General features: G+C 61.7%; 54 protein-coding genes and 1 pseudogene (2 of these 55 cut by a window edge). 25 read left to right on the top strand and 30 right to left on the bottom strand.

Translation table 11 applies throughout. The features are described from left to right. Window positions 1–44: the end of a replicative DNA helicase gene (gene dnaB / locus QCL51_RS22485; protein ID WP_021783887.1), read on the top strand. Its footprint begins 1,354 nt before the window's first position; 44 of the gene's 1,398 nt are visible here — the last part of the coding sequence; the start codon falls outside the window, past its left edge; its stop codon occupies window positions 42–44. A 24-nt stretch (window positions 45–68) separates the two neighbouring features. Here dnaB and QCL51_RS22480 read toward each other — a convergent pair whose 3' ends face one another. Both QCL51_RS22480 and QCL51_RS22475 read right to left on the bottom strand, forming a co-directional pair. After that, window positions 69–1,724: an ATP-binding cassette domain-containing protein gene (locus tag QCL51_RS22480; protein WP_021783888.1), complete on the bottom strand. Its 1,656-nt coding sequence runs from the start codon at window positions 1,722–1,724 to the stop codon at window positions 69–71. Between the two features lies 1 nt (window position 1,725). Then, window positions 1,726–2,880: a YcaO-like family protein gene (locus QCL51_RS22475; protein ID WP_103463104.1), complete on the bottom strand. Its 1,155-nt coding sequence runs from the start codon at window positions 2,878–2,880 to the stop codon at window positions 1,726–1,728. Window positions 2,881–3,494: 614 nt separating this feature from the next. On the opposite strand from QCL51_RS22475, the gene tnpB reads away from it, so the two are divergent. The 4 genes and pseudogenes from tnpB (at window position 3,495) to QCL51_RS22455 (ending at window position 8,087) form a co-directional block, all read left to right on the top strand. Then, window positions 3,495–3,854 (top strand): IS66 family insertion sequence element accessory protein TnpB, encoded by a 360-nt coding sequence (tnpB, locus tag QCL51_RS22470; protein ID WP_019437365.1) that lies wholly within the window; start codon window positions 3,495–3,497, stop codon window positions 3,852–3,854. A gap of 18 nt (window positions 3,855–3,872) precedes the next feature. Next, window positions 3,873–5,429 carry an IS66 family transposase gene (locus tag QCL51_RS22465; RefSeq protein WP_275967259.1) on the top strand — a complete coding sequence of 519 codons (1,557 nt, stop codon included), beginning with the start codon at window positions 3,873–3,875 and terminating at the stop codon, window positions 5,427–5,429. Between the two features lie 32 nt (window positions 5,430–5,461). Continuing rightward, a pseudogene (locus QCL51_RS22460) lies at window positions 5,462–5,608 on the top strand (DUF3077 domain-containing protein); the annotation flags it as partial. A 178-nt stretch (window positions 5,609–5,786) separates the two neighbouring features. Further along, complete coding sequence (locus tag QCL51_RS22455; RefSeq protein WP_012053852.1) at window positions 5,787–8,087, top strand: YgiQ family radical SAM protein; 2,301 nt, start codon at window positions 5,787–5,789, stop codon at window positions 8,085–8,087. 121 nt (window positions 8,088–8,208) lie between these two features. On the opposite strand, the gene QCL51_RS22450 is transcribed toward QCL51_RS22455, so the two are convergent. Then, window positions 8,209–8,796: a TIGR00730 family Rossman fold protein gene (locus QCL51_RS22450; protein ID WP_021784449.1), complete on the bottom strand. Its 588-nt coding sequence runs from the start codon at window positions 8,794–8,796 to the stop codon at window positions 8,209–8,211. A 348-nt stretch (window positions 8,797–9,144) separates the two neighbouring features. On the opposite strand from QCL51_RS22450, the gene azu reads away from it, so the two are divergent. Then, window positions 9,145–9,591, top strand: a complete 447-nt coding sequence (azu, locus tag QCL51_RS22445; protein WP_028697883.1) for an azurin — start codon at window positions 9,145–9,147, stop codon at window positions 9,589–9,591. Window positions 9,592–9,694: 103 nt separating this feature from the next. On the opposite strand, the gene nadE is transcribed toward azu, so the two are convergent. Further along, on the bottom strand, window positions 9,695–10,522 hold the full coding sequence (nadE, locus tag QCL51_RS22440) for an ammonia-dependent NAD(+) synthetase (RefSeq protein WP_021784448.1): 828 nt from the start codon (window positions 10,520–10,522) through the stop codon (window positions 9,695–9,697). A 3-nt stretch (window positions 10,523–10,525) separates the two neighbouring features. Then, the gene (gene pncB / locus QCL51_RS22435) at window positions 10,526–11,731 is read right to left on the bottom strand and encodes a nicotinate phosphoribosyltransferase (protein ID WP_021784447.1); all 1,206 of its coding nucleotides are present in this window, start codon (window positions 11,729–11,731) and stop codon (window positions 10,526–10,528) included. Window positions 11,732–12,230: 499 nt separating this feature from the next. On the opposite strand from pncB, the gene QCL51_RS22430 reads away from it, so the two are divergent. The 6 genes from QCL51_RS22430 (at window position 12,231) to QCL51_RS22405 (ending at window position 18,681) form a co-directional block, all read left to right on the top strand. After that, entirely contained in the window at window positions 12,231–13,367 is a 1,137-nt protein-coding gene (locus QCL51_RS22430; RefSeq protein WP_021784446.1) for a branched-chain amino acid ABC transporter substrate-binding protein, read from the top strand. A gap of 154 nt (window positions 13,368–13,521) precedes the next feature. After that, a complete protein-coding gene (locus tag QCL51_RS22425) occupies window positions 13,522–14,436 on the top strand; it encodes a branched-chain amino acid ABC transporter permease (protein ID WP_014592581.1) in 915 nt (304 codons plus the stop codon). Between the two features lie 2 nt (window positions 14,437–14,438). After that, on the top strand, window positions 14,439–15,740 hold the full coding sequence (gene livM / locus QCL51_RS22420; RefSeq protein WP_021784445.1) for a high-affinity branched-chain amino acid ABC transporter permease LivM: 1,302 nt from the start codon (window positions 14,439–14,441) through the stop codon (window positions 15,738–15,740). Then, on the top strand, window positions 15,737–16,612 hold the full coding sequence (locus QCL51_RS22415; protein ID WP_021784444.1) for an ATP-binding cassette domain-containing protein: 876 nt from the start codon (window positions 15,737–15,739) through the stop codon (window positions 16,610–16,612). Before livM ends, QCL51_RS22415 begins: the two co-directional genes overlap by 4 nt. Beyond that, the gene (locus tag QCL51_RS22410; protein ID WP_021784443.1) at window positions 16,609–17,325 is read left to right on the top strand and encodes an ABC transporter ATP-binding protein; all 717 of its coding nucleotides are present in this window, start codon (window positions 16,609–16,611) and stop codon (window positions 17,323–17,325) included. The genes QCL51_RS22415 and QCL51_RS22410 overlap by 4 nt, the downstream gene beginning before the upstream one ends. Before the next feature lie 591 nt (window positions 17,326–17,916). After that, window positions 17,917–18,681 (top strand): SDR family oxidoreductase, encoded by a 765-nt coding sequence (locus QCL51_RS22405; protein WP_003249597.1) that lies wholly within the window; start codon window positions 17,917–17,919, stop codon window positions 18,679–18,681. A 49-nt stretch (window positions 18,682–18,730) separates the two neighbouring features. Here QCL51_RS22405 and QCL51_RS22400 read toward each other — a convergent pair whose 3' ends face one another. The 4 genes from QCL51_RS22400 to QCL51_RS22385 all read right to left on the bottom strand — a co-directional run bounded on the left by QCL51_RS22400 (window position 18,731) and on the right by QCL51_RS22385 (window position 21,581). Continuing rightward, a complete protein-coding gene (locus tag QCL51_RS22400; protein WP_021784441.1) occupies window positions 18,731–18,979 on the bottom strand; it encodes a hypothetical protein in 249 nt (82 codons plus the stop codon). 105 nt (window positions 18,980–19,084) lie between these two features. Continuing rightward, on the bottom strand, window positions 19,085–20,185 hold the full coding sequence (locus tag QCL51_RS22395) for an AGE family epimerase/isomerase (RefSeq protein ID WP_028697880.1): 1,101 nt from the start codon (window positions 20,183–20,185) through the stop codon (window positions 19,085–19,087). A 50-nt stretch (window positions 20,186–20,235) separates the two neighbouring features. Further along, window positions 20,236–20,871, bottom strand: coding sequence for a TetR family transcriptional regulator (locus tag QCL51_RS22390; protein ID WP_021784439.1), 636 nt, complete (start codon window positions 20,869–20,871; stop codon window positions 20,236–20,238). A 122-nt stretch (window positions 20,872–20,993) separates the two neighbouring features. Continuing rightward, window positions 20,994–21,581 carry a phage infection protein gene (locus QCL51_RS22385; protein ID WP_338444286.1) on the bottom strand — a complete coding sequence of 196 codons (588 nt, stop codon included), beginning with the start codon at window positions 21,579–21,581 and terminating at the stop codon, window positions 20,994–20,996. A 340-nt stretch (window positions 21,582–21,921) separates the two neighbouring features. On the opposite strand from QCL51_RS22385, the gene QCL51_RS22380 reads away from it, so the two are divergent. Beyond that, the gene (locus QCL51_RS22380; protein WP_021784437.1) at window positions 21,922–23,988 is read left to right on the top strand and encodes an AsmA family protein; all 2,067 of its coding nucleotides are present in this window, start codon (window positions 21,922–21,924) and stop codon (window positions 23,986–23,988) included. A 37-nt stretch (window positions 23,989–24,025) separates the two neighbouring features. Here the strand turns inward: QCL51_RS22380 and QCL51_RS22375 are convergent, their stop codons facing one another. Further along, entirely contained in the window at window positions 24,026–24,556 is a 531-nt protein-coding gene (locus QCL51_RS22375; RefSeq protein WP_020192925.1) for a ferritin-like domain-containing protein, read from the bottom strand. A 42-nt stretch (window positions 24,557–24,598) separates the two neighbouring features. After that, the gene (gene osmE / locus QCL51_RS22370; protein ID WP_021784436.1) at window positions 24,599–24,940 is read right to left on the bottom strand and encodes an osmotically-inducible lipoprotein OsmE; all 342 of its coding nucleotides are present in this window, start codon (window positions 24,938–24,940) and stop codon (window positions 24,599–24,601) included. 124 nt (window positions 24,941–25,064) lie between these two features. On the opposite strand from osmE, the gene QCL51_RS22365 reads away from it, so the two are divergent. The 3 genes from QCL51_RS22365 to QCL51_RS22355 all read left to right on the top strand — a co-directional run bounded on the left by QCL51_RS22365 (window position 25,065) and on the right by QCL51_RS22355 (window position 28,153). Continuing rightward, window positions 25,065–25,955, top strand: a complete 891-nt coding sequence (locus tag QCL51_RS22365) for a triacylglycerol lipase (RefSeq protein WP_021784435.1) — start codon at window positions 25,065–25,067, stop codon at window positions 25,953–25,955. An 833-nt stretch (window positions 25,956–26,788) separates the two neighbouring features. Beyond that, window positions 26,789–27,076 carry a PsiF family protein gene (locus QCL51_RS22360; protein WP_101196730.1) on the top strand — a complete coding sequence of 96 codons (288 nt, stop codon included), beginning with the start codon at window positions 26,789–26,791 and terminating at the stop codon, window positions 27,074–27,076. Between the two features lie 69 nt (window positions 27,077–27,145). Further along, complete coding sequence (locus QCL51_RS22355; RefSeq protein ID WP_021784434.1) at window positions 27,146–28,153, top strand: membrane protein; 1,008 nt, start codon at window positions 27,146–27,148, stop codon at window positions 28,151–28,153. 52 nt (window positions 28,154–28,205) lie between these two features. On the opposite strand, the gene QCL51_RS22350 is transcribed toward QCL51_RS22355, so the two are convergent. After that, window positions 28,206–29,477, bottom strand: coding sequence for an Hsp70 family protein (locus tag QCL51_RS22350; RefSeq protein WP_021784433.1), 1,272 nt, complete (start codon window positions 29,475–29,477; stop codon window positions 28,206–28,208). Window positions 29,478–29,641: 164 nt separating this feature from the next. On the opposite strand from QCL51_RS22350, the gene cbpA reads away from it, so the two are divergent. Both cbpA and QCL51_RS22340 read left to right on the top strand, forming a co-directional pair. Continuing rightward, entirely contained in the window at window positions 29,642–30,601 is a 960-nt protein-coding gene (cbpA, locus tag QCL51_RS22345; RefSeq protein WP_019437188.1) for a curved DNA-binding protein, read from the top strand. A gap of 2 nt (window positions 30,602–30,603) precedes the next feature. Then, complete coding sequence (locus QCL51_RS22340) at window positions 30,604–30,909, top strand: chaperone modulator CbpM (RefSeq protein ID WP_021784432.1); 306 nt, start codon at window positions 30,604–30,606, stop codon at window positions 30,907–30,909. A 58-nt stretch (window positions 30,910–30,967) separates the two neighbouring features. On the opposite strand, the gene QCL51_RS22335 is transcribed toward QCL51_RS22340, so the two are convergent. The 17 genes from QCL51_RS22335 to QCL51_RS22255 form a co-directional block, all read right to left on the bottom strand. Beyond that, complete coding sequence (locus QCL51_RS22335; protein ID WP_028697873.1) at window positions 30,968–31,483, bottom strand: GNAT family N-acetyltransferase; 516 nt, start codon at window positions 31,481–31,483, stop codon at window positions 30,968–30,970. Between the two features lie 31 nt (window positions 31,484–31,514). Continuing rightward, complete coding sequence (gene urtE / locus QCL51_RS22330; protein WP_003249634.1) at window positions 31,515–32,213, bottom strand: urea ABC transporter ATP-binding subunit UrtE; 699 nt, start codon at window positions 32,211–32,213, stop codon at window positions 31,515–31,517. A gap of 138 nt (window positions 32,214–32,351) precedes the next feature. Then, window positions 32,352–33,209, bottom strand: coding sequence for an urea ABC transporter ATP-binding protein UrtD (gene urtD, locus QCL51_RS22325; RefSeq protein ID WP_021784430.1), 858 nt, complete (start codon window positions 33,207–33,209; stop codon window positions 32,352–32,354). Then, complete coding sequence (gene urtC, locus QCL51_RS22320; RefSeq protein ID WP_021784429.1) at window positions 33,206–34,285, bottom strand: urea ABC transporter permease subunit UrtC; 1,080 nt, start codon at window positions 34,283–34,285, stop codon at window positions 33,206–33,208. Before urtC ends, urtD begins: the two co-directional genes overlap by 4 nt. Beyond that, window positions 34,285–35,739, bottom strand: a complete 1,455-nt coding sequence (urtB, locus tag QCL51_RS22315) for an urea ABC transporter permease subunit UrtB (RefSeq protein WP_252460525.1) — start codon at window positions 35,737–35,739, stop codon at window positions 34,285–34,287. The genes urtC and urtB overlap by 1 nt, the downstream gene beginning before the upstream one ends. Before the next feature lie 171 nt (window positions 35,740–35,910). Next, window positions 35,911–37,176: an urea ABC transporter substrate-binding protein gene (gene urtA / locus QCL51_RS22310; protein ID WP_003249642.1), complete on the bottom strand. Its 1,266-nt coding sequence runs from the start codon at window positions 37,174–37,176 to the stop codon at window positions 35,911–35,913. Between the two features lie 187 nt (window positions 37,177–37,363). Then, window positions 37,364–38,770, bottom strand: coding sequence for a D-serine/D-alanine/glycine transporter (gene cycA, locus QCL51_RS22305; RefSeq protein ID WP_021784427.1), 1,407 nt, complete (start codon window positions 38,768–38,770; stop codon window positions 37,364–37,366). Between the two features lie 221 nt (window positions 38,771–38,991). Beyond that, window positions 38,992–40,359: a PepSY domain-containing protein gene (locus tag QCL51_RS22300; RefSeq protein ID WP_101196731.1), complete on the bottom strand. Its 1,368-nt coding sequence runs from the start codon at window positions 40,357–40,359 to the stop codon at window positions 38,992–38,994. Window positions 40,360–40,414: 55 nt separating this feature from the next. Beyond that, complete coding sequence (locus tag QCL51_RS22295) at window positions 40,415–42,481, bottom strand: TonB-dependent copper receptor (RefSeq protein WP_101196732.1); 2,067 nt, start codon at window positions 42,479–42,481, stop codon at window positions 40,415–40,417. Between the two features lie 66 nt (window positions 42,482–42,547). Next, a complete protein-coding gene (locus tag QCL51_RS22290) occupies window positions 42,548–42,979 on the bottom strand; it encodes a DUF2946 domain-containing protein (protein ID WP_101196734.1) in 432 nt (143 codons plus the stop codon). A 22-nt stretch (window positions 42,980–43,001) separates the two neighbouring features. Then, window positions 43,002–43,487: a copper chaperone PCu(A)C gene (locus QCL51_RS22285; protein ID WP_028697870.1), complete on the bottom strand. Its 486-nt coding sequence runs from the start codon at window positions 43,485–43,487 to the stop codon at window positions 43,002–43,004. Between the two features lie 47 nt (window positions 43,488–43,534). Beyond that, on the bottom strand, window positions 43,535–43,924 hold the full coding sequence (locus QCL51_RS22280) for a DUF2946 domain-containing protein (RefSeq protein WP_021784422.1): 390 nt from the start codon (window positions 43,922–43,924) through the stop codon (window positions 43,535–43,537). A 121-nt stretch (window positions 43,925–44,045) separates the two neighbouring features. Then, window positions 44,046–44,900: an SPFH domain-containing protein gene (locus tag QCL51_RS22275; protein ID WP_021784421.1), complete on the bottom strand. Its 855-nt coding sequence runs from the start codon at window positions 44,898–44,900 to the stop codon at window positions 44,046–44,048. A gap of 26 nt (window positions 44,901–44,926) precedes the next feature. Then, window positions 44,927–45,364: an NfeD family protein gene (locus tag QCL51_RS22270; protein ID WP_021784420.1), complete on the bottom strand. Its 438-nt coding sequence runs from the start codon at window positions 45,362–45,364 to the stop codon at window positions 44,927–44,929. Window positions 45,365–45,492: 128 nt separating this feature from the next. Next, window positions 45,493–46,212 (bottom strand): cobalt-precorrin-6A reductase, encoded by a 720-nt coding sequence (locus QCL51_RS22265; RefSeq protein ID WP_028697869.1) that lies wholly within the window; start codon window positions 46,210–46,212, stop codon window positions 45,493–45,495. Beyond that, window positions 46,209–47,303, bottom strand: a complete 1,095-nt coding sequence (locus tag QCL51_RS22260) for a cobalt-precorrin-5B (C(1))-methyltransferase (RefSeq protein WP_021784418.1) — start codon at window positions 47,301–47,303, stop codon at window positions 46,209–46,211. The genes QCL51_RS22265 and QCL51_RS22260 overlap by 4 nt, the downstream gene beginning before the upstream one ends. Next, the gene (locus QCL51_RS22255) at window positions 47,296–48,507 is read right to left on the bottom strand and encodes a bifunctional cobalt-precorrin-7 (C(5))-methyltransferase/cobalt-precorrin-6B (C(15))-methyltransferase (RefSeq protein WP_021784417.1); all 1,212 of its coding nucleotides are present in this window, start codon (window positions 48,505–48,507) and stop codon (window positions 47,296–47,298) included. Before QCL51_RS22255 ends, QCL51_RS22260 begins: the two co-directional genes overlap by 8 nt. Before the next feature lie 243 nt (window positions 48,508–48,750). On the opposite strand from QCL51_RS22255, the gene cobG reads away from it, so the two are divergent. The 7 genes from cobG to QCL51_RS22220 are packed head-to-tail and all read left to right on the top strand — an operon-like array spanning window position 48,751 to window position 55,308. Continuing rightward, window positions 48,751–50,082, top strand: a complete 1,332-nt coding sequence (cobG, locus tag QCL51_RS22250) for a precorrin-3B synthase (RefSeq protein WP_338444900.1) — start codon at window positions 48,751–48,753, stop codon at window positions 50,080–50,082. Continuing rightward, on the top strand, window positions 50,075–50,701 hold the full coding sequence (locus tag QCL51_RS22245) for a precorrin-8X methylmutase (RefSeq protein WP_003257545.1): 627 nt from the start codon (window positions 50,075–50,077) through the stop codon (window positions 50,699–50,701). Before cobG ends, QCL51_RS22245 begins: the two co-directional genes overlap by 8 nt. After that, the gene (locus QCL51_RS22240) at window positions 50,701–51,432 is read left to right on the top strand and encodes a precorrin-2 C(20)-methyltransferase (RefSeq protein WP_084850691.1); all 732 of its coding nucleotides are present in this window, start codon (window positions 50,701–50,703) and stop codon (window positions 51,430–51,432) included. The genes QCL51_RS22245 and QCL51_RS22240 overlap by 1 nt, the downstream gene beginning before the upstream one ends. Beyond that, entirely contained in the window at window positions 51,420–53,117 is a 1,698-nt protein-coding gene (cobJ, locus tag QCL51_RS22235) for a precorrin-3B C(17)-methyltransferase (protein ID WP_338444277.1), read from the top strand. The genes QCL51_RS22240 and cobJ overlap by 13 nt, the downstream gene beginning before the upstream one ends. Before the next feature lie 45 nt (window positions 53,118–53,162). Continuing rightward, window positions 53,163–53,918 carry a hypothetical protein gene (locus QCL51_RS22230; protein ID WP_181004824.1) on the top strand — a complete coding sequence of 252 codons (756 nt, stop codon included), beginning with the start codon at window positions 53,163–53,165 and terminating at the stop codon, window positions 53,916–53,918. 51 nt (window positions 53,919–53,969) lie between these two features. Further along, on the top strand, window positions 53,970–54,659 hold the full coding sequence (locus QCL51_RS22225) for a hypothetical protein (RefSeq protein ID WP_103444815.1): 690 nt from the start codon (window positions 53,970–53,972) through the stop codon (window positions 54,657–54,659). Continuing rightward, window positions 54,652–55,308 carry a hypothetical protein gene (locus QCL51_RS22220; protein WP_028697862.1) on the top strand — a complete coding sequence of 219 codons (657 nt, stop codon included), beginning with the start codon at window positions 54,652–54,654 and terminating at the stop codon, window positions 55,306–55,308. The genes QCL51_RS22225 and QCL51_RS22220 overlap by 8 nt, the downstream gene beginning before the upstream one ends. Window positions 55,309–55,326: 18 nt before the next feature. On the opposite strand, the gene QCL51_RS22215 is transcribed toward QCL51_RS22220, so the two are convergent. Continuing rightward, window positions 55,327–55,503 carry the end of a MarC family protein gene (locus QCL51_RS22215; protein ID WP_014592545.1) on the bottom strand. The gene runs 420 nt beyond the window's last position, so 177 of the gene's 597 nt are visible here — the last part of the coding sequence; its start codon lies off the right edge, out of view — the gene reads right to left on this strand; the stop codon is at window positions 55,327–55,329.

The following is a 55,503-nucleotide window of genomic DNA, read 5'->3' as shown; positions in this document are numbered from 1 at the left end:
AGAACCTTGCGCCGGGCATGTACAACTTTGATGATGATGAATAACCCATTGAGCTAGCAAGGCTGCTCCTACAAGGTTTGCGGTGCGCCTGCTAGCTCTGAAATCTGAGCGATCTTCGTTTGCCCTTGGCTGATGATCCGCCCCTCGCTCAGGGTGATCACCCGGTCAAACCGCGACAGTGCGCTCTGATCATGCGTCACGCAAATCAGCCCTCGCCCTTTAAATGCTTCGAACAACAGGTCCCAGGTACGCTCTGCCGACGCGGCATCGAGCCCGGCTGTGGGCTCGTCAAAGAAATTGAATTCCCCAGGCTGATTAAGAAGGCGTAGCAGCGTCAGCCTGCGTGCTTCGCCGCCCGATATCGATTCTGCGCGTGCATCCAGATCAAGTTCGTACCAGTCTTTGCTCAGGCCCAACCGTTCAAGCCATCGTTCGATTTGAGCGCGATCATGAGCTTGCTCGAACAGCACGGCGCGGGGCAGGGGGCCAGGTATGAAATGCGCCTCCTGAGGGCAGAGTCGTAATCGACTGAATTGTTCACTAGCGTTGAGCGACGCCAGGCACCTGCCGTGCAGGTGCACATCCTTGCGCAACGGGAATATCGTTCCCGCCAGCGTATGCAGAAGTGTCGATTTACCACATCCGCTGGGCCCGATCAGTGCGACCCGTTCTCCTTTGTGCAGTACCAAGGGTTCTTCGATGTGAAGTTGTACATTATCTCGAGCGCTCAACTGGCACGGGGCGATGCTTAGGCCAGCGTCCTTGTCTTGGGACTTCGCCTTAGTAGTGCATGCAGGGCCGAACGAGGGGAGCTGGAGCCATTGTTCGAGTTTGCGTTTGTCTAGCCGAAACTGGTCTAGCAATCGCCAGGCCTCAGCAAGTTGCGCAACCCCTGCCAGCAATCCGCTCACCAAGGTGAAGAGAGCAACCAGCTCGCCCAGGCTCAATTGCGGTGTTGCCAGAGCCTGATCATGGATACCCCACATGAGCAAACCGCCACTGCCCAGGCCTATGAACAGGGTGCGCAGGCTCTGAATCCAACCCCCACTGTGAGCTACCTGCACTGCTGAGTCGGCATAGTGCGAAAGTGTCTGGTTGACCGGGAGCATTGCAGCATCCTCGGCCTTTTCCAGTTTGACCGTTGCCGCGCTGGCGAAGGTATCCACCCATTGTTCCGCCAGTTCATCCTCGCGAGCGTTCACTGCCTCGATATGTGGCCGGCGCCAGCGCACCAGACGATCGTTGGCCCACAGGTAGGCCAGGCTCAAAGGGATGAGGCCGATCAATACCGAAGTAGCTCCCAGGTAAGCGAAGAGCGTTATCAGCACTGCAGCTTCGGCTAGCACCGGCCACGCCGAGCCAATCAGAAAGCCCAACCACCGCTCCTGTGCGGTAATGCCCCTATCCAGTACTTTTACCAGTGTTCCGCCATGGAGTTGTCCATAGGCCTCGAAGCGCTTGTCCAGCAATTCGCGGCACCAGCGGATGGAAAGTTGCTTCACGCGTTCCTGGCAAAGCCGCGCCAGGCACCAGGCTTGTAGAGGGGTCATAGAGGCTTGTAATGCGACAAGGCATATGAAAGCTCCGAGCAGAAGCTGGGAAGACGCGGCTGAGGTGGCCAGGTTGTCAATGATGTCGGCCAAGACTAGAGCAGGTACGACGGTCGCGATTTTCAGGAGCAGTGTCGCGCCGAGGGCGGCGAGAATTCCTCTATAGATTTGCATGTCATTGCCTTATGCCTTTGAGTGCACTCTGTGGCGCGACTGGAATACCTGATCTGATCAGGTGGAAGCGTTCAAGTCCGGGTATGAACACCTGAACAACCGTAGCGAGATTCGGGTGCTCATAAAGTGTGCGATAGAATGCGATCTTGTTATGTTTTTCCAAGTTGATCAGTGTTCGCTTGACTTGCCCGCGCACGCTGAGATCGGTATGCGGAGGGTGAAAAGCGGGTACAGCATATGTGGGGCATGGGTGTATAAGAGCTGAAAGGCGGGTTGAATGAGTAAGCATTTTTTCAGTAGAGAGATCTTCTTGTTTTTCTGTGGCCCCAGAAAGCTGCTCGCACTGAATCTGCTCCGTTACGGCGCGGTACATTGCAATGGAGGGGTTGATGGAGCTGCCGGAGCCAATGCTGCTGAGTGAGCCTTCTTTTTTACTACGAGAAACAGCAATGCAAAATGAAACTTCGTAGAAGTCGTGCGTCAAGTATATTTCTAGTTTTCTGGCCCGGCGGAGAAGCTCGGTATCATGGGCAAATGTCTCTTCCAGAAAAGAATTCGAAGGTTGGTAAAGTTTGGGTGGGGAAGTCAGGCCACAAAGTGATAGGTAGTACATAGAAAGTGCGTGACGTTCGATAGCTTCATTGATGGCGTGGAGCAGAGCCTCGTTCTCCGTGCAGCCAAGTGCTGTACCAGAGTTGGTCGAATATTTGGAAAGAAAGCCCGCTGCAGTTTTTTCGATTTCATCAATGTTTCTGGAGGAAGGTGCTATCAATATCGCGGGAATGGCTATTTCGTCGTAGCTGTTCAATGCCTGAAGACTGAAATAAGGTATTCGGCAATCCGGGGGAATGGATTTTAGGAGCCAATCGTCAAATGGGGCTATCGATTGCAAAATTTGGTCGCTTTCGATGAGTGGTGGAGTACTCTTGTCGACGAAGTAATGCTCTAGGCTCTCGGCAAGTGCTCCTAGTTCGCAATGTTCCCCTTTTCCTGCACCGCAAGAAACTTCTTTGTAGGCGCTGTCGTATAAGTGGCATGTGGCGACCAGGGTACTTTTTTTTGATAGTTTTGTTTTCGATTGAAGCCCTAAGTGATGATGCAGCCTTGTCAGACGGTTGTAGGCCTCTTCTATGTTCAGTTCGCGTTCGGTAATCATGTTCTGCTCCTTGGTAGAGCCAGAAGGGGCTAAGCCCCTTCTGGTTTGTCACTTACAGAAGGTTGAGAAATTCAACCTCGGACTCGGTGAATGTGTAGTTCATCACGCGTGGGATCTGCAGAGTGTGGATTTCAGAACGACGACGTCCCATGGCTAGTGCTCCTATAGAGTTGGTTTGAGTGCGCCTTCCAGCGCGTCACTGTTGTATCACTTGTTTTTTTATTGGTTCAAGATCCGCTCGGAATTTGTTGAGGAAAGTTGTCGTAGGATTTTTTACTAGGACTTGAAGTTCGATTCCTACATTTTTTAAGATCTAGAGAAAATCTACTAATAATTAGCCGGTTAGCATTTTCTGAGGGTTGGAGAGGCTAAATATTTAGTAAAAATCTGAAGGGATTGCGATCGCTCAGCAGGGGCGCGCGATCGCCATCGGTCTAAGCAGGCTCAGGTTTTCCTGCGAGTAATCGCCTTGCTCTTGAGGCAGACCCGTACGTAGCCGCTACCCATCAAATGCAATTGTCGTCGTGGCGTAAGTGCTCCATGAACCCCACATTCAAAGCGCTTACCTGATGCCCGATGCTGTGCTCCCGATTTCCTTCTGGAGCCAGCCCTGCATGATGCGCCCCGACAGCAAAGTCGAAAAAGTCTACCTCTACCCCAAGCCTGTGGACTTTCGAAAGTCCATCGACGGCCTTACTGCCTTGGTAGAACTGGATATCAAAGTCGCCGTGTTCGACCCCGTGCTCTTCGTCTTCCTCAACAAGGCGCGTAATCGGATCAAAGTGTTGTACTGGGAGCGCAACGGCTTCTGCCTCTGGCTCAAGCGCCTGGAAGCCGAGCGCTTCAAAATGTCGCCTGAGCCCAGCGACGAAGCGATTGTCCTGACCGTCCAAGAACTCAATTGGCTGCTCGACGGTTTCGACCTTTGGCGCAACCGTCCTCATCAGGTTTTGACTCCGCGCTACGTCGCCTGACCCGGTATAATCCGCGGCATGATTTCCGTGCCCGACAATCTCCCAGACGATCCTGCCCTGCTCAAGCAATTATTGCTTGAGAGCTATGCTGCCCGTTTGCGCGAGCAGGAAGTCAATCAGGCCCACATCGTCCAAATTGACGATCTGAAAGAACAAATCAAGTTATGGCGTGACCGTTTCTTTGGCCGCAAGTCCGAGCAAACCGTCGATCCCAAAACGCCGCAACTGGCCATGTTCGATGAAGCGGAAAATGACCCTCTGCTGGCTGTAGTCGATGATGCCAATGAAGAAGTCGTTGTCCCGGTCAAGCGCCGTGGCAAGCGCAAGTCATTGGCGGCTAATCTGCCACGTATCGAAGTTATCCATGAGTTGCCCGAACACGAACTGACCTGCGCCTGCGGTTGCCGCAAGCATGTCATCGGCGAAGAAACCAGCGAGCAGCTCGATATCGTGCCGATGCAGATCCGCGTACTCAAACACGTGCGCAAGATCTATGGCTGCCGTGGTTGCGAGACTGCTCCTGTCACTGCTGACAAGCCCGCCCAGTTAATCGAAAAAAGCATGGCCAGCCCAAGCGTGCTGGCCATGCTGCTGACGACCAAGTACGTCGATGGCTTGCCGCTACACAGGTTTGAAAGTGTGCTGTCCCGCCACGGCATCGAGATTCCACGACAAACCCTGGCGCGTTGGGTGATCCAGTGCAGTAAATACTTCCAGCCGCTGTTGAACCTGATGCGTGATCGGCTGCTGGAAAGTCCGGTGATTCATTGCGATGAGACCCGCGTCCAGGTGTTGAAAGAACCGGATCGAGACCCGACCAGCCAATCCTGGATGTGGGTGCAAGCCAGTGGCCCGCCTGATCGACAAGTTGTGCTGTTCGACTACACCACCAGCCGTGCGCAGGAAGTACCATTGCGTCTGCTGCAAGGCTATCGCGGCTATGTGATGACCGACGATTATGCGGGTTACAACGCTTTGGCGTTGCAGCCCGGTATCGAGCGACTGGCATGCATGGTTCACGCGCGCCGCAAGTTCGTCGAAGCACAAAAGGTGCAGCCCAAGGGTAAGACCGGACGAGCCGATGTGGCGCTGACGATGATCAATAAGCTGTATGACATCGAGCGCGACCTCAAGGAGGTCAGCGACGAACAGCGGTTCATCGGTCGCCAGGAAAGAAGCTTACCGATCCTCGGTCAGCTGAAAAGCTGGCTGGACAAGACGTACGCCCAGGTGACGCCGCAAAGCGTATTGGGCAAGGCGGTGCATTACCTGGCAAACAACTGGAGCCGCCTGGAACGGTATGTCGAAGCGGGCCATTTGCCAATCGACAACAACCTGGCAGAGCGCGCGATAAAACCGTTTGTCATTGGGCGTAAGGCTTGGCTGTTCAGTGACACGCCCAAGGGCGCCACGGCAAGTGCGCAGATATACAGCTTGGTCGAGACCGCCAAGGTCAACGGCCAGGAGCCCTATACGTGGCTGCGCCACGTACTTGAGCGCCTGCCGTATGCGTCGTCGGTCTCAGACTACGAAGCCTTGCTGCCATGGAACTGCTCGCCAGAGATACCACGGTAAGCTGAGGCCCTATCTTTTAGAAGGTGGGGTTCATGGATCGCACTCGTCGTGGCGACGTCCGCGAGCAGTCTTCGGAGTTGATGGGCTATGTGCGCGAACTGACCATCACCGGGTTGATGGATGAGAAGCCGATGATGATCTGGGCTGCCCATTACCTGAGTGCGATGGCCAAGGCGCTGCAAGGATTCTGTCGAACACCTGGCAACCCCACTACACCCCTCAAGCCAACCACCTGCCACGTCCATCCCCCAACCGTCGCCCCGCCCACCAATCCCCACGAATCCAGTCGGATTTGGTCAAAATTTGTGCTATATTCCGCGCCCGCGATTTCCCTGCACACCAGAACCGGTCACTGACATGCAAGCAGCCAAACCTCTCTACGACTATCCCAAGTACTGGGCCGAATGCTTCGGACCAGCACCTTTCCTGCCAATGAGCAGGGAGGAGATGGATCTGCTCGGCTGGGATTCCTGCGACATCATCATCGTGACCGGTGATGCCTACGTCGACCATCCGTCGTTCGGCATGGCCATCATTGGCCGTCTGCTGGAAGCCCAGGGCTTCCGTGTGGGCATCATTGCCCAGCCGAACTGGCAGTCGAAAGACGACTTCATGAAACTCGGCGAGCCAAACCTGTTCTTCGGTGTGGCCGCCGGCAACATGGACTCGATGATCAACCGCTACACCGCGGACAAGAAGATCCGTTCCGACGACGCCTACACCCCGGGTGGCCTGGCCGGCAGCCGTCCGGACCGTGCCAGCCTGGTGTACAGCCAGCGCTGCAAGGAAGCCTACAAGCATGTGCCGATCGTGCTCGGCGGCATCGAGGCTTCGCTGCGCCGCATCGCCCACTACGACTACTGGCAGGACAAGGTTCGTCATTCGATCCTGATCGACGCCAGCGCCGACATCCTGCTGTTCGGCAACGCCGAGCGTGCGGTGGTCGAGGTGGCCCAGCGCCTGTCAAGCGGTGAGAAGATCGAGACCATCACCGACGTTCGCGGCACCGCCTTCGTGCGCCGCGATACCCCTCAGGGCTGGTACGAGATCGACTCCACCCGTATCGACCGCCCGGGGCGCGTCGACAAGATCATCAACCCGTACGTGAACACCCAGGACACCCAGGCCTGTGCCATCGAACAGGCCAAGGGCGACCAGGAAGACCCGAACGAAGCCAAGGTGGTGCAGATTCTCGACAGCCCGGCCGTGACCCGGGAAAAGTCGGTGATCCGCCTGCCATCGTTCGAAAAGGTGCGTAACGACCCGGTGCTGTATGCCCATGCCAACCGCGTGCTGCACCTGGAGACCAACCCGGGCAACGCCCGCGCGTTGGTGCAGAAGCACGGCGAAGTGGATGTGTGGTTCAACCCGCCACCCATCCCCATGAGCACCGAAGAAATGGACTACGTGTTCGGCATGCCTTACGCCCGTGTGCCGCACCCGGCCTATGGCAAGGAGCGCATCCCGGCCTACGAGATGATCCGTTTCTCGGTGAACATCATGCGTGGCTGCTTCGGTGGCTGTACCTTCTGCTCGATCACCGAACACGAAGGCCGCATCATCCAGAACCGCTCGCACGAGTCGATCCTGCACGAAATCGAAGAGATGCGTGACAAGGTGCCGGGCTTCACCGGCGTGGTCTCGGACCTTGGCGGGCCGACTGCCAACATGTACCGCATCGCCTGCAAAAGCCCCGAAATCGAAAAGCACTGCCGCAAGCCGTCGTGCGTGTTCCCGGGTATCTGCGAAAACCTCAATACCGACCACAGCTCGCTGATCGAGCTGTACCGCAAGGCCCGTGCCTTGCCGGGTGTGAAAAAGATCCTGATTGCTTCCGGCCTGCGCTACGACCTAGCGGTGGAATCGCCGGAGTACGTCAAGGAACTGGTCACCCATCACGTTGGCGGCTACCTGAAGATTGCCCCGGAGCACACCGAGCGTGGCCCGCTGGACAAGATGATGAAGCCGGGTATCGGCACCTATGACCGCTTCAAGCGCATGTTCGAGAAGTTCTCGAAAGAAGCGGGCAAGGAACAGTACCTGATTCCGTACTTCATTGCTGCGCACCCGGGCACCACCGACGAAGACATGATGAACCTGGCCCTGTGGCTGAAGGGCAATGGCTTCCGTGCCGATCAGGTGCAGGCGTTCTACCCGTCGCCAATGGCCTCGGCCACGGCCATGTATCACTCGGGCAAGAACCCGCTGCGCAAGGTGACCTACAAGAGCGAAGGGGTGGAGATCGTCAAGAGCGACGAGCAACGCCGTCTGCACAAGGCGTTCTTGCGCTATCACGACCCGAAGGGCTGGCCAATGCTGCGTGAAGCGCTACAGCGAATGGGCCGCGCCGACCTGATCGGGCCGGGCAAGCACCAGCTGATTCCGGCGCACCAGCCGCAGACCGACAGCTACCAGAGTGCGCGCCGCAAGAACTCGACCCCGGCCGGGAGCCACAAGGTGGGCAAGGACCAGAAGATCCTCACCCAGCACACCGGCCTGCCGCCGCGTGGCAGCGATGGCAGCAAACCGTGGGACAAGCGCGAGAAGGCCAAGGCCGAAGCGTTCGCGCGTAACCAGCAGGCGGCCAAGGAGCGCAAAGAGGCGAGCAAGGGCGGCAAGGGCAACAAGAAGCCGCGTCAGCCTGTCATTCCCCGCTGATCTTGAAGGCTACATAGAGCCCTGTGGGAGCGGGTTCACCCGCGAATGCGTCGGTAGATCCACTATCGATTCGCGGGTGAACCCGCTCCCACGGGGCCAGTGTTCGGCCCATCCATCTGGGTCAGTCAGGCTGCTTGTCGACCCACTTCGGCGCCACCGGCGCGATAAAGCGGTCCATCCCGTCCAGCAGCTCGTATGGCTGCTGACCCAGCAGCAACATCGCCCGGTGTTGCGGGCGCACGAAGCCTTCTTCGACGATATGGTCGAGGAACCCGCCCAACTTGTCGTAGAAACCGTTCACATCCAGTAGGCCGAGCGGCTTGGCGTGATAGCCCAGCTGCCCCCAGGTCCACACTTCGAACAGTTCCTCCAGCGTACCCAGCCCACCCGGCAAGGCAATAAAGGCATCGCTCAGCTCGGCCATGCGGGCCTTGCGCGCATGCATGCCATCCACCACTTCCAGACGGGTCAGGCCTTTGTGGCCGACCTCAGCGTCCAGCAGGCTCTGCGGGATGATCCCCACCACTTCGCCACCGGCTGCCATGGCTGCGTCGGCAACCACGCCCATCAAGCCGACCGCGCCACCGCCGTACACCAGGGTCAAACCGCGGTGGGCAATGGCCTGGCCTAGCGCGACGGCTGCTTCACGGTAGGCAGGGTTGGCGCCGATGCTGGCGCCGCAGAACACACAAACGGAACGTACGGGCATTGCTCATCTCCTGTCACTCAGGTGCACAGGGTACGGCGCAAGCCCGTCACTTCCAAGGCCGGTTCATTCTGGCCGGGAGAATTCGCAGATTGCACCTGTAGCCCCGTGGGCGTAGGCAGCGAGCAGGCTATTGAGGAAATTGGAGATGGGCATTTGGTATTGCTCCTAAATGAGAGGTTGTCCCATCGTCCAATAAAAGGGCATGATGTGCCCTTAAATTGGTTGTATACAATCTATTGAACAATTCTACTGGCTGACCCCTTGACACCCCCTTGACCCATATCAGCAAGGGGCTGAACGGTTTCAGGCAGTCTCGCAATTGATAAAACCCTGCCAAGGAGATTCATGATGTTTGCGAAAGCTGTAGCGGTATCCCTGCTGACCCTCGCCAGCGCCTCTGTCTTCGCAGCCGAATGCTCGGTCACTGTCGACTCCACCGATCAGATGTCCTTCAATACCAAGGAAATCGTCATCGACAAGAGCTGCAAGCAATTCACCGTGAACCTGGAACATTCGGGCAACCTGCCGAAAAATGTCATGGGGCACAACGTAGTAATCAGCAAGGCCGCAGACATGCAGGCAATCGCTACTGACGGTTTGAGCGCCGGTATCGAAAAGGCTTACTTGAAAGAGGGCGATGAGCGTGTCATTGCTCACACCAAGATCATTGGCGCGGGCGAAAAAGACTCGGTGACCTTTGACGTGGCCAAGCTGGTTGCTGGCACGGACTACGGCTTCTTCTGCTCTTTCCCAGGCCACATCTCCATGATGAAGGGCACGGTCGTCGTCAAGTGAAGGCGGCTGTGTAGGCCTCTAGGGCCTATTCGCGGGCACGTCCCACAAGTTGATCACTGTTTTCAAGGACAGGGATTAACCTGCGGGTGCGCCCGCGAAGCTTTTATGGGGCGAACGGCAGTTCGCGCTTGTGCTGGGTCTTGCGGTATGTGGCGACGATGATGTCGAACGCTGCCTGGTCAACCGGCTGCCCGTGCAGGAAGGCATCGATCTGCTGGTAGGTCACACCATGTGATGCTTCGTCCGGCTTGCCCGGCTCCAGGTCTTCCAGGTCGGCCGTTGGCACCTTCTCCACCAGTGACTCCGGCGCACCGAAGCTGCGCGCAATCGCCCGCACCTGATTCTTCACCAGCCCACTCAGCGGCGCCAGGTCGCAGGCACCATCACCAAACTTGGTAAAGAAGCCCATCACTGCCTCGGCGGCATGGTCGGTTCCGATCACCAGACCTGCGCGGGCGCCCGCGATGGTGTACTGGGCGACCATCCGGGTGCGCGCCTTGACGTTGCCAACCACGAAGTCCACCAGCGTCGGCGAGCCGTTCTTCAACTCCACCACTTCGGCCGCTAATGCACGCACTGCCGGGGCGATATCCACAGTGTGAACTTCATCAGCCTTGATCACGTCAAGGCATGCCTGGGCGTCATGCTCGTCATGCTGTACCTGGTACGGCAGGCGCACGGCAATGAAGGTGTATGCCTTGTCGCCGGTCTCGGCGCGCAGCTCGTTGATGGCGCGTTGGGCGAGCAGGGCGGCAGTCAGTGAGTCGACGCCACCGCTGATGCCCAGCACCAAGGTCTTGAGTCGCGCGTTGGCCAGGCAGTTCTTGATGAACGCCACGCGCCGGGCGACTTCGGCCTCGAGCGCTGCCGCGTCGACGAACGGCGGCTGTACCTTCAGCGCCTGGGCAATCTCTTGCTGAACCGCTTGCATGGGTTACTCCTTGCTGGGGACTTTGAATACGTGACGCATGTAGGCGACGAAGTTCTCGTCGCGGCACTGGGTCTTGGCGGCTTCGTCAGAGATCTTGGCCACCGGTGCGCCGTTGCAGTCGGTCATTTTAAGCACGATGCTCATTGGCGCCACACCTGGGATGTCGCAGGTCAGGTTGGTGCCGATGCCAAAGCTGACGTTGATGCGGCCGCGCAGGGCGCGGAAAATTTCCAGCGAGCGGGTCAGGTTGAGGCCGTCTGAAAACACCAGGGTCTTGGTCATCGGGTCGATACCCAGCTTCTGGTAATGGGCAATGGCCTTTTCCGCCCAGGCTACCGGCTCGCCTGAATCATGGCGCAGGCCGTCGAACAGCTTGGCAAAGTACAGGTCGAAATCGCCGAGGAAGGCATCCATGGTGATGCAGTCGGTCAGGGCGATGCCGAGCAGACCACGGTACTCGCGTACCCAGCAGTCCAGCGCGGCAATCTGGCTGTCGATAAGCCGTGGGCCGAGCTGCTGGTGGGCCATGATCCACTCGTGGGCCATGGTGCCCAGCGGCTTGATATCCAGTTTCCATGCCAGGTCGACGTTGCTGGTACCGACAAAGCGGCCGGGGAAGTCGTCGCGCAGCACCCGTACCACTTCCGCCTGCACGCGGCTGGAAAAACGCCGGCGGGTGCCGAAATCGGCCACCTGCAGTTCGGCCAGCTCGTCGTCGCTGGCATGCGCGCGCAGCCAGTCGAACTTGCGGTACAACTGGTCCCGCGCCTCGGCCAGGCGCATGTGCGGGTGCAGATTGCGATTGCGTACTTCGCTGATGATGGCCAGCAGCGGCACTTCGAACAGGATCACATGCAGCCATGGACCTTTCAGGCGCAGGAACAGCTGGTCGTTTTCAATGCCGACGTGCACGTAACGCAGGTTGAAGCGGAACAGTCGCAAAAAACGTAAAAAGTCGGGTTTGAGGAAGCTGATGCGTTCGAGGAAGGCCAGCTGGCCATCGTCCAGGGTGAGGTCGCCAAGCCGTTCGAGCTGATTGCGAATTTCGCCGAGGTAGGGGCGCAGGTCCTCACCGTTGCGGCAGCGGAATTCCCATTCGACGTCGGCGTCCGGGTAGTTGTGCAGCACTCCCTGCATCATGGTGAGTTTGTAGAAGTCGGTGTCGAGCAGGTTGTGCACGATGCGCTCGGCGAATGCGCTTTCGCTCATCAAGGGGGCTCCGGAAGCGGCGAATGGCGGACATTGTGCCAGTCTTTGGTCTTGTTGTGCCTGTTCCGGCCTCTTCGCGGGCAAGCCCGCTCCTACATGGTGCTGGAACGAGGAGCGGGCTTGCCCGCGAAGAGGCCGGAACGGCCAAAACAGAGGTGTTTTTCCGTGCACCGGCTAGCCTTGAAACGGTGCCGCCTGTAGCACTCGCGCACCAGTGGTGTGCACTTCGGTGACGTTGGCTGTTACAGGGCGGTTGCACGTAAACACTTGCAAGGGTTGCAATGATGGCACTCGATGGTTGCTCCTTGTCTGTACGTGTGGTGGCGCCTGCCGCGTGGCAGACGGTTGCACGCTCAATAAAGAAAAGGCCGCCCGTCGCCTGCAGGCACCCTTCACAGTGTGTTTTCCCGGAACACAAAACCTATGGCACGGCCCTTGCTCGGAGTACCGGGCTGAGAAGTTGTAGTGCCAACCAAAAAAACTCTAGGAGCACCACCTCATGTCGCAGACGTTTTACAAGAAAGGTTTCCTGGCTCTGGCCGTAGCTACGGCACTGGGTGTTTCTTCGTATGTCCAGGCCGACGTCAAGATCGGCGTAGCGGGCCCCATGACCGGGGCAAACGCAGCGTTTGGCGAGCAGTACATGAAAGGTGCGCAGGCAGCGGCCGACAAGATCAACGCCGCCGGTGGCGTGAATGGCGAGAAAATCGTCCTGGTCAAAGGCGATGACGCCTGTGAACCGAAGCAAGCCGTGTCCGTGGCCAACCGCCTGGTCGATCAGGACAAGGTGATCGGCGTGGTGGGCCACTTCTGTTCCTCCAACACGATCCCGGCGTCCGAGGTATATGACGAGGCGGGCGTGATTGCCATCACCCCAGGCTCCACCAACCCAGCGGTCACTGAGCGCGGCCTGAGCGCCATGTTCCGCATGTGCGGCCGTGACGACCAGCAGGGTATCGTCGCAGGCGACTACATCGTCGACGTGCTCAAGGGCAAGAAGGTCGCGGTGTTGCACGACAAGGACACCTACGGCCAGGGCTTGGCTGACGCGACCAAGGCGCAGCTGGAGAAACGTGGCGTGAAGCCTGTGTTGTACGAAGGCCTGACCCGTGGCGAGAAAGACTTCAGCGCTGTGGTCACCAAGATCCGCTCTACCGGTGCCGACGTGGTCTACTTCGGCGGCCTGCACCCGGAAGCCGGCCCGCTGGTTCGCCAGCTGCGCGAGCAGGGCCTGAAAGACGTCAAGTTCATGTCCGATGATGGCATTGTCACCGACGAACTGGTGTCCACCGCCGGTGGCGCGCAGTACGTGGATGGCGTTTACATGACCTTCGGTGCCGACCCGCGCCTGCTGCCAGACAGCAAGGCGGTGGTGGAGGAGTTCCGCAAGGCCGGCACCGAACCTGAGGGCTACACCCTGTACGCCTACGCTTCGCTGCAAGCGCTGGCTGCCGCGTTCAATGGCGCGAAGTCGAACAAGGGCGAAGACGCTGCCAAGTGGCTCAAGGCCAACCCGGTGCAGACCGTCATGGGCGAGAAGAAGTGGGACAGCAAGGGCGACCTGACCGTCTCCGACTACGTGGTCTACCAGTGGGACAAGAACGGTAAATACCACCAGCTGGAAAAACAAAAATAACAATGGCCCTCGGCCCGGGCTGTTGCTCGGGCCCAAGCCCCGCGGTACCTGTCTTTATTCGTAGATCTGCACAGTTCTGCGCGGCAAGGGCCCCGCACAGGTGGCCCGCGCCGTGGTCGGCGCTCGTGCAATCTCAATCAGGTGAGATTGCGTTATGGATGGTATTTTCCTGCAGCAACTGGTCAACGGCCTGACCCTCGGGTCGGTCTATGGCCTGATCGCCATCGGCTACACAATGGTCTATGGCATTATCGGCATGATCAACTTCGCGCACGGCGAGGTGTACATGATCTCCGCTTACCTCGCGGCGATCAGCCTGGCATTGCTGGCTTACTTCGGTGTCGAATCGTTCCCCCTGCTGATGCTGGGCACCCTGTTGTTCACCATCGTCGTCACCGGCGTGTATGGCTTCACCATCGAACGCATCGCTTACAAACCGCTGCGTAACTCCACCCGCCTGGCACCGCTGATCAGCGCCATCGGCATTTCGCTGATCCTGCAAAACTACGCGCAGATCAGCCAGGGCGCCCGCCAGCAAGGCGTGCCAACCCTGCTGGAAGGCGCCATGCGTGTCGAAGTCGGCACCGGCTTCGTGCAACTGACATATACCAAGATCTTCATCCTGGTGGCGGCCTTCGTCGGCATGGGCCTGCTGACCTACGTGATCAAGTACACCAAACTCGGCCGCATGTGCCGTGCCACCCAGCAAGACCGCAAGATGGCCTCGATCCTGGGCATCAACACCGACCGGGTGATCTCCTACGTGTTCGTCATCGGTGCAGTGATGGCCGCCCTGGCTGGCGTGCTTATCACCATGAACTACGGCACCTTCGACTTCTACGCCGGCTTCATCATCGGTATCAAGGCGTTCACTGCCGCAGTGCTCGGTGGTATCGGCTCGCTGCCGGGTGCCATGCTCGGCGGGATCATCCTGGGTATTTCCGAGTCGCTGTTCTCAGGCCTGATCAACTCCGACTACAAGGATGTGTTCAGCTTCTCACTGCTGGTGATGATCCTTATCTTCCGCCCACAAGGTCTGCTGGGTCGCCCGCTCGTGGCTAAGGTGTGAACATGTCCGTTGCCAAAACTGCCTCTGTTAGTGAAACCAAGGGTTTCGACCTTAAACGCAGCCTGCTGGAGACCATTGTCGCAGGCCTGCTTGCACTCATCGTGTTCGGCCCGGTCGTTGGCGTGGTACTCGACGGCTACACCTTCAATGCCGAGCCGCGCCGCGTAGCCTGGCTGGTCGGCGGTGTGATGGTTGGGCGCTTCCTGCTCAGCCTGTTCCTGCAGACTGCCCCCGGGCAACGCATGCTCCTGGGCTTCGACAGCGGCGGCTCGGGCGTGCATGTGACCGCCCCGGACTACAAGTCGCGCCTGCGCTACATCATTCCTGCGCTGATCGTTATTGCCATCGTTTTCCCGATTTTCGCCAACAAGTACCTGCTGACCGTGGTCATCCTCGGCCTGATCTACGTACTGCTGGGCCTTGGCCTGAACATCGTGGTCGGCCTGGCCGGCCTGCTCGACCTGGGGTACGTGGCGTTCTATGCCATCGGTGCCTACGGCCTGGCGCTCGGTTATCAATACCTGGGGCTGGGTTTCTGGAGCGTGCTGCCGTTGGCGGCCATTGCTGCGGCGCTGGCGGGTTGCATCCTCGGCTTCCCGGTGTTGCGCATGCACGGTGACTACCTGGCGATCGTGACGCTGGGCTTTGGCGAGATCATCCGTCTAGTGCTGAACAACTGGCTATCGTTCACCGGTGGCCCCAATGGCATGCCGGCGCCTTCACCCACCTTTTTCGGCCTGGAGTTCGGCCGTCGGGCCAAGGATGGCGGGGTGCCGATCCACGAGTTCTTCGGCTTCGAGTACAACGCCAGCCTCAAGTTCGTGTTCATCTACGCGGTGCTTTTCATGGTCGTGCTGGCTGTGCTGTACATCAAGCATCGCCTGACCCGCATGCCGGTCGGCCGGGCCTGGGAAGCGCTGCGTGAAGACGAGATCGCCTGTCGTTCGATGGGCCTGAACCACGTGTTGGTCAAGCTGTCGGCCTTTACCCTGGGTGCCTCGACTGCCGGTTTGGCGGGGGTGTTCTTCGCCACCTACCAGGGCTTCGTCAACCCATCGTCATTCACATTCTTCGAGTCGGCGCTGATCCTCGCCATTGTCGTGCTGGGCGGCATGGGCTCGACCGTGGGCGTGGTCATCGCCGCGTTCGTGCTGACCGTGGCGCCGGAACTGCTGCGTAGCTTCTCCGAGTATCGGGTGCTGTTGTTCGGCGTGCTGATGGTGCTGATGATGATCTGGCGACCGCGTGGGCTGATCCGCATCAGCCGTGCCGGTGTGACCCCGCGTAAAGGAGTGGCGCCATGAGCGACGATATCATTCTCTCGGTCGACAACCTGATGATGCAGTTCGGTGGCATCAAGGCGCTCAGCGACGTCAGCCTGAAGGTCCGGCGCAACCAGATCTTTGCCCTGATCGGCCCCAACGGCGCCGGCAAGACCACGGTGTTCAACTGCCTGACCGGCTTTTACAAGGCCAGTGGCGGACGCATCGAGCTGAACGTGCGCGGCAGCCACACCAACGTCATCCAACTGCTCGGCGAACGCTTCCAGGCCGCCGACTTCGTGTCGCCTGCGCGCTTTGCCAGCCGTATCTACTACAAGATGTTCGGCGGTACCCACCTGGTCAATCGCGCCGGCCTGGCGCGCACCTTCCAGAACATTCGCCTGTTCAAGGAAATGTCGGTGGTGGAGAACCTGCTGGTGGCCCAGCACATGTGGGTCAACCGCAACTTGCTGGCCGGGGTGCTCAACACCAAGGCCTACCGCAAGGCCGAAAGCGATGCACTGGACCACGCCTTCTACTGGCTGGAAGTGGTCGATCTGGTCGATTGCGCCAACCGCCTGGCCGGCGAGCTGTCGTACGGCCAGCAGCGGCGTCTGGAAATTGCCCGGGCCATGTGCACGCGGCCGAAGATCATCTGCCTGGACGAACCGGCGGCGGGCCTGAACCCGCAGGAAACCGAAGCACTCAGCCGCATGATCCGTGTGCTGCGTGACGAGCACGACATCACGGTGGTGCTGATCGAGCACGACATGGGCATGGTCATGAGCATCTCCGACCATATCGTGGTGCTGGACCACGGCAACGTGATTGCCGAAGGTGCACCGCAGGACATCCGCCACAACCCGACGGTGATTGCCGCCTACCTGGGTGCAGACGAAGAGGAACTGGTATGAGTGCACCCATTCTCGAGCTGAAGGACCTGGACGTGTTCTATGGGCCGATCCAGGCGCTGAAGAAGGTCTCGATGCACATCAACGAGGGCGAGACGGTAAGCCTGATCGGTGCCAACGGTGCTGGCAAGTCGACCCTGCTGATGTCGATTTTCGGCCAGCCGCGGGCGGCATCCGGGCATATCGTGTATCGCGGCACCGACATCACCCGCAAATCCTCGCACTACATCGCCTCCAACGGCATTGCCCAGTCGCCGGAAGGGCGTCGGGTGTTTCCCGACATGTCCGTCGAGGAAAACCTGATGATGGGAACCATCCCCATCGGCGACAAGCATGCCGACGAAGACATGCAGCGCATGTACGAACTGTTCCCGCGGTTGAAGGAGCGGCGTAACCAGCGGGCCATGACCATGTCCGGTGGCGAGCAGCAAATGCTGGCGATTGCCCGGGCGCTGATGAGCCGGCCGAAGTTGCTGTTGCTGGACGAGCCCTCGCTGGGACTGGCGCCGATCGTGGTCAAGCAGATCTTCTCGACCCTGCGAGAGCTGGCCAAGACCGGGATGACCATCTTCCTGGTGGAGCAGAACGCCAATCATGCGCTGAAACTGTCGGACCGGGCCTATGTGATGGTCAACGGGCAGATTCGCATGACCGGGACCGGGCAGGAGCTGTTGGTCAATGAGGAAGTGCGTAACGCTTATCTGGGTGGGCACTGAGTTGTATGCAGGGGCTGCAATGCAGCCCCCTTCCCAATGTGGAAAACTTGTCGTTCCCTTCTCTCGGCGCACGCCAATATTCCCCCGCAAGCCATTGTTTCCACAGGCCACATCTTTTCCACGGATAATGTGGAGCCGCCTGTGGAAAACATGGTGGCATATCGCTCTAGGCCTTTATAATCAAGCCCTGTAGGCATATGATCATTTTTTGTTCATATCCCCTTTGTGGATGATTTTCTCTGATTTTCACAACCCCTGCGTGCACTTCAAACGCAGCGAAAATCCTGTGGATAAGTCTGTGAGAAAACGTTGGACAGACCGTTGCAGGCGGCATGTTTGAAAGCCTTGCGTCATCACCTAAAAGATATCCACCGACCGCAACCCGCTGAAAGGGTTCCGTGCAGTGGACAAGTTGCCCCCAATCCGTGGGGAAAGCCCTGTGGATAACATGCGCATACCTGGCGGCGAGCCCTCTGTCGCAAGGGTTTGACGAATATGAACAAAAAATGAACAGCCCCTGAGCGGCTTGCTGCCAGCGCTGTCCGCGGGCATGCTGCAAAGCTGGCATGAACCTACCGCGAGGAACAGAGCATGACGTCCACCGTATTCATCACTGGCGCGACTTCCGGTTTCGGCGAGGCCACTGCCCGCCGCTTCGCCGAAGCCGGCTGGAAGCTGGTACTCACTGGGCGCCGCAAAGAGCGCCTGGATGCCTTGTGCGCTGAACTGTCGGCCAAGACCGAAGTGCATGGCCTGGTGCTGGACGTGCGTGACCGCAAGGCCATGGAGCAGGCTATTGCCAATCTGCCGGCCGGTTTTGAAAAGATTCGCGGTCTGGTCAACAACGCCGGCCTGGCGCTGGGTGTGGATGCTGCGCAGAACTGCAGCCTTGACGACTGGGAAACCATGGTCGACACCAACATCAAGGGCCTGATGTACACCACTCGCCTGCTGCTGCCACGGCTTATCGCCCATGGCCGTGGCGCGTCGATCCTGAACGTCGGGTCCGTGGCGGGCAACTATCCGTACCCGGGCAGCAACGTGTATGGCGGCACCAAGGCCTTCGTCGGCCAGTTCTCGCTGAGCCTGCGTTGCGACCTGCGCGGTACTGGCGTGCGTGTGAGTAACATCGAGCCTGGCCTGTGCGAGAGCGAGTTCTCGCTGGTGCGCTTCGGTGGTGACCAGGCCAAGTACGATGCTACCTACGCGGGTGCGGAGCCGATCCAGCCACAGGATATTGCCGAGACCATCTTCTGGATCCTCAACCAGCCGGCGCACATCAACATCAACAGCCTGGAACTGATGCCGGTGAGCCAGGATTGGGCAGGGTTTTCGATCGACCGATCAAAAGGCTAGGCACAAGCCGCGAACCGGAAAGACCCGGTTCGCGAAACAACCGCATCGCTCAGTTGATGAAACTAAAGCCGGTTCTGTCTTCAGGGATGATGCCTAACGCTTGAAGGACATCGTTGATGGCGTCATGGCGGCCCATGTCCTCAGCCGTTGCTTCGCAGTTGATGACACGGCGCAGGCTTAGCAGGTAGCTGAGTTTGCCATGAGAGTGCTCGTCATAGCGGTGGCCGTGATCGATAATCTTCTGTGCCGCTCGGTTGATCTGCTCTTCGACAAATGCCTTGAAGGCTTCTGCTTCCATTTTGGTAACTCCTGAACGTTCGAGAAAGGAGCACCAACATAGGCGTGGGGAGATGCTTCCGGCAGAGGGAAGCGCTCACCCCTGACAGGTTCGTTGTATGGACAGTCAGGTGTTCGCCTGATTCAGCCCTTCCAGGCAGGTAGCCAAGTGATAAGGCGTGGTCGATGGCATGTCATCCCTGCTCACCGCGCCGTCACCACCTCGGCACTCATACCAGCCCGCGTCACGCAGGAACCGCGCTGAAAGCGCGCCTAACTGCCCAGCTAGCTTTGCTTCGCTACCTTCACGCAATGTAAGCGCCCGCAGGTACTCGGCCTGCGCCCAGATACGCTGGGAGGCATCAAGCACCCGGCCATCCGCCTTCAGCATGGCCAGTACCGCTGCATCCTTCACCCCGCATTGCTCGGCAAAGCCGAAAGCCCGGTCAATTGAGGCATGCAGCGGCGTCTCACGCAGCAGCGGGGAGGTATGCAACAGATAGAACCACTCGAACTGGTGCCCCGGCTCGAACCAGTTATCCACAGCCCCGCGTGGCTTTTCCAGCATCAGGCCATGGACCGGGTCAATGAAATGCGTCTCCAGCGCCTGACACAATTGCAGCAGTGACTGGCGGACATGTTCGTCGCCACGCACAGCCAGTACCTGCAGGAACGCTTCGGCCAGGTGCATCTGTGGGTTTTGCAGCGGGCCAGTGCCGAGGTCGGCCCAGTCTTCGCCCAGGCAGGCTTCGTACAGGCCATCGTCACGGGCAAACTGCTGGTCGATGATGTCCAGCGCGGCATTCAAACTGGACTCCACCAGGCTTTCGCGCACTTTGCCCCAGTAGTGCGCGCAGGCGAACACGATGAAGGCGTGGGTATACAGGTCCTTGCGCCGGTCCAGCGGCTTGCCGTGGGCGTCGATGCTGTAGAACCAGCCACCGTGCTCGGCGTCGTGGAAGTGCTTTTGCAGCGAGCGAAACAGGGCTGCGGCACGCTCGGCGGCTCCCGGCTGCCCGATACGGCTGCTGAACAGGTAAAGCTGGCGCGCACAGGCCATGGCGCGGTAGCGCTGCACCGGCAACGGATGGTGCTGGGCGTCCAGCGCTTCGTAGGGCAGGGCCATGTCGGCGTTCCAGCCCGGGCCTTGCCACAGCGGCACGATACGTTCGGCGAAGTGCTGGTTGAAGCGGGCCAGTTCGGGCAGGGTGGGGCGGGGGTCGGACATTTAGGCGCTCGTCGCTGTCGGGCAGGGCGCCATGGTAGCAGAAGTGGGTTTCAGTAGCCTGGGTTGCCGAGTCCCTGCCAATGCCGTGCCCCGACAAAGATGAAGCGCAATTGCTGGGTGATCTTTTCCTGCGGCGTCAGGACCTGTGGATAACCCGCTTCCGGGTTGTCGATAAGCTCGGGCAGGGTGGCGAATACGGTCTTGACCACCAGGTCGGCCATCACCGCCAGCGCAGCGCTGTCCAGGTGTTGCCATCGCTTCATCCGCGCAAGGTCGGTGGCAAGGTCGTCGCTGATATCCTGGCGCAGGCGGGCAATGGCCTGGCGCACGGCCTGTGAACCGCCGTACTGCTCGCGGGCCAGGAACAGGAACTGCGCGTGATGGGCGGCTACCACATCGAGAAAGATGCGCACCGAAGCGTCGGTGATGCCGCCCAGTTCGAACTCGTTCTGGCGCACCAGGCGGATGGTCTGGCGGAAGGTGGTGTCGATTTCGGCGACAAGGGCCAGGCCCAGGGCGTCCATGTCGGAGAAATGCCGGTAGAAGCCGGTCGGCACGATGCCGGCTGTCTTCGCCACCTCGCGCAGGCTGATACTGCCGAAACCACGGCCACTCTCCATGAGCAGGCAGGCGGCATCGAGCAGGGCCTGGCGGGTCTGTAGCTTCTGTTCGGCGCGCGGCAGCATGGTGCGGGCTTCTGTAACGGTCAGGCTGGGCACTCTAGATAAAAAAACAAAGCCCGGTCAATGGACCGGGCCTGGAGGGGAGCAAGCGTTTTGACATAAGTTGTTCTTTTCGGCCATGGCGATCAGCTCACACGGCTGAGTTCAACCAGGCGATCCGAGCCACCCTCAGCGACACGGCCAGCTTGTTCGATCAGGCGATCCGAGCCACCTTCAGCAACTCGGCCACTTTGTTCGATCAGGCGGTCCGAGCCACCTTCAGCGACACGGCCAGCTTGTTCGATCAGGCGGTCCGAGCCACCTTCAGCGACACGGCCAGCTTGTTCGATCAGGCGATCCGAGCCACCTTCAGCAACTCGGCCACTTTGTTCGATCAGGCGATCCGAGCCACCTTCGGCGACACGGCCAGCTTGTTCGATCAGGCGATCCGAGCCACCTTCAGCAACACGGCCACTTTGTTCGATCAGGCGATCCGAGCCACCTTCAGCGACACGGCCAGCTTGTTCGATCAGGCGATCCGAGCCACCTTCGGCGACACGGCCAGTGCGTTCGATCAGGCGATCAGAACCACCTTCAGCTACGGCTTTCAGCGGCTGGGCAATTTCGGCAGCGCTGGAGCGCGCTTCGGACGTCAGGTGTTGCTCGGACGCTGGCAGGGCGAAAGCGTTGGCGGCCAGAAGGGACAGGGTCAGGGTCAGCAGATGGCGTTTCATGATTTCGGTGCTCCTCTCGGGGGCTGGAAAGTGGGTACGGAGCCAATGCTACGCCGCGTAACGCCAGAGAGAAGTTCATATGGGTAATGGTAACAATCGACCATATTGATAGAGGTTGGAAAGGCCTCTATTCCAAGCCTTGCAGGCGTAATGACAATCCCCTGACCCTGTTGATGGTAGGTAACATGTGCGCCGTGGCGCGACAGATTCCTGAGCAAAAGGCCAGGAAAAACTTCGCTATCATGGCGCCATCGATAAAACCTCGCGGGTTTTCATCAGTCGGAGTTATTGAGGCCATCGCTGCGCCTGTTTTCTGTCATGCCGCAAGGAGAATTACGCAATGACGCGTCCCGCCAGAATCCTCGTCTGGACCCTCGCCAGCCTGCTCACCGTGCTGGCGATCCTGGTGGTAGTGATTGCCACCTTCGACTGGAACCGCGTCAAGCCATTGCTAAACGAGAAGGTCTCCGAAGCCTTGCATCGGCCCTTCGCGATCAACGGCAACCTCGCCGTGCACTGGCGTACCGAACCCGAAGAGGGCGGTTGGCGTGCCTGGGTGCCTTGGCCGCACTTCATTGCCGAAGACCTGACGCTGGGCAACCCCGAGTGGCTCAAGGAGCCGAAGATGGTCGGCCTTGAGCGCGTGGAGTTTCGCCTGGCGCCGCTGCCGCTGGTGTTCCAGCAGATCAGCATACCCCGCATCAACCTCACCAAGCCCACTGCCAGCCTCACTCGCCTGGCCGATGGCCGTGCCAACTGGGTCTTCGACTTCGGCCCCAAGGATGAAAACGCTGAACCTTCCAAATGGCAGCTGGACATCGGCGCCATCGGCTTCGATCAGGGCAACGTCAGCTTCGACGACCAGACCCTGAAAACCAGCATGAAGCTGCAGATCGACCCGCTTGGCAAACCAATCCCGTTCAGTGAGATTGTCGGCAAGGCCAGTGCCGAGAAGGTCGGTGGTGCGCAGGACTATGCCTTCGGCCTCAAGGCCCAGGGCCGCTATAAAGGCCAGCCAGTGTCCGGCACCGGCAAGATCGGTGGCCTGCTGGCCCTGCAGGACGCCAGCCAGCCGTTCCCGCTGCAGGCCGACGTGCGCATCGCCGACACCCATGTGGTCCTCGCCGGCACCCTCACCGACCCGCGTAATCTTGGCGCCCTCGACCTGCGCCTGCGTTTGTCGGGTGCCAGCCTGGGTAACCTCTACCCCTTGACCGGGGTCACCTTGCCTGACACCCCGGCCTATTCCACCGACGGTCGCCTCAGCGCCAACCTGCATGCGGCGGCAGGGGCGACGTTCAATTACCAGGGCTTCAACGGCAAGATCGGCGACAGCGATATCCACGGGGACCTGGCCTTCGTTGCCAGTCAGCCACGGCCCAGACTGTCCGGTAACCTGGTATCGAACCAGTTGCTGTTCAAGGACCTGGCGCCGCTGATCGGCGCCGACTCCAATGCCGAACAGAAGGCCCGCGGCGGTGCCAGCAAGCAGCCTGCAGGTAAGGTGCTGCCAGTGGAGGCGTTTCGCACCGAGCGCTGGCGCACGATGGACGCTGACGTCACTTTTGCTGGCAAGCGCATCGTGCACAGCGCGCAGCTGCCGTTCAATGACCTGTCGGCCCATGTGGTTCTCGAAGACGGCCTGTTGCGTCTGGAGCCCCTGCGCTTTGGCGTGGCTGGCGGCAGTCTGGCCTCCAACATCCGCCTGGACGGGCGCAGCGTGCCCTTGCAGGGGCGTGCGAAGTTGACTGCGCGGGGCTTCAAGCTCAAGCAGCTGTTCCCCACCTTTGCGCCTATGCAGACCAGTTTTGGTGAGCTCAATGGTGACGCCGACATCAGCGGCCGTGGCAACTCGGTAGCCGCCTTGCTGGGTACAGCCAATGGCGACCTGCGCATGCTGATCAACGATGGCGCCATCAGCCGCAGCTTGATGGAAATTGCCGGGTTGAATGTGGGCAACTATGTGGTCGGCAAGTTGTTTGGTGATGAGGACGTGAAGATCAACTGTGCGGCTGCTGATGTTGGCATCAAGGATGGACTGGCGACTACGCGACTGTTCATCTTCGATACCGAGAACGCGATCATCTACATCAACGGCACGGCAAATTTCGCTTCCGAGCAACTGGATTTGAACATCACCCCGGAATCGAAAGGGCTGCGGTTGTTCTCGCTACGTTCACCGCTGTATGTGCGCGGACCGTTTGTCAAACCGAGCGCCGGTGTGCAGGCACTGCCGCTGGCGTTGCGCGGCGCAGGGATGGTTGCGCTGGGTGTTGTTGCCGGGCCGGCGGCGGGGTTGCTGGCGCTGATTGCGCCCAGCAGCGGGGATGACCCGAACCAGTGCACACCGTTGTTGCAGCAGATGAAGGCAGGCAAGGCGCCGGCAACGGTAAAGGCGCAGAAATAGCAGGGGCCGCAAAGCGGCCCCAGAAGGGTGTCGGAAATCAAAGGCCTTGCAGCAGGTCGGACATATCGTCCGCGTGTTCTTCTTCCTGCGCCAGGATGTCTTCGAATATGCGACGGGTAGTCGGGTCCTTATCCCCGATGTACTGAATGATTTCCCGGTAGCTGTCTATGGCGATCCGCTCTGCCACCAAGTCTTCCAGCACCATCTCTTTCAGCGAATTGCCGGCCACGTACTGGGCATGCGAGTTCTTGGTCAGGTTGTCGGGGTTGAAGTCCGGCTCTCCGCCAAGTTGCACAATGCGCTCGGCCAACTTGTCGGCATGTTCGGCTTCCTGGTTGGCATGTTCCAGAAATTCCTCGGCAGCCACACTCGCTTTTATGCCGCTGGCCATGAAGTAGTGGCGTTTGTAGCGCAGCACACAAACCAGCTCGGTGGCCAGCGATTCATTAAGCAGGCGCAGGATCTGCTCACGGTCGGCGTGGTAACCCTCGGTCACTGCGCCTTGCTCCACATGCTGGCGTGCACGCTCGCGCAGGGTTTTCACATCGGTCAATTCAACATTGCTCATGGTTATCTCCAGCAGGGGTCAGGGTCAGGTTGGAGCGCAGGCTTACGCGCCATGCAGGGCGTCGCTGTCCTCTTGGCGTTGTTTGCAGGTCTTGAAGCCTTTGGCATCGACATGGCCGGTGGCATCGAAGCGCACGTAGTAGGGCTGCTGATTGCCATCACGGTTGAGGATGTAGTTGTTGCAGGTGCCCCCGTGCGGCAGGTCGATCACGTTCGACGGGCTGCCGCCAATGGCGATGACCTTCTGCATGGTCATACCGTTCTCCACCTGCTTGACCAGCGGCTCGTCGCGGTAGGTGACGTAATCCACCGGGTTTTCCGGGCGGCTGCCGCAGGCGGTCAGGGTGGCGCTTGCCAGAAGGATTGCCAGGGTCTGCTTGTACATTTTCCCGCTCCTTGCAAAGGGTCTGTGTGGTTTTGAACCACAACGCGCGCCGGGAGTTCGATTGCGATGGTCATGATGGCCGCTGTAGTGTTGGCCTGTCGTCCACGCAAAAGGGGCTGCGTCAATGCAGCAGGATTTGGCCACGCGATACCCGCTGGTGCTGGTGCCGGGCATGCTCGGGTTTGTCCGGATGGTGCTCTACCCCTACTGGTTCGGTATTGTGCCGGCCCTGCGCAAAGGCGGGGCGCAGGTGTTTCCGGTGCAGGTTTCGCCGCTGCATTCCAGCGAGGTACGTGGCGAGCAGTTGCTGGCGATCATTGACGACATCTGCCAACGTACTGGCGTCGACAAGGTCAACCTCATCGGCCACAGCCAGGGCGCCCTGAGCGCGCGTTACGCAGCGGCCAAACGGCCGGGGCGGGTGGCATCGGTCACGTCGGTGGCGGGGCCCAACCATGGTTCTGAGCTGGCCGACCACCTGGAACGCACGGCACCGGGCAATTCACCCCAGGGGCGCATCCTCAAGGCTGTGCTGCATGGGTTTGCCGTGCTGCTGGTGTGGCTGGAAACCGGCTGGCGTCGTGAGCCGCTGCCGGTAGATGTGCACGCCTCGCACCAGTCGCTGACCAGCGCCGGGGTGGCACTGTTCAACCAGGCTTATCCACAGGGCCTGCCGCAAACCTGGGGTGGGGAAGGGGCTTATGAGGTCAATGGCGTACGCTATTACTCCTGGTCCGGCACCCTGCAACCGGGCCTGACAGACCAGGGGCGCAACCGCTTCGACGGCAGCAGCCGCTTCTGCCGCCTCTTCGCACGCAGCTTTATCAAGGAAAAGGGCCATTGCGACGGCATGGTCGGGCGTTTCAGTTCGCACCTGGGGCAAGTGATCGGCGACGATTACCCGCTCGATCACCTGGACATCGTCAACCAGTCACTCGGTGCCGTGGGCAAAGGCGCCGAGCCGGTGCGGCTGTTCACCGAACATGCCGCCCGGCTCAAGGCGGCGGGGCTTTAGCTCAAGCGCCTTGGCGCTAACCGACATCTTGGTGAGCACGGTGCTTCCGACCCAGATGAGGATGGCGGTGGGGGAACAGGTAATTCATTTAGCAGGTCTCGAAAAGCAGTTTTTGGAGGCGTTCGCCGTTACAGCAGATGCGCCTGTAAGGTCGAGCGCCGCCCGCGCGGCGCATCGCGAGCTTTGCTCGCTCCTACGTTTGTTTCGGGCCAGTTATTTCTGGGGGATTTGCGCGCGAACGCCTTGGCGCATGGCTCGATATCGCGCCGTACAAACAAGGCGGTCGCGCGCGTCTGCCACAGGCGTTACTGGCCCGAAACAAACGTAGGAGCGAGCGCAGCTCGCGATGCGCCGCGCGGGCGGCGCTCGATTTCTGCCCCCCCCTAAAACCCACGGCAAACACACCCGGCCATTGCGCAACGTCATGCCAGCCGGTGTGGCCTTGAGGGTATGGCGGTAGAGGTGCGTCGCCTGGGAGACCGAGCGCCGCCCGCGCGGCGCATCGCGAGCTGCGCTCGCTCCTACGTTTTTTTCGGGCCAGTAACGCCTGTGACAGGCGCGCGCGACCGCCTTGTTTGTACGACGCGATATCGCGGCATGCGCAAAGGCGGGCGCGCGCAACTCCCCCCAGGAATAATTGGCCCGAAACAAACGTAGGAGCGAGCGCAGCTCGCGATGCGCCGCGCGGGCGGCGCTCGCTCTATGCACCACCTCAGAACTCACGTCAGGCATCTCTTGCCCGCACCTCGCCAGGCGCGGGGGGGCGTTGAACATTCTTGGCTACACTCAGCTCGACCCCCGTGCATCGGGCGCGGAGCCAAGGAGACCACTCCATGAAAGTGCTGCAAATCCCGTTACTGGCGCTGGCGGTGTTGTTCAGTGCCCAAGGTTTCGCTGCCAATACCGCGCAGCAGGAGAAAATGAAAACCTGCAACGCCGACGCCACCGCCAAGGCCCTCAAGGGCGATGAACGCAAAGCGTTCATGAGCACCTGCCTGAAAAAGGATGCGCCACAAACCCAGCAAGAGAAAATGAAGACCTGCAATGCTGACGCTACCACCAAAGCCCTGAAGGGGGACGAGCGCAAGGCCTTCATGAGCGATTGCCTGAAGAAGAAATGACCTGCGCCTATGCCTGCGCCGCCAAGGCTGGCAGACTGCGGCATTCCCGCTGTCTGCCGTCGAGGCTGTATGACCTTTACTCCCCGTCAGATCACCCTGGCCAGCCTGATCATCGTCATGGCCGGGTTGCTGCTGACTTTGCCCCTGAAGTTGCTGCCCAGCCTGCTGGCCGGTTTGCTGGTGTTCGAACTGGTCAACATGCTGACCCCGCGCCTGCAGCCGCTGCTTGCTGGTCAACGCGCGCGTTGGCTGGCCGTGGCGCTGCTCGGCACTTTGGTGGTCAGCACCCTGACACTGCTGATTGCCGGTGCATTCAGCTTCCTGTTGCACGAGGCGGAAAACCCCGGTGCTTCGCTGGACAAGTTCATGTCCTTGGTCGAGCGAGCCCGCAGCCAGTTGCCCCCCTTCATCGAAGGCTACCTGCCTGCCAGTGCCGCAGAGTTCAAGGTGGCCATCGGCGACTGGATCAAGAGCCACCTGAGCGATTTGCAGCTGGTGGGCAAGGGCATGGCGCACATGTTCGTGACGATGCTGATTGGCATGATCCTCGGCGCTATCATCGCTTTGCAGCGCATTCCCGATATTTCCCGGCGCAAGCCCCTGGCGGCGGCGCTGTTCGAGCGTCTTAGCCTGCTGGTGAAGGCGTTTCGCAACATCGTGTTCGCGCAGATCAAGATCTCGATGCTCAACACGATCTTCACCGGCATTTTCTTGGCCGTGGTGATGCCACTGTTCGACGTGCACCTGCCGTTGACCAAGACGCTGATCGTGCTGACCTTCCTGCTGGGCCTGCTGCCGGTGATCGGCAACCTGATGTCCAATACCTTGATCACCATCGTCGGCCTGTCGCTGTCGATCTGGGTGGCGGCGGCTGCGCTGGGTTACCTGGTCGTTATCCACAAGGTCGAGTACTTCCTCAACGCGCGGATCGTGGGTGGGCAGATCAGTGCCAAGGCATGGGAATTGCTGCTGGCGATGCTGGTATTCGAGGCGGCGTTCGGGCTACCCGGTGTCGTGGCGGGGCCCATCTACTATGCCTATCTGAAGAGTGAGCTGAAGCGGGCGGAGCTGGTTTGATCATGTATTGGCCTGTACCGGCGTGTTCGCTGGTACAGGCTAAACAAACAAATCAGGCAGCGCCGTAACGCTTGCGCGCCTCGATAGCCAGCCCGCTACCAATGCTGCCAAAGATGTTGCCTTCTACATGCCGCGCATTCGGCAGCATCGCCGAAACACTGTTGCGCAGCGCTGGAATGCCGCTGGAGCCACCCGTGAAGAACACCGTATCGACCTGGCCTTCGCTTACCCCGGCCTTGGCCAGCAGTTCGGTGACGCTGCCGCGCACGCGCTCCAGCAGGCCTTCGATCGCCTCTTCGAACAGTGCGCGGGTCAGTTCCGCAGTCAGTTCGGGCTCGACGCGGCGCAGGTCGATGTGGCGGCTGTCGCGCTCGGTCAGTTCGATCTTGCTGGCTTCCACTTCCATCGCCAGCCAGTGCCCGGCGCGTTGCTCGATCAATTTGAACAGGCGATCGATGCCGAAGCTGTCCTCGATGTCATAACGCATGCTGCCCAGCGCCAACTGCGATTTCTGCGAGTACAAGGCGTTGATGGTGTGCCAGGTGGCCAGGTTGAGGTGGTAGCTGGTCGGCATCAGCGCACCGCTCTTCATGCGGCTGCCGTAGCCAAACAACGGCATCACGCCCTGAAGGCTCAGTTGCTTGTCGAAGTCGGTACCGCCAATGTGCACACCGCCGGTGGCGAGGATGTCACTTTGGCGCTCGGCGACCAGGTGGCGCTCGGGCGACAGGCGGATCAGGGTGAAGTCCGAGGTACCACCGCCGATGTCGACGATCAGCACCAGCTCTTCGCGGCTGATGCTCGACTCATAGTCGAAGGCCGCGGCAATCGGCTCGTACTGGAACGACACGTCCTTGAAGCCGATTTTGCGCGCCACCTCGGCCAAGGTGTCTTCGGCCTCCTGGTCGGCAGCCGGGTCTTCGTCGACGAAGAACACCGGGCGGCCCAGCACCACCTGGTCGAATTCACGGCCAGCGGCTGCTTCAGCGCGCTTCTTGAGCTCGCCGATGAACATGCCCAGCAGGTCCTTGAACGGCAAGGCGCTGCCCAGCACGCTGGTGTCGTGCTTGATCAGCTTCGAGCCCAGCAGGCTTTTCAGCGAGCGCATCAGGCGGCCTTCGTAGCCTTCCAGGTACTCGTGCAGCGCCAGGCGGCCATACACCGGGCGCCGCTCTTCGATATTGAAGAACACCACCGAGGGCAAGGTGATCTTGCCGTCTTCCAGGGCAATCAGCGACTCGACGCCAGGCCGGTGCCAGCCGACCGTGGAGTTGGAGGTGCCAAAGTCGATGCCCAGGGCGCGGGCCGGGGATACGTCAGACATGGGAAATGGGCTTCCGGAGGCAAAACGGCCGCGCAGTGTATGCCAGTTGGCTACAGAATCAAGACCAGTCGTCTGCCTTGAGACAAACCCAAGTCGGTCTTGAAAGGCTATGCTTGACCCCTATCTTCAGTTGCAACATGCACATTCACATTGGTGATCCATAAATGGACTTCAAAGACTATTACAAGATACTCGGCGTAGAGCCCACTGCGGACGACAAGGCGATCAAGGCCGCTTACCGCAAACTGGCGCGCAAGTATCACCCCGATGTCAGCAAGGAGCGCGACGCCGAAGAAAAATTCAAGGAGGCCAACGAGGCCTATGAGGTGCTGGGCGACGCGCAGAAACGTGCCGAGTTCGACGAAATTCGCAAGTACGGCGGCCAGCATGGCCGGCCGTTCCAGGCACCACCGGGTTGGGAAAATCGTGGCGGTGGCGGCGGCTTCGAAGGCGGCGACTTCTCCGACTTCTTCAGCTCGATCTTCGGTGGGCGCAGTGCTGGTGGCAATCCCTTCGGTGGCGCCCGGCAGCAGCAACGCAGTGCCGGCAGGCGGGGGCAGGACGTGGAGCTTGAACTGGCAGTATTCCTTGAAGAGACCCTGAGCAAGGAGTCCAAGCAGATCAGCTTCCAGGTGCCGCAAACCAATGCCATGGGCCAGCGCACCGGCTTCACCACCAAGACCTTGAACGTGAGGATTCCGGCCGGGGTGACCGACGGCGAGCGCATCCGCCTCAAGGGCCAGGGCGCGCCGGGCAGCGGTGGCGGGGCCAACGGTGACCTGTTCCTGACCATCCGCATGGCACCCCACCCGCTGTTCGATGTCGAAGGTCATGACCTGATCATCACTGTGCCGTTGGCACCGTGGGAGGCGGCCCTGGGCGCCAAGGTGGCGGTTCCGACCCTGGATGGCAAGATCAACCTGACCATCCGCCCTGACAGCCAGAGCGGCCAGCGCCTGCGTGTACCGGGCAAGGGCCTGGCGAACAAGCAGGGAGAGCGCGGCAACCTTTATGCGCAGCTCAAAGTGGTGATGCCACCCGCGTCGGACGAATCTGCCCGCGAACTCTGGACCAAGCTTTCCGAGAAAGCTGCGTTCAACCCGAGGACACAATGGAGTAAGTGATCATGAGCAGCACCCTGATCGTTCAACTGGACATGCGTACCCTGTGTCAGGAAGCCGATGTCACGGCTGAATGCGTGATCGAAATTGTCGAGCACGGCATTGTCGAACCTTCCGGGCGAACGCCGGAGGACTGGCTGTTTGACGATCAGGCGCCGCTGGTGGCCAAACGAGCGGTGAAGCTGCACCAGGAGCTGGAACTGGAGTGGGAAGGGGTGGCGCTGGCGCTGGAACTGTTGCAGGAAGTGCAGCAGTTGCGCAGTGAGAACAGCATGCTGAAGCAGCGGCTGGGCCGGTTTATCCAGATGTAGGCTCCCTTGCCGACATCTGTGGGGGCGACACAAGGCCGCTCCCACAATGGACCGCATTTCAGGCCGGTTCGGCGCCCGGGTTCAGCACCAGCTGCATGAAGGTCAGATCCAGCCAGCGGCCAAACTTCACCCCCACCTGCGGCATCTGTCCGGTCACCACGAAGCCCAGTCGCTCATGCAGGCGCACCGACGCTGCATTGCCACGCTCGATCGCTGCCACCATCACATGCTTGCCACACCCGCGCGCGCGCTCGACCAGTGCCGCCATCAACACCGGCCCGAGCCCTTTGCCACGCTGGTCACTGCGGACGTACACCGAGTGCTCAACGGTGAGGCGAAAGCCCTCGAACGGCCGCCAGTCGCCGAACGAGGCATACCCCAGTACGCCCGTCTCATCTGTTGCTACCAAAATCGGGTAGCCCTGCTGCGCCCGCGCTTCAAACCAGGCCTGGCGGTTGCCGAGGTCTACCGGGTTTTCGTTCCAGATCGCCGTGGTGTTGAGCACCGCGTCGTTGTAGATGTCGAGTATGCCTGGCACATCGATGGGCAGGGCATCGCGGATTTCGTAGCTCATGACAGCGTCTCGCAAGGTCGTTGCTCGCAGATTAAATGGTTACCAGCCCGCGTACACCTTCGGCTTGCATGTTTTCGCCGCGACCGCGCTGGATGATTTCGCCGCGGGCCATGACCAGGTACTGGTCAGCCAGTGCTTCGGCGAAGTCGTAGAATTGCTCCACCAGCAAAATTGCCATGTCGCCACGCTCGGCCAGGCGGCGGATGACCGCTCCAATCTCCTTGATCACCGACGGCTGGATGCCTTCGGTCGGCTCGTCGAGAATCAGCAGGCGCGGGCGGCTGGCCAGGGCGCGGCCGATGGCCAGCTGTTGCTGCTGGCCGCCAGAGAGGTCGCCACCACGGCGCTGCTTCATCTGCTCCAGCACAGGGAACAGTTCGTAGATGAAGGCCGGTACCTCGCGGGCTTCGCGGGCGGGGAAGCGCGACAGGCCCATCAGCAGGTTTTCCTCGACGGTGAGGCGCGGGAAGATTTCGCGGCCCTGGGGCACGTAGGCGATGCCGGCCTGCACCCGTTGCTGTGGTTTGAACGCGGTGATCGGCTTGCCTTCCCATTCGATGCTGCCGTCGCGGGCGGGCACCAGGCCCATCAGGCAGCGCAGCAAGGTGGTCTTGCCCACGCCGTTACGGCCCAGCAGGCAGGTCACTTCGCCGACCTTGGCTTCGAAGGACAGGCCACGCAGGATGTGGCTGCCGCCGTAGTACTGGTGCAGGGTGTCGATCTTGAGCATGTGAGAGTTCCTGAAAGGGATGCTGTGCCTGTGCCCGCCTTTTCGCTACAGGAGGCGTAATGCCATGGGGCGGTTCCCGTTGTAGGAGCGGGCTTGCCCGCGAAGAGGCCGGCACAGGCGCCAAAAATTCAAATCCGGTCAACGGCCCAGATACACCTCGACCACCCGCTCATCCGCCTGCACCTGCTCCAGCGAGCCTTCCGCCAGCACGCTCCCCTGGTGCAGCACGGTCACATGGTCGGCAATACTGCCGACAAAGCCCATGTCATGTTCCACCACCATCAGCGAATGCTTGCCGGCCAGGCCCTTGAACAGCTCGGCGGTAAACTCGGTCTCGGCATCGGTCATGCCGGCTACCGGTTCATCCAGCAGCAGCAGTTGCGGCTCCTGCACCAGCAGCATGCCGATCTCCAGAAACTGCTTCTGCCCGTGCGACAGCAAGCCGGCCTGGCGCTGGGCCAGCGGCAGCAGGCGCAAGGTGGCCAGCACTTCCTCGATGCGCTGGCGCTGGTCACCGCTAAGGCGCGCCGCCAGGCTGGCCCATACCGACTTGTCGGTCTTCAGCGCCAGTTCCAGGTTCTCGAATACGGTCAGCGCCTCGAACACTGTGGGCTTCTGGAACTTGCGGCCAATGCCGGCCTGGGCGATCTGGTATTCGCTCATGCGGGTCAGGTCGAGGGTATCGCCGAAGTAAGCCGTGCCGCTGTCGGGACGAGTCTTGCCGGTGATTACGTCCATCATCGTGGTCTTGCCGGCGCCGTTGGGGCCGATGATGCAGCGCAGCTCGCCCACCCCGATGTACAGGTTCAGCGTGTTGAGCGCCTTGAAACCATCGAAGCTGACGCTGATGTCTTCCAGGCTCAGCACCGTACCGTGGCGGGTGTCGAGGCCGGCCTTGCGGCTGTGGCCCAGGCCAATCGCATCGCGCCCGGCACCGAGGTTGTCGAATACCGGTTCCAGCATGAATTCCGGGTGGACTGGGGGCACGCCTCTCATGGCTGGCTCCTTTTCTTCAACAGGCCGACCACGCCCTTGGGCAGGTACAGGGTGACGAGGATGAACAACGCGCCGAGGAAGAACAGCCAGAACTCGGGGAAGGCCACGGTGAACCAGCTTTTCATGCCATTGACCAGACCGGCACCGAGCAGTGGGCCGATCAGCGTGCCGCGCCCGCCCAAGGCTACCCAGACGGCGGCTTCGATCGAGTTGGTCGGCGACATCTCGCTGGGGTTGATGATGCCCACCTGCGGCACGTACAGCGCACCGGCCAGGCCGCACAGCACGGCGCTCAGTACCCATACCAGCAGCTTGAAGCCGCGCGGGTCGTAGCCACAGAACATCATGCGGTTTTCAGCGTCACGCACGGCGGTGAGCAGGCGGCCGAACTTGCTGCGGGTCAGGCGCCAGCACAGGTACAGGCTGGCCAGCAGCAGGGCCACGGTCAGCAGGAACAACACCGCGCGGGTGCCTTGGGCCGCAATGTCGAAGCCGAGGATGGTGCGGAAGCTAGTGAAGCCGTTGTTACCGCCGAAGCCGGTTTCGTTGCGGAAGAACAGCAGCATGCCGGCAAAGGTCAGGGCCTGGGTCATGATCGAGAAGTACACGCCCTTGATCCGCGAGCGGAAGGCGAACCAGCCGAACACCAGCGCCAGCAGCCCGGGCGCCAGCACCACCAGGCACAGGGCCCAGGCGAAATGCTGGGTACCGGCCCAGTACCAAGGCAGCTCGGTCCACGACAGAAAGGCCATGAACCCGGGCAGGCCGTCGCCGGCTGCCTGGCGCATCAGGTACATGCCCATGGCATAGCCGCCCAAGGCGAAGAACAGGCCATGGCCCAGCGACAGCAGCCCGGCATAGCCCCAGACCAGGTCCAGGGCCAGGGCGACGATGGCGTAGCAGAGAATCTTGCCGACCAGGGTCAGGGTGTAGGCCGACACCTGCAGGGCGTGGTCTGCCGGCAGCAGTGAGCACAGTGGCAAGGCCACCAGCAGCAGGACGACGACGGCACCGATGGCAAGGGTCAGGCGCGGGCCGGCCTTTTGCGTAGCAGTGACAAGCAGTGGCTGGTTCATCAGTCGATTACCCGTCCCTTGAGGGCGAACAGGCCTTGCGGGCGTTTCTGGATGAACAGAATAATCAACGCAAGGATGAGGATCTTGCCGAGTACGGCACCAATCTGCGGCTCCAGCAGCTTGTTGGCGATGCCCAGGCCGAACGCGGCCCAGAGGCTACCGGCCAGCTGCCCGACGCCGCCGAGCACCACCACCAGGAACGAGTCGATGATGTAGCTCTGGCCCAGGTCCGGGCCGACATTGCCCACCTGGCTCAAGGCCACGCCGCCGAGCCCGGCGATACCCGAGCCCAGGCCAAAGGCGAGCATGTCGACGCGCCCAGTGGACACGCCGCAGCAGGCGGCCATGTTGCGGTTCTGGGTGACTGCGCGCACGTTCAGGCCCAGCCGGGTACGGTTGAGCAGCAGCCAGGTGAGCAGCACCACGGCCAGGGCGAAGCCGATGATGACCAGACGGTTGTACGGCAGCACCAGGTTGGGCAGCAGCTGGATGCCACCGGACAGCCAGGCCGGGTTGCTCACCTCGACGTTCTGCGCGCCGAACAGCAGGCGGATGGCCTGGATCAGGATCAGGCTGATGCCCCAGGTGGCCAGCAGGGTTTCCAGTGGGCGGCCGTACAGGTGGCGGATCACCGTGCGCTCCAGCGCCATGCCTACCCCGGCACTGACAGCAAACGCCACCGGCAGTGCAATCAGCGGGTAGAACTCGATGGCGCCTGGGGCGAAGCGCTGCAGCAGTACCTGGACCATGTAGGTGCTGTAGGCGCCGAGCATCAACATCTCGCCATGGGCCATGTTGATCACCCCGAGCAGGCCGAAGGTGATCGCAAGGCCCAGCGCTGCCAGCAGCAGGACCGAACCCAGCGACAGGCCGCTGAAGGCCTGGCCGAGCAGTTCGCCGACCAGCAGTTTGCGTTTGACCTGGGCCAGGCTCGTTTCGGCGGCTGTGCGCACGCCCGGGTCGCGTTCCGCATCGGGCTGCAGCAGGGCTTCGAGGCGGGTGCGGGCCAGCGGGTCGCCGGTTTCACCCAGCAGGCGCACGGCGGCCAGGCGTACCGCAGGCTCGCTGGCGCCCAGTTGCAGGTTGGCCAGTGCCAGGCCGAGGGCGGCCTGCACGGCGGCGTCCGGCTCGCTGGCGAAGCGCCGGTCAAGGAAGGCCATTTGCGCGGGTTTTGCGGTTTTTTGCAGTTGTTGTGCGGCGGCCAGGCGGGTGTCGCTGTCGTCGCTGAGCAGCTGATGGCTAGCCAGGGCGTTGTTGATCAGGCCGCGCAGGCGGTTGTTCAGGCGTACCTTGCGCGTGTCATCGGTGGCGATGCGGCCCTGGCGCAGGTTTTCCAGTAGCGGCAGACGCGCGGCATCGGGTTGCGCCGCCCAGCCTTCGAGCAGGCGGGCCTGCTCGGCGGGCTTGGCGGTGAGAAAGAATTCACCCTCGCTGGCGTGGGTTGCCAAGGGCATTAGCAGGAGAAGTGTGAGCAGGAGTCTGAGCATGCGGGCAATCCTGGAAATCGGTGTTGGATTCTTCGCGGGTAAACCCGCTCCTACAGGGATTTCACCGGTCCAGAGGGCAGTGGGGAACCTGTGGGAGCGGGCAAGCCCGCGAATGGGCTGCAAAGCAGCCCCGTGCACTCAGTTACCTTTCACGGCGTAATCTGGCCGCTTGTCATTGCCCGGAATGAACGGGCTCCATGGCTGCGCCCGCAGTGGCTGCTCGGTTTCCCACACCACGCTGAACTGCCCGTCATCCTGAATCTCGCCGATCATCACCGGCTTGTGCAGGTGGTGGTTGGTCTTGTCCATGGTCAGGGTGAAGCCCGACGGTGCCTCGAAGCTCTGCCCGGCAAGCGCTTCACGCACCTTGTCGACGTCGGTGGACTTGGCTTTTTCCACCGCTTGCGCCCACATGTGGATGCCTACGTAGGTGGCTTCCATGGGGTCGTTGGTCACGGCCTTGTCGGCACCCGGCAGGCCCTTGGCCTTGGCGTAGGCCTTCCAGTCGGCGACAAATTTCTGGTTGACCGGGTTATCCACCGATTCGAAGTAGTTCCATGCCGCCAGGTGGCCCACCAGCGGTTTGGTGTCGATGCCGCGCAGTTCCTCCTCGCCCACCGAGAAGGCCACCACCGGCACGTCGGTGGCCTTCAGTCCCTGGTTGGCCAGTTCCTTGTAGAACGGCACGTTGGAGTCACCATTGACTGTGGAAATGACAGCGGTCTTGCCGCCGGCGGAGAACTTTTTGATGCTGGCGACAATGGTCTGGTAATCAGCGTGGCCGAACGGCGTGTACACCTCTTCGATGTCCTTGTCGGCCACGCCTTTGCTGTGCAGGAATGCGCGCAGGATCTTGTTGGTGGTGCGCGGGTAGACGTAGTCGGTGCCCAACAGGAAGAAGCGCTTGGCGCTGCCGCCGTCCTCGCTCATCAGGTATTCCACGGCCGGGATGGCCTGCTGGTTCGGGGCGGCGCCCGTGTAGAACACGTTCGGCGACATTTCTTCGCCCTCGTACTGCACCGGGTAGAACAGCAGGCCGTTGAGTTCTTCGAATACCGGCAGAACGGACTTGCGCGACACGGAGGTCCAGCAGCCGAACACCACGGCCACTTTGTCCTGGGTCAGCAGTTGGCGGCTCTTTTCAGCGAACAGCGGCCAGTTGGAAGCCGGGTCGACCACCACCGGTTCCAGCATCTTGCCGTTCACGCCACCCTTGGCGTTGATCTGCTCGATGGTCATCAGCGCCATGTCCTTGAGCGATGTCTCGGAAATGGCCATGGTCCCGGAAAGCGAATGCAGGATACCGACCTTGATGGTCTCGGCGGCCTGGATACTCCAGCTCAGGCCCATCGCCGCAATCGATGCGCTGAGGGTAAGGGCCTTGATCAGACTGCGACGCTTCATGTGCTCTCTCCGCTGAGTTTTTTATGGTGTTGGGCAAGCGGGGAGGGCGTTGCAAGGGGTGTGCCTAGTGGAGAAAGGTGCGGGATAGAGGGGTTGTGCGAGGTGTTGGGGCGTTGGTTGGATCCAGGTTGGTGCCTGATGGATTTGTGTGCACAGGATTGGGGCTGCAGAGCAGCCCCAGAGGCCATCAGCCGTTACGCACTGCCGTGCGCGGATGACGCTTGCTGCGCACACCCTGATAGGTCACCGCCAGCAATACAAACCAGATCGGCGTTACCACCAGCGCTGAACGCGTATCCGCCTCCAGGCTCAGCAACACCAGGATGAACGCAAAGAACGACAGGCACACGTAGCACATGAAGCGCCCGCCCGGCATCTTGTAGTTCGAGGCCTGATGCAGCGCCGCGCGGTTTTTGCGGTACTTCAGGTACGACAGCAGGATCAGCGTCCACACGAACATGAACAGCACCGCCGAGACGGTGGTGACCAGGGTGAACGCCTCGACCACGTTCGGCACCAGGTAGATCAGCACCGCACCGAGCAACAGGCAGGTGCACGAGAAGTACAGGCCGTTGGCCGGCACCGAACGGCTCGACAGTTTTTCGAAGGCCTTGGGCGCGTCACCTTCCTGCGACAGGCCGTAGAGCATGCGGCTGGTGGAGAATACGCCGCTGTTGGCCGACGAGGCCGCTGAGGTCAGCACCACGAAGTTGATGATGCTCGCCGCCGCTGGCAGGCCTGCCAGCACGAACAACTCAACGAACGGGCTCTTGCCTGGCACCACGTCGCGCCACGGGGTTACGGCCATGATCGCGATCAGCGCCAGCACATAAAACACGATGATACGGATCGGGATCGAGTTGATCGCCCGCGGCAGGGTGCGTTCCGGGTTCTTCGCTTCGGCGGCGGTGGTACCCACCAGCTCGATGCCGACGAAGGCGAACACGGCGATCTGGAAACCGGCGAAGAAACCCATCAGGCCATGGGGGAACATGCCGCCATCATTCCACAGGTTGGCCAGTTGGGCGGTGCGCCCGCTGGGCGAGGTGAAGCCGGTGATGACCATGTACAGGCCGGTGGCAACCAGGCCAAGGATGGCCACGATCTTGACCAGGGCAAACCAGAACTCCAGTTCGCCGAACATTTTTACGGTTACCAGGTTCAGCGACAGCAGCAACCCTACGCAGGTCAGCGCTGGAATCCACTGCGGCAGGTCGGGGAACCAGAACTGCGTGTAGGCGGCGATCGCGACCACATCGGCAATGCCGGTGACCACCCAGCAGAACCAGTAGGTCCAGCCGGTAAAGTAGCCGGCCCAAGGGCCGAGCAGGTCCGCGGAGAAGTCGATGAACGATTTGTAGTTCAGGTTCGACAGCAGCAGTTCGCCCATGGCGCGCATGACGAAGAACAGCATGAAGCCGATAATCATGTAGACGAAGATGATGGATGGCCCAGCCAGGCTGATGGTTTTGCCCGAGCCCATGAACAGGCCGGTACCGATCGCGCCGCCGATGGCGATCAGCTGGATGTGGCGGTTGGTCAGGTTGCGTTGCAGGTGCGGTTCATCTGTCGCTATGGGTGAGGTTTGCGTCATAGGCTGCATTCCCTTGTAAAGGCCAGTCTTCTTGTCAGAGGTAGCCGGCTAGGCTAACACGCGCGTTCCAGTTCGGGGCGCGACAGATCGACTCTCCATTTGCAGCTCAGCATTTGGCCTGTACCGGCCTCTTCGCGGGTAAACCCGCCCCTACAAAGGCAACGCGGTCCCCTGTAGGAGCGGGTTTACCCGCGAAGAGGCCAGCACAGGCAACACAAGGCTCAAGCGCTGGCCAAGACCCTGCGGCGCCTCACCACCAAACTATCCACCCCCCACATCACCACCATCGACACCCCTACCAGCGGGAACATCACCCCCAGCACCAGCATCACTGCCACCGCCGCCTTCCAGCGTGGCAGGTCATGACGCAAAGGCGGTACGCCCAGGCCGCCGTCCGGCCGGCGCTTCCACCACATCACCAGCCCGCTCACCGAACCCAGCAGGATCATCAGGCACACCAGCAGGATGATGATCTGGTTCAGCGCCCCGAACATCTTGCCTTCGTGCAGCATCACGCCCAGCTCGGTGGCGCGGGCAACCGGGCTGTAGTCGTGCCAGCGCACATCGGCCAGAACCTTGCCGGTGTATTGGTCGACATGCAGGGTGGCGTCGTTGCGCGGGTCGTCGGCGAACACGGCAATGGTGAACACGCCGCCGGCAGTGGTGGGCAGAGTAATGCTGTAGCCCGGCTCGACCTGACGCGAGGTGGCAATGTCTTCGACTTGCTGCAAGCTCACCAGGGGCGCTGCGGGCATGTCCGACATCATGTGGTGCCCGGCATGCTCAGCGTGTGCACCGGACTGCGGCATCGGCGTGTTTTCCATGGCCCAGGGCACAGTCTGACGGTGCGCGCTGTTCAGTTCACGCGCCTGCTGGTCCGACTTGGGCACGTCGTTCCACATGGCTGCCGGGAAGCGGTTCCACAAATCAGCGTACTGCTTGCCCCACAGGCCGGTCCAGGTCATGCCGCTGAGCAGCATCAACAACAGCAAGGCCGAACCCCAAAAGCCGGTTACCGCGTGCAGGTCACGCCACAGCAGTCGGCCGCGTGCCGACAGCCGCGGCCAAAGTACGCCGGCGCCATTGCGCCCGCGCGGCCACCACAGGTACAGGCCCGATACCACCAGCACGATGCCCCAGCCCGCAGCCAGTTCCACCAGCCGGTCGCCGACCGTGCCGACCATCAGTTCGCCGTGCAGGGCGCGGGCGACGGCCTGCAGGTTCTGCTTGCCATCCTGCTCACCGAGTACCTTGCCGCTGTATGGGTCGACGAACACGTTCAGTTCACGCCCGCCGTCCTGCACCACGAACTGCGCACTACGCTCTGCATTCAGTGGCGGCAGGTATTGGCTGATGTGGCCCTTGGGGTAGGCCTGGCGCACTTCAGCCAGCATCATGTCTGCGCCCTGGCGGTGGTGGCCGGCCTCGACCACCATCAGATCGCGGTACAGCAGCGGGTCGAGCTGGGGCTTGAACAGGTAGATGATGCCGGTGATTGCCAGCAGGATCATGAACGGGGCCACGAACAGCCCTGCATAGAAATGCCAACGCCAGGCCAGGTTATAGAATGAGACGCGTGTTCCTCTCATGGGAACCTCCTTTTTGACCAGCTGAGGGGCGCAACCGAAGCTGCGCCCGTTGTTGTCAGAAGCTGAAGTCGACCTTGGTCCAGAAGGTCCTGCCTGGCTCGTTGACCGGCTGTGGATCTGTAGCCGGGTAGCCAAACCCGGCGTTCCCGGCCAGGTTCAAGTGCTCGGCGTAGGTTTTGTCGAACAGGTTGTCGACCCCTGCGCTGAGCTTGAGGTTGTTGTTCACCTTGTAGGCGCCGTTCAGGGAGAACACGCCGAAGCCGGCGCTCTTGTCGTAGTCCTTGCCAACGACGTTCCCTTGGTTTTCGGCAATGCGGTTTTGCGCCGCCACCAGCCGCCACAGTGCGCCGACGCTCCACACATCGCGGCTGTACGTCAGGCCCATGCGGCTTTCCAGGGGAGGCATTTGAGGTAGCGCTTTGCCATCGCTGCTGTTCTTGCCCCAAGCGTAGGCAAGCGTGGCGTCGGCCTTCCAGTTTTCAGTCAGCTGGTAGGCGGCGCCCAGTTCGCCACCCATGATGCGGGCGTCGATGTTCTGCGCCTGCGAGGTGCTCATGCCCATCATGCCAGTGCGATAGTCGAACAGGATGTAGTCGCGAATCTGCCCGACATAGCCCGAAGCCCAGGCCTCCAGGCGTTCAGTGCGGTACTGGATGCCGAAGTCGAGCTGGGTGGTTTTTTCTGGCTTGATGCTGTCGAAGGCATTGGCCGAGCCGGGTGGTGCCAGCTTGGGTGAGAACAGCTCCCAGTAGTCGGGGAAGCGCTGGGCATGGCCGAGGCCGATGTAGGTGGTGGCCGGGATGGCCGCCAGGTCGTGCTCGTAACGGATGAAGCCGCTTGGCAGGGTATCGGCGCGGGTGTCGCCTTCGGTGGCGCTCGTTTTGCGGAAGTCGCGCGCCGAGGCGCGGTCCAGACGGGCGCCGGTAATCAAGCGGTCCTCACCGCTGACGTACCAGGTCAGTTCGCTGAAGGCGCCGTAGTTGTGGAAGTCGGCGTCCTTGGTCCAGGCCTGGCCCTTGTGTGCGTTCACACCCATACCGCCACGCTGTCGATGTTCATTGGTTTGCGCGTCGATGCCGCTGATCAGCTGCACGTCGGCCCAGCGCCAGGTGGCTTTGATGCGTGCCCCCATGGTGCGGCGGTCGACGTTGCTGACCATCGGCATGCCCATCATGCCGGTGCCCGACGGTGTGCGAAGGCTGTAGTTGTCCATCACATGGTCGGCGTAGTTGTAGTAGACCTGCGCCTCGACCTTGTCGAGCACCTCGCCGAGGTTGGACTTCTCAAAGCGCAGGCCCAGGCTTTCGCGCTTGAACTGCGAGCCGTCCATGCCGCGCCCGGCGTACCGGGCTTCGCCATCACCCTTGCCGGCAGTCAGCTCCAGCAATGTGTCCTGGTCGGGAGTCCAACCGAGAGCGACATCGCCGTTCCACTTGTCCCAGCGCGACGGCACGGTGTCGTTGTTGCCGTCGTGGTAGTCATCCGAACGTGACTGGTTGCCGACGAAGCGGGCGTAGGCCTGACTGTTGCCGGCCGCGGCATCCAGCACCTTGTCGAAGCGGCCGTTGGAGCCGGCCAGCAGGCTTGCGTTGACGCGGCTGCCGAGGGTGCCGAATTTCTCCGGTTCGCGCTCGAAGAGGATGGTGCCTGCCGAGCCGCCGGGGCCCCAGATGACGCTCTGCGGGCCTTTGATCACGGTCAGGCGGTCATAGGTTTCTGGCGAAATATAGGACGTGGGCGCGTCCATGCGATTGGGGCAGGCCCCAAGCATCAGGCCTCCGTTGGTGAGGATGTTCAGACGCGAGCCGAACATGCCGCGCAATACCGGGTCGCCGTTGGTACCGCCGGCACGGATTGCCGAGAAGCCGGGGATGGTCTTCAGGTAGTCGGCTCCGTCGCTGGCCGGCACTGGCTGGCGCGGGTCTTTCGGGTTGGTGACCACGGTCAGCGGCGAACTCGGGGCCACGGCGGTGATCACCGTCGGGCTCAACTCGGGTGCGTCGTGCACATGGCCTTCATGGCCAGGGTCGGCGGCAAGGGCCATGGGGGCGAGCAGCGAGCCGCACAGGGCGGCGATGGTCCCACGCAGGGACAAGGCAAAAACAGGGGTGCAGCCGGACATAATGATTCCAGTCGATCAGTCATGAGTTAGCGCGAAGCCTCCTGGCGTCGTGCGCAAAATGTGGTTTCAGACGTTGATCGAAGAAGGCGGGGCGCGGCTGCGCGCACCGGGGAATACAGCCTGCCGGGCATGGCCCTGGTGCGTTGGCGCAAGCAGGTGGCTGGTGGGGACGATGCTGCCGGCGCTGAGCGGGCTGAGGGTCTGGGGCAGGGCCGGGCAATTGAACAACAGGCTGCAGTAACCGCACTTTTCCCACATCACATGCAGCTGGCCATCGCCGCCGTGGCCGTGATGGGTGTCACCGCCATGCTGATGGGCAGCCGCCATCGGCATGTCCATCGGCATGTTCATGCCCGCGTGGTGGTCCATCGGCATCGACTGGGAAATCAGCGGGCCGATGAAGATCATCCACATGGCGAACAGGCTCAGCCATCCGCCACCGGCGCGCCTGAATTCAGGGCGGGTGGTACGGCCGATGCGGTTGCGCGGCAGGCTCATGGCGAGTGCCTGTCAGCAGGTGTCAGTGTGCGTGTTCGTGGGCTTGCGACTGGTCCGCTGGCGCCTGCTTCTGCACGGCCACTTCGACGGTGATATCGCCGGCCTTTTCGAAGTGCAGGGTCAACGGGAAGCGCTTGCCGTCGCTGAGCAGGCTACGGTCCTTGGGCTGCATCAGCATCACGTGGTACGCGCCGGGGGCAAAGGTCAGGTCCTTGCCGGCAGGCACTACCACGCTGGGCACCTGTTGCATCTTCATGGCGCCGCTGGCGCTCATGGCATGCTCGTGCAGTTGCGCGTCATCGCTGATGGGGCTGTCCACGCTGAGCAGGCGGTCATCGGCCTGGCCATTGTTGTGCACCACGAAATATGCGGCGACGTTGGGCGCGTTGGGTGGCAGTTGCAGCGACCACGGGTGGGCAATATGCAGGTCACCCGCGCTGTATTCGTGGGCGTTGGCAAAGGCGCCAGGCAGCAGCAGGGCGGCCATGACGAGGGCGTGCTTGAGCATGGTGAATCTCCGTTTCCGTTCTGGTTCAGGCAGACAGCGTGATGAACTCAGGTTAGCGGAGAGGCACGAGGGTTTAGCCCAGGCCAGAGCTGGCGCGGCGTAGGCTGGTACTTTGCAGGTGGCGGCAGCAGCCCGCCGAGCAGTGTCGGCGGGTTGTGCAACTGTGGCGGGTAGCTGGGCAGGGCCAGCAGCGGCACGGCACCGGAGCAGCACCAGCAGTTCATCATGCCGGCGCTGGCATCACTTTGCGGGCCGAGGTCGATCTTGGCCAAGGCCTGGACGTCGACGTTGGCCTTGTTGGCCATGCTGGAACAGAAAGCCCCCCACAGCAGCTGCTCGGCCGGGCCCTTGGGCGCAGCAGAGGACAGCGGCATGGCCAGCAGGTTGAACAGCACTGCAAGGCAGGCTATCCAGGCAATGTGCCGACGTGGGGGCATGGAGAGATCCGGTCAGGAATCGTGGTGGCTATTGTACGGCGGAGTATAGGTAAAAATGCCGGGGTGCGGTGAAGTGACGCAGGGGCCGGGTATCGGGGCTGCGCAGCAGCCCCTGGCATGCTCAAACCTTGCCACGCCCCATCAAGCCACGCACGGTCTCCTGCAGATCCGCGGGTAACACCACCACCTTGGCATTGCTGCTGCCCGCCAGGTTCTCCATCGCGCCCACATAGCGCTCGCCCAGCAGGTACATGGCCGGTACGGTCTCGTTGCCCACCGCTTCCTTCACCAGCGAAATCGCCCGCGCCGATGCCTCGGCCAGGCTGATCTGTGCCTCGGCATCCAGCCTGGCCGCCTGCAGGCGCGCTTCTGCTTCGAGGATTGCTGCCTGCTTGGCCCCTTCGGCACGGGTGACGTCGGCCTTGCGCTCACGCTCGGCCGCGGCCTGGCGTTCCATGGCCAGTTGCATGTTTTCCGAAGGTTTGATGTCTTGAATTTCCACCGAGCGCACGGTCACGCCCCAGTCTTCGGTCTGCTCGGACATTGCATCGCGCAGGCGGGCCTTGATCTGCTCGCGGCTGGACAGCGCCTCGTCGAGGTCCATTGCACCGACGATGGCGCGCAGCGAGGTCATGGTCAGGCTGGTGACGGCGAACGAGAAGTCCTGCACGCCATACGAGGCTTTCTGCGGGTCGACTACCTTGGCGAAACACAGGGCGTTGGCGACGATTACCGCGTTGTCCTTGGTGATGATTTCCTGCTGCTGCACATCGAGGATGATGTCCTTGGTCGGCAGGCGGTAGGCGACCACGTCCATGTAGGGGATGACGATGTTGAGGCCCGGCTTGAGGGTGTTGTTGTAGCGGCCCAGGCGTTCGACGATCCACTCCTCGCCCTGGGGCACGATGCGCACCCCCTTGAACACGGTGATCAGGACGAACAGGGCGATGGCGCCGACGACGATGAGGCTGGTCATGCTGCAAAATTCCTTTTAATGCGGATTCAGGCCCGGATAACACGGGCGGTGTTTCCCTCGATGGCGGTCAGGCGTACTCGCTCGCCGACGGCGATCTGGCTATCGGCGATGCAGGTCCACTCTTCGTTGCCGAGGATCGGCTTCTGGAAGCGTACGCGGCCCTTCTGAAACTCCGACACGGCAGCGGTCAGCAGGCCCACTTCGCCGATCACGCTATCGGCGGTCCAGCGCACATCCGGCTGCTTGCGCCGAAACACTTTGAACCACAGTACAGTGGTGGCCGACGACAGCAGTACCCACAGCAGGGCCTGCATGTCCAGTTGCAGGCTGGGTGCGGCGAGCGAGATAAGCGAGACCAGCACGGCGCCGATGCCGAACCAGAGTATGAAGAACGTTGGCAGGACCAGTTCAAGCAGGATCAGCGCGATGCCGAAGACCAGCCAGATCCACCATTGCATTTCCATATGGGTGAAACCTTCCGAGGGAGGGGCGTTGAGTTTAAGGCAGCAGGGCTGCAACAGGCCACTTGGTTAGTTGGAAGAAAAGTCTGAAATCGTTGTAGGAGCGCCTTTGGGCAGCGAAAAGGCAGCGCCTAAAGGGCGAGCGCTGTTGCCAGCTCCGCCAGTGAGTCGAATGTCCGGTCCACCTCCGGCAGCGTCGGACGTTTCAGGACAAGCACCGGCACGCCAAGCTCCCGCGCCACTTCCAGCTTCGGCTCGGTCGCCACACTGCCGCTGTTCTTGCTGATCAGCACATCGATGTAGCGGCGCTGGAACAACGCCCGCTCATCCTCGATATGGAACGGCCCACGTGCGCCAATCACTTCGCAGCGCTCGTTGCCAGGGCACGCCTCCAGCGCACGCAGGGTCCAGAACTGCTCCGGCGGAATCTCGTCCAGGTGCTGCAGCGGCTCGCGCCCCAGCGTGAACAGTGGCCTGCGGAACGGCTTCAGTGCTTCGATCAACCCTGCCCAGTCCTCGACTTCTCGCCAGTCGTCGCCTGCTTGTGCCTGCCAGGCGGGGCGACGCAAGGCCCAGCACGGGATGCCGGCGTTGCGTGCGGCGCTGGCGGCATTGCGGCTGATTTGCGCGGCATAGGGATGGGTGGCGTCGATCAGCAGGGTGATCCCTGCTTCGCGCAGGTAGCGGGTCAGGCCCTCGACACCGCCATAGCCCCCGACCCGGACCTGGCATTGCAAGCCCTGTGGCACGCGGCCGATACCGGCCAGGCTATAGACGTGTTGAGGCCCGAGCCGGCGGGCCATAGCCAGGGCTTCAGTGACCCCCCCCAGCAACAGGATGCGCGCGGTCATTGCACACCCGCCTGGCCGACGATGCCGCCTTGCCGGTCGATGGCGAACACTTCCACTTGCACCTGCGCCGGCACGACGCTACGGGCAAAGGCCAGGGCGTGGGCACACACCGCGTCACCCAAGGCAATGCCGGCCGCATGAGCCAGGGCGAGCGCTTGCTGGCTGGTGTTGGCAGCAATGATGGCGGCCTGTAACGCTTCGTCAGCGCCAATGTCTGCGGCCCAACCGGCCAGTTGCGGCAAGTCGATGCTGGAGTGACGGCTGTGCAGGTCCATGTGCCCGGCGGCCAGTTTGCTGATCTTGCCGAAGCCGCCACACAGGGTCAGGCGTGGCACCGGTACCTTGCGCAGGTGCTTGAGCACCGCACCGACGAAATCGCCCATTTCGATCAGGGCGATTTCCGGCAGACCGTAGACGCGGCGCATGGTGTCTTCGCTGGCATTGCCGGTGCACGCGGCTATGTGTGTGTAGCCGTTGGTGTGGGCCACGTCGATGCCTTGGTGGATCGAGGCAATGTAGGCCGCGCAGGAGAACGGCCGGACGATTCCGCTGGTGCCGAGGATCGACAGCCCGCCGAGGATGCCCAGACGCGGGTTCATGGTTTTCAGGGCCAGTTGCTCGCCACCTTGCACATTGACCGTGACCTCGAAGCCGCCAAGGTAGCCGCACGCGTCGGCCAGGCGTTGCAGGTGTTCACTGATCATGCGCCGAGGTACCGGGTTGATGGCCGGTTCACCCACAGCCAGCACCAGCCCCGGCCGGGTCACCGTGCCCACGCCGCTGCCGGCGACAAAACCAATGCCAGGTTCCGCCAGCAGGCGCACCTGGCTATAGAGCAGGGCACCGTGGGTCACGTCCGGGTCGTCACCCGCATCCTTGAGGGTGCCGGCTTCGGCGCACTCGCCGATCAGGCGGCAGAACTCCAGGCGCATCTGCACGACCTTGCCTTTGGGCAGGGTGATGTCCACCGCATCGTCACGCTGCCCGGTGAGCAGCAGCTTGGCCGCTGCCAGGCTGGTGGCGGTGGCGCAGCTGCCGGTGGTAAGGCCGCTGCGCAGAGGTGCGGGCTGTTCGCGGGTTTCTTCACGCATCGGCGGGTTTCAATACTTCCAGGAGGGTGATCGGCAGTGCCTGGCGCCAAGTGTCAAACGCACCCAAGGGCTGGGCATGAGCGACATGGATGCGGGTCAGCTCACCACCGTGCTGTTCGCGAAAATGCGCCAGGGCCAGTTCGCTTTGCAGGGTTACGGCGTTGGCCACCAGGCGGCCGCCGGGGCGCAGGCTTGCCCAGCACAGGTCCAGTACACCTTCGCGGGTAACGCCACCTCCGATGAAGATCGCATCCGGTTGCTCCAGGCCTTGCAGCGCCGCTGGCGCCTTGCCGCGAACCAGTTGCAGGCCAGGTACCCCCAACGTATCGCGGTTATGCTCGATCAAACCCTGGCGGCCTTCGTCGGCCTCGATGGCCAGGGCACGGCATGACGGATGGGCGCGCATCCATTCGATGCCGATCGAGCCGCAGCCCGCGCCCACATCCCACAACAGTTCGCCAGGCTGCGGTGCCAGGCGCGCCAGGGTGATGGCGCGGACATCACGCTTGGTCAACTGGCCATCGTGCCGGAATGCGGTGTCTGGCAGCCCGGCCAGCCGGTGCAGGCGGGGCGCATCGGGTGTAGCCAGGCATTCGATGGCTACCAGGTTGAGCGCCGCGATCCCGGTGTGCGGCCAGTCCTGGGCGGTGCCGGCCAGTGCACGTTCGTCCACGCCCCCCAGGTGCTCGAACACCTGCAGGCGGCTTGGGCCGAAGCCTTGCTCGCGCAGCTGCGCGGCAATTGCCGCCGGGCTGTCGCCATCGTTGCTCAGCACCAGCAGGCGCATGCCGCTGTGCAAGTGGGCATTGAGCGCTGCCAGGGGGCGGGCCACCAGCGACACCACCTGCAGGTCTTGCAGCGGCCAGCCCAGGCGGGCAGCGGCCAGGGCGCAGGAAGAGGGCATCGACAGCACGCGCATTTCTGCAGCAGGCACCTGGCGCGCCAGGCTGGCGCCGACGCCGTAGAACATGGGGTCGCCGCTGGCCAGCACGCACACCGGCTCGCCACGCAGGCTCAACACCGGGGCCAGCGAGAACGGGCTGGGCCAGGCCAGTTGTTCAGCGGTCACGCAACGTGGCAGCAAGGCCAACTGGCGCGGGCTGCCGAAGACCCGCCCAGCGCCCAGCAGGGCGCGTCGGGCTTGCTTGCCCAGGCCGCTGAAGCCGTCTTCACCGATGCCTACTACCGTCAGCCAGGGTGTCATGTATTTCAATCCGCCATTTTTGGGGCCGCTTCGCGCCCCTTCGCGGGCAAGCCCGCTCCTACAGATACAGTGCAGCATGTGCGGCCTGCAGTGATCCTGTGGGAGCGGGCGAGCCCGCGAAGAAGGCGACGCGGTCCTGAATTTCTACTTAATCGCCGAGGATGCTCGACCACCGGCTTTTCATGCCGCCGGACAAAGCAGGCATAATACCGCGCCTTCTACACTCAAGCGCACTTTCACAGACTGCCGGATGCCCCTTTGACGCAGGCTCATACCCCCCACATATCGCCTCGCCCCTCGGCCTGCCCGGGGTTGTGGCGCATTGTCAGTGCCCGTGATGGCGGTATCTGCCGCATCAAGCTGCCGGGCGGCCTGCTGCTCGCCGAGCAGGCCGAAGCTGTGGCGGCGGCGGCCGAGCGCTTTGCTGGCGGCGTGATCGAGGCTACCAACCGTGGCAACCTGCAGATTCGCGGCATCGGTAACGAGCACCGAGCCCTGGTCGACACCTTGCTCGCTGCCGGCCTGGGCCCACGCGAGGCGGCCGGTGACGATGTGCGCAACCTGATGCTCAGCCCGCTGGCCGGGCATGACCCGGCGATGCTGCTGGACGCCAGGCCGCTGGCCGGGCAGATCCTCGACCTGTTGGAAGGCACCCCGCGCTTTCACCAGCTGTCGGCCAAGTTCGCCGTGCAGCTGGATGCAGGTGAGCGCCTGGCGATGCTCGAACACCCCCATGACCTGTGGCTGTCGCCCCTGCACCTGGAGCAGCAGACCTGGCTGGCGTTTGGCCTGGCAGGTTGCCCGGCAGAGGGCCAGGCGCTCGGTGCGGTGCCGCTGGCGCAGGGCCTGATGCTGGTGCGCGCCGTGCTGGAGCGCTTCCTCGATCTGGCATCCCCGACGCAGGCGCGCATGCGCCAGCTGCTTGAGGTGTACCCGACAGCTGATTTTGTCGCTGGGCTCGGTCTGGACATCCGCCGCGATGCCGCCGTGCTCACATGGCGGCGTGAACAGCACCGCGCCTCGTGGTTGGGCAGGCTGCCCCAGGCGCAGGGTATTGCCCTTGGCGTCGCCCCGCCGCAAGGCCGCCTGACCCCCGCGATGCTGCGCGGTGCCGCACGTATTGCCCGTGAACTGGGCGATGCCAGCATGCGCCTTAGCCCTTGGCAAAGCCTGGTGCTGACCAACCTGCAAGAGCAACACCTCGATCAGGCCCTGGCCGAACTGTCTGCGCTGGGGTTGCTGTGCCACGACCGTGAACCTCTGGCGCGTATCAGCGCCTGCACCGGTGCCAGCGGCTGCGCCAAGGCCCTTGCCGAGACCAAGGCCGACGCGGTTGTCCTGGCCGCGCTGCTGGGCCCTGGCGTGCCGGCCAGCGTGCACCTGTCCGGCTGCCCCCGTTCCTGTGCTGTGGCCCATGTTGCCCCGGCCACCCTGCTGGCCCGTTCCCCGGGCCGTTACGACCTGTACCTGCGTGATGCGCGCCAGCCGGGTTTCGGTGCCCTGCGCGCCACCGACCTTACCTTGAATGAAGCAGGCGCCATGCTCGACCTGCCGACGGAGCACCTTGATGATTGACTACATCCGCGATGGTCAGGAGATCTATCGCAATTCTTTCCGGATCATCCGCGAGGAAGCCCGGCTCGAGCGGATCCCCGCAGACCTTGAAAAGCTCGCCGTGCGCGTGATCCACGCCTGTGGCATGGTCGACGCCATCGATGGCCTGCAGTTTTCCGAAGGTGCCGGACGGGCCGGGCGCGAGGCGCTGCTCAACGGCGCGCCGATCCTGTGCGATGCGCACATGGTGGCCGAAGGCATCACCCGGGCCCGCCTGCCAGCCGACAACAAAGTCATCTGCACCCTGCGTGACCCGAGCGTGCCGGGCCTGGCCAAAGACGCCGGCAACACCCGCTCCGCTGTAGCCCTGGAACTGTGGCGCCCGCACCTGGAAGGCAGTGTGGTGGTTATCGGCAATGCCCCTACCGCGCTGTTCTACCTGCTGGAAATGCTTGATGCCGGCGCGCCCAAACCGGCGCTGATCCTCGGTTTCCCGGTCGGTTTCGTCGGCGCTGCCGAGTCCAAGGCCATGCTCGCCGCCGACAGCCGTGGCGTGCCGTTCGTGATCATGCAAGGCCGCCTGGGCGGCAGCGCGATGGCCGCGGCGGCGGTCAACGCCCTGGCCACGGAGGTGGAATGATGGCCCCGCGCGGACGGCTGCTTGGCCTGGGCGTGGGCCCTGGCGATCCTGAACTGATTACCCTCAAGGCCCTGCGCCTGTTGCGTGAGGCGCCGGTGGTCGGCTACTTCGTGGCCAAGGGCAAGCGTGGCAATGCCTTCGGCATTATCGAGGCGCACCTGCAGCCCGAGCAGACCTTGCTGCCGCTGGTCTACCCGGTCACCACCGAAGTGCTGCCGGCGCCGCTGTCCTATGAGCAAGTGATCAGCGACTTCTACGACGAGGCCAGCGTGCAGGTGGCCGAGCACCTGGATGCCGGCCGCGACGTGGCGGTGATTTGCGAAGGCGACCCGTTCTTCTATGGCTCCTACATGTACCTGCATGACCGCCTGGCGCAGCGCTACGAGGCAGAAGTGATTCCCGGTGTCTGCTCGATGCTCGGTGGCGCTTCGGTGCTGGGGGCGCCGCTGGTGTACCGCAACCAGAGCCTGTCGGTGTTGTCTGGTGTGTTGCCCGCCGAAGAGCTCAAGCGCCGCCTGGCCGACGCCGATGCAGCGGTAATCATGAAACTTGGGCGCAACTTCCCCAAGGTGCGCGAAGTACTGGCCGAACTGGGGCTGGATCGGCGTGCGCTGTATGTGGAGCGGGCGACCATGGCCAACCAGAAGATCGTGCCGCTGGACCAGGTCGACCCGCAGTCGTCGCCCTACTTCTCGCTGATTATCGTGCCGGGGGAAAAATGGCAGGGCTGAACATGCACAAGGCACCGGCCATCGTCATTCTCGGCCCGGGCAGCCTTGCGACAGCGCAGCGTATCCAGGCCTGTTATCCACAGGCCACGATCCATGGCCTTGAGGGGCGTGTCGAGGGTGCGGACCAGTCGTACGCGTCCTTCGGCGATACCCTGCGCGGGTTGTACCAGCAAGACACGCCGATCATCGCGTTGTGCGCCGCGGGTATCGTCATCCGCAGCCTCGCCAGCCTGCTCAGCGAGAAGGGCAGCGAGCCGCCAGTACTGGCCGTGGCCGAGGATGGTAGCGCGGTAGTGCCGTTGCTCGGAGGCCTCGGCGGAGTGAACGTGATGGCGCGTGAAATCGCTGACGCGCTGGGCGTTTCCGCGGCCATTACCACCAGTGGCGAGCTGCGCTTCGGTACTTGCCTGCTGAATCCGCCGCGGGGCTATGCATTGGCCGACATCGAGCAAGGCAAACGCTTTGTATCCGACCTGCTGGCGGGTGAGTCTGTGCGTATCGAAGGTAACGCTCCGTGGCTGCAACTGGCGCAGTTGCCTGCTAGCGAAGCGGCGCAGCGCACCATCCTTGTGGGGCATCAGGCGCGCCCGGCCAACCGCGACGAGCTGCTGATCCACCCGCGCCTGGTGGTGGTGGGCGTTGCAGGTGGCAATCTGCACAGCATTCGCGCAGCACTGCAGCAGGCCGGCATCGCCGAGCCCTCGGTAGCCTGCGTGCTGGCAGACGAGCGAACCATGGCCGACAGCGCGTTGCACGAAGCTGCGCAGGCTCTGGGTGTCCCTTTGCGCTTCGCCACCCGCCCAGGCGATGTGGCCAGCATGGTCGCTGCGGCGGTGCCCGATAGTGAGTTGATAGCGCTTGGAGAAGTCGTGGTCGCGGTGGCGCCTGCCCCGGTCGACGTAGCGCAGATCGGCCGCCGCCGCGGTCGCCTGGCGGTCATCGGTCTTGGCCCAGGTGCGGCGGAACTGATGGTGCCGGCGGTCAAGGCCGAACTTGCGCAGGCCGAAGATGTGCTCGGTTACGAAACCTACGTGCGTATGGCTGGCCCGTTCCGCGGCGACCAGGTGCTGCACTGCACCGACAACCGCGAAGAGATGCAGCGCGCCCGACATGCCTTCGAACTGGCGGCTCAAGGCCGTTCGGTGGTGGTGGTGTCTTCGGGTGACCCGGGCGTTTTCGCCATGGCTGCTGCGGTGCTCGAAGCGCTGCACGAATCCAGTGACCCCGCCTGGCATCGCGTCGACCTGCAGATCCTGCCGGGGGTTTCAGCCTCGCTGGCAACCGCCGCCCAGGCAGGGGCACCGCTGGGGCATGACTTCTGTGTCATGTCGCTGTCGGACAACCTCAAGCCCTGGTCCATCATTGAAAGACGCCTGGACTTGGCTGCCCAGGCCGACCTGGTGCTGGCCTTCTACAACCCGATCTCCAAGGCCAGGCCGCACCAGCTCGGTGTGGCCCTGGAGGTAGTGCGCCGACACCGTGACGGGAACACGCCTGTAGTCCTTGGTCGTGACATCGGTAGGCCGGGGCAGACGCTGAAGGTAGTCACCCTGGCCGAACTGCTGCCAGAAATGGTCGACATGCGCACCATGGTGCTGGTTGGATCCTCCACTACCTGCACCTTCGACCGCGCAGCTGGGGGGCTCTGGGTCTATACCCCACGCTGGTATGGCGCAAAGCCGTAAGCGGCGGCAGCCCGGGCAGATGAGGAACTGCTTCGTGGCAGATTGATGGAAAGGTCACCGGTAGGTTTGCGGCTGGAGCCATTTGGCTTCAACCGTACCCTTCCTGGAGACCTTCCCATGACGACCGATAAAGAAAAGCTTCAGCTTCAGGTTCTGCCGGACAAGAATCTGTTCGTGTTCCCCGACCAAATGGGGGAGCAAAACCGCGATGCTGCAAAGGCCTGTCATGCCCTGGCAACGCAAGGTGCCAACAGGCAGCATGACCCCATCCGTGAAACACAGCTTTGGTTCAAGCACTACATCTACCTGATGTCCAAGATGGGCTGGGCGCCGACCAATGTCGATGTACAGCAGATTACTGAACGCAATATGCACCTTGAGATCAGCAACCTGCTAGGCAAGGGCTTGCAGGCAGCATATGGCGTTTTCACTGGCGATGTGGCAACCGCCCTGGACAATCTTGGCAAAACGGTTGTTTCAGCCTTGGCCGCCAGTACCAAAAACGTCGAGTTGCTCAATCGCAAGTCGGTGGAGGATGACCGAACCGAGCTGAGCCTGGTCAAGTGCGAGCAAACTGGCCAAGGTCAGGTGGCGATGCTGGTCAGTGCGATCCAGACCGACGCCAAGCCTGACAAGTCTGCCAACTATCTTTTGGCCAAGTGGGAAAGTAGCGGCACCTCCAATTTTGCCTGTGGTGCGGTGTTGAATTTCGATAAGCGCCAATACGACAAAGTTCGCGCCATTGTAGAAACCAAACTTGACGACAATGCCCTGCAGGTCCTGCTGGCACTGGAACTCTGACTATGAAGTTGGCCTGTCGACATGGCGTCGACAGGCCTGGAGGGCATACTGATGCACGCCAATTACACTTTGTGGTTGAACGGCAACAGCCTGGTATTGATCGACAACTCCGTCAGTGCTTCACGAGTAGAAGCACTGTTGGATGTTCAACTGGCAGCCTACCTGACCGCTAACAAGGGGCACGCCCTTCAGGACGCTGGGTGGCACAAGGAATATCTGCGAATTCAGGGTAACTTCGGCTGCACTGTCGCGACCTTGCATTCCAGCGCTGTGCCTGTTGCACCCGCAGTGGCCTGTGAGCCGTGGAAGATACTGCGGAGCAGTCTCTTGGCAGGTGTGCCCAGCGCCCTGCAGGGGTCGGTAGCCAAATGCCTCGACGCCTATTCCGCCCAACCAGACGGTGGCATAGAACAGTTGTTATGGGCGGAATGTGTTCGGTCCCCGGACGATAAAGGCATGAGCCATGTACGTATGGAGTTGCGCCTGATACTGGCCAATTCAGACGTCCTCAGTACTGAGTTGGGCTTTAGCACAGCAGAGAACCTGGCGACGGATTGGCTGTGGCAGCCGCTGAATCTTGCAAGTGCCCATGCCACTCAGCAGTTCGATGCCAGTTATTTCACCCATGAAAAGGTGATCAGTTCGATAAGTGCAGGCTTGCATGACTCTATCAAGGTCAAGCAATTGCAGTACCGCAGCCAGGTAAAACTTGCGACATCATCAGGAGTCGACGATGAGTGAATTCAATCTAAATGCCGCCAGTGGCAAACTCGTACACAGCAGCCTGCTGTCATTCTTGCCAGGTGTTAGCCGCGAAGCCCGTGACGATATCCTGTTGGCCAATGCGTTTGCCCAGCAAGTTGCCTGGGGGGACTATAACGAAGGCCTGGAGCCGGACTGGTTCAGGAACTACTGGCGTAACCTCGCGTTTCTGGGCTTTGATGGCAAGCTCGCGCCTACTGCGACTCGACCGGGGCCGGACAGGTCCAGCCTTGCCGAGCAGGCTCTTGCCCAGGTTCGTCAGAAAGGCTCCGCCGGTCATTATCAATCTGCCCAGTCGTCGCTTCAGGCACTGCGTAATCACAGCCAGACCTTGACCGCGTTTGAATCCCGGGCAGTCTCGAAAGCTGTTGGACGTTTTCAGTTGCTGCCTTGCTCTCAGCAGTCGAGCGGCTTCATCGACATGGTGTTGGTCCACATGGAAATGTCGATGAAAAAGACCTCCAAGGACTTCCTGTTCATGCAGTTGAGCAGTGAAGTAAAAATCCTGGACATGCGTGTCGAAGTGATCCACTTCAACTTGCAGGGGTTCCGCGAGGATTACCGCAAGCGGGCCCAGGCCAGTGTCGACAAGCAAAATGGCAAGGCTATCCTTGAGCTGCAATTGTAGGCGCCCGGCTTGGAAAGCTCAGGGCAGCAGGTAACCGCGAATCCCGGTAAAGATGATCTGTGCTGCCAGGGCACAGACGAATAGCCCCATCAGGCGGCTGACGATTTGCAAACCCTGGTCACCGAGCAGGCGCTCGATACCGTGCGATAGATACAGCACCAGGCCTACGGTAAAGCTGGCCAGGGCAATGCTGAC

It is taken from the genome of Pseudomonas sp. LTR0 (assembly GCF_036630035.1).
Taxonomy (GTDB): Bacteria; Pseudomonadota; Gammaproteobacteria; order Pseudomonadales; family Pseudomonadaceae; genus Aquipseudomonas; species Aquipseudomonas putida_Y.
Note: the sequence above shows the minus strand (reverse complement) of the source record. Positions and strands in the feature narration are given on the sequence as shown.

Excerpts from the sequence above, each read along its gene's own strand:
- urtB (WP_252460525.1), bottom strand. The coding sequence starts at position 35,739 with ATGCCCTTGGCAACCCACGCCAGCGAGGGTGAATTCTTTCTCACCGCC.
- QCL51_RS22385 (WP_338444286.1), bottom strand. The coding sequence starts at position 21,581 with ATGAAACGCCATCTGCTGACCCTGACCCTGTCCCTTCTGGCCGCCAAC.
- QCL51_RS22390 (WP_021784439.1), bottom strand. The coding sequence starts at position 20,871 with ATGCTGCCGCGCGCCGAACAGAAGCTACAGACCCGCCAGGCCCTGCTC.
- QCL51_RS22465 (WP_275967259.1), top strand. The coding sequence starts at position 3,873 with ATGATTTCCGTGCCCGACAATCTCCCAGACGATCCTGCCCTGCTCAAG.
- QCL51_RS22475 (WP_103463104.1), bottom strand. The coding sequence starts at position 2,880 with ATGATTACCGAACGCGAACTGAACATAGAAGAGGCCTACAACCGTCTG.
- QCL51_RS22405 (WP_003249597.1), top strand. The coding sequence starts at position 17,917 with ATGACGTCCACCGTATTCATCACTGGCGCGACTTCCGGTTTCGGCGAG.
- QCL51_RS22350 (WP_021784433.1), bottom strand. The coding sequence starts at position 29,477 with ATGTCTGACGTATCCCCGGCCCGCGCCCTGGGCATCGACTTTGGCACC.
- nadE (WP_021784448.1), bottom strand. The coding sequence starts at position 10,522 with ATGCAAGCGGTTCAGCAAGAGATTGCCCAGGCGCTGAAGGTACAGCCG.
- QCL51_RS22450 (WP_021784449.1), bottom strand. The coding sequence starts at position 8,796 with ATGCCCGTACGTTCCGTTTGTGTGTTCTGCGGCGCCAGCATCGGCGCC.
- urtA (WP_003249642.1), bottom strand. The coding sequence starts at position 37,176 with ATGAAGCGTCGCAGTCTGATCAAGGCCCTTACCCTCAGCGCATCGATT.
- QCL51_RS22240 (WP_084850691.1), top strand. The coding sequence starts at position 50,701 with ATGGCCCCGCGCGGACGGCTGCTTGGCCTGGGCGTGGGCCCTGGCGAT.
- QCL51_RS22380 (WP_021784437.1), top strand. The coding sequence starts at position 21,922 with ATGACGCGTCCCGCCAGAATCCTCGTCTGGACCCTCGCCAGCCTGCTC.
- QCL51_RS22365 (WP_021784435.1), top strand. The coding sequence starts at position 25,065 with ATGCAGCAGGATTTGGCCACGCGATACCCGCTGGTGCTGGTGCCGGGC.
- QCL51_RS22400 (WP_021784441.1), bottom strand. The coding sequence starts at position 18,979 with ATGGAAGCAGAAGCCTTCAAGGCATTTGTCGAAGAGCAGATCAACCGA.
- pncB (WP_021784447.1), bottom strand. The coding sequence starts at position 11,731 with ATGAGCGAAAGCGCATTCGCCGAGCGCATCGTGCACAACCTGCTCGAC.
- QCL51_RS22290 (WP_101196734.1), bottom strand. The coding sequence starts at position 42,979 with ATGAGCCTGCCGCGCAACCGCATCGGCCGTACCACCCGCCCTGAATTC.
- QCL51_RS22480 (WP_021783888.1), bottom strand. The coding sequence starts at position 1,724 with ATGCAAATCTATAGAGGAATTCTCGCCGCCCTCGGCGCGACACTGCTC.
- QCL51_RS22230 (WP_181004824.1), top strand. The coding sequence starts at position 53,163 with ATGGAAAGGTCACCGGTAGGTTTGCGGCTGGAGCCATTTGGCTTCAAC.
- QCL51_RS22455 (WP_012053852.1), top strand. The coding sequence starts at position 5,787 with ATGCAAGCAGCCAAACCTCTCTACGACTATCCCAAGTACTGGGCCGAA.
- urtD (WP_021784430.1), bottom strand. The coding sequence starts at position 33,209 with ATGAGAGGCGTGCCCCCAGTCCACCCGGAATTCATGCTGGAACCGGTA.
- QCL51_RS22340 (WP_021784432.1), top strand. The coding sequence starts at position 30,604 with ATGAGCAGCACCCTGATCGTTCAACTGGACATGCGTACCCTGTGTCAG.
- QCL51_RS22425 (WP_014592581.1), top strand. The coding sequence starts at position 13,522 with ATGGATGGTATTTTCCTGCAGCAACTGGTCAACGGCCTGACCCTCGGG.
- QCL51_RS22335 (WP_028697873.1), bottom strand. The coding sequence starts at position 31,483 with ATGAGCTACGAAATCCGCGATGCCCTGCCCATCGATGTGCCAGGCATA.
- QCL51_RS22260 (WP_021784418.1), bottom strand. The coding sequence starts at position 47,303 with ATGCGTGAAGAAACCCGCGAACAGCCCGCACCTCTGCGCAGCGGCCTT.
- QCL51_RS22285 (WP_028697870.1), bottom strand. The coding sequence starts at position 43,487 with ATGCTCAAGCACGCCCTCGTCATGGCCGCCCTGCTGCTGCCTGGCGCC.
- QCL51_RS22375 (WP_020192925.1), bottom strand. The coding sequence starts at position 24,556 with ATGAGCAATGTTGAATTGACCGATGTGAAAACCCTGCGCGAGCGTGCA.
- QCL51_RS22395 (WP_028697880.1), bottom strand. The coding sequence starts at position 20,185 with ATGTCCGACCCCCGCCCCACCCTGCCCGAACTGGCCCGCTTCAACCAG.
- QCL51_RS22415 (WP_021784444.1), top strand. The coding sequence starts at position 15,737 with ATGAGCGACGATATCATTCTCTCGGTCGACAACCTGATGATGCAGTTC.
- azu (WP_028697883.1), top strand. The coding sequence starts at position 9,145 with ATGTTTGCGAAAGCTGTAGCGGTATCCCTGCTGACCCTCGCCAGCGCC.
- osmE (WP_021784436.1), bottom strand. The coding sequence starts at position 24,940 with ATGTACAAGCAGACCCTGGCAATCCTTCTGGCAAGCGCCACCCTGACC.
- QCL51_RS22275 (WP_021784421.1), bottom strand. The coding sequence starts at position 44,900 with ATGACCAGCCTCATCGTCGTCGGCGCCATCGCCCTGTTCGTCCTGATC.
- QCL51_RS22360 (WP_101196730.1), top strand. The coding sequence starts at position 26,789 with ATGAAAGTGCTGCAAATCCCGTTACTGGCGCTGGCGGTGTTGTTCAGT.
- QCL51_RS22410 (WP_021784443.1), top strand. The coding sequence starts at position 16,609 with ATGAGTGCACCCATTCTCGAGCTGAAGGACCTGGACGTGTTCTATGGG.
- QCL51_RS22255 (WP_021784417.1), bottom strand. The coding sequence starts at position 48,507 with ATGACACCCTGGCTGACGGTAGTAGGCATCGGTGAAGACGGCTTCAGC.
- QCL51_RS22220 (WP_028697862.1), top strand. The coding sequence starts at position 54,652 with ATGAGTGAATTCAATCTAAATGCCGCCAGTGGCAAACTCGTACACAGC.
- cycA (WP_021784427.1), bottom strand. The coding sequence starts at position 38,770 with ATGACGCAAACCTCACCCATAGCGACAGATGAACCGCACCTGCAACGC.
- tnpB (WP_019437365.1), top strand. The coding sequence starts at position 3,495 with ATGATGCGCCCCGACAGCAAAGTCGAAAAAGTCTACCTCTACCCCAAG.
- QCL51_RS22245 (WP_003257545.1), top strand. The coding sequence starts at position 50,075 with ATGATTGACTACATCCGCGATGGTCAGGAGATCTATCGCAATTCTTTC.
- urtC (WP_021784429.1), bottom strand. The coding sequence starts at position 34,285 with ATGAACCAGCCACTGCTTGTCACTGCTACGCAAAAGGCCGGCCCGCGC.
- QCL51_RS22430 (WP_021784446.1), top strand. The coding sequence starts at position 12,231 with ATGTCGCAGACGTTTTACAAGAAAGGTTTCCTGGCTCTGGCCGTAGCT.
- livM (WP_021784445.1), top strand. The coding sequence starts at position 14,439 with ATGTCCGTTGCCAAAACTGCCTCTGTTAGTGAAACCAAGGGTTTCGAC.
- QCL51_RS22265 (WP_028697869.1), bottom strand. The coding sequence starts at position 46,212 with ATGACCGCGCGCATCCTGTTGCTGGGGGGGGTCACTGAAGCCCTGGCT.
- QCL51_RS22295 (WP_101196732.1), bottom strand. The coding sequence starts at position 42,481 with ATGTCCGGCTGCACCCCTGTTTTTGCCTTGTCCCTGCGTGGGACCATC.
- urtE (WP_003249634.1), bottom strand. The coding sequence starts at position 32,213 with ATGCTCAAGATCGACACCCTGCACCAGTACTACGGCGGCAGCCACATC.
- QCL51_RS22270 (WP_021784420.1), bottom strand. The coding sequence starts at position 45,364 with ATGGAAATGCAATGGTGGATCTGGCTGGTCTTCGGCATCGCGCTGATC.
- QCL51_RS22280 (WP_021784422.1), bottom strand. The coding sequence starts at position 43,924 with ATGCCCCCACGTCGGCACATTGCCTGGATAGCCTGCCTTGCAGTGCTG.
- QCL51_RS22355 (WP_021784434.1), top strand. The coding sequence starts at position 27,146 with ATGACCTTTACTCCCCGTCAGATCACCCTGGCCAGCCTGATCATCGTC.
- QCL51_RS22300 (WP_101196731.1), bottom strand. The coding sequence starts at position 40,359 with ATGAGAGGAACACGCGTCTCATTCTATAACCTGGCCTGGCGTTGGCAT.
- QCL51_RS22225 (WP_103444815.1), top strand. The coding sequence starts at position 53,970 with ATGCACGCCAATTACACTTTGTGGTTGAACGGCAACAGCCTGGTATTG.
- cobJ (WP_338444277.1), top strand. The coding sequence starts at position 51,420 with ATGGCAGGGCTGAACATGCACAAGGCACCGGCCATCGTCATTCTCGGC.
- cbpA (WP_019437188.1), top strand. The coding sequence starts at position 29,642 with ATGGACTTCAAAGACTATTACAAGATACTCGGCGTAGAGCCCACTGCG.